Below are 57671 nucleotides of genomic sequence, written 5' to 3'. Positions count from 1 at the left end.
TTGGGTGCGGCAACGTAAACGTTCATCACGCTGTAGAGCTTGCGCGAGTTGATTTCCGACGACGAGCGGAAGTGCATATCCGGCGCAATAACGATATCCGCCCTGCCCGTCTCCAGGCGCTCCCACGCGCCTGCCAGCACTTCGGTAATGATCGACAGCTGCGTGTTCGCTTTATCAGCCAGACGGTCAACCAGCGGGAACAGCGCTTCAGTAGGCACCAGCGCTTCGGTCACTAACGTCAGATGGGTTTCCCAACCGCGCGCCAGCGCTTCGGCATCGGTCGTTAACTTATCCGCCGCTTCCAGCAACACGCGACCGCGCTCCAGCAGCATTCGGCCCACGTTGGTGAATTTTGTTCGATGACCGGAGCGGTCAAACAGCACCACGTCCAGCTCCTCTTCCAGCTTCTGCATGGTGTAACTCAGCGCCGACGGAACGCGCCCCAGTTCATCAGCGGCTGCCGCAAAACTGCCGCGCCGGTCAATCGCGTCCATGACGCGAAGCGCCTCAAGCGTCAATGCTCTCTCTTTAGCCATCTCGTTCTCATTCAGGAAATTTGAACATACCGGGCAGAATATCTGGCTAACAATGCAGCGTCCATACCTTTACCATTGTTTTAGTGTAAAGAGAGGTCAAGTTTATGATTACGACAAGAACAGCTAAACAGTGCGGACAAGCCGATTTCGGCTGGCTGCAGGCCCGCTACACCTTTTCTTTTGGACACTACTTTGACCCTAAACTCCTCGGTTACGCTTCATTACGCGTGTTGAACCAGGAAGTGCTCGCCCCTGGCGCGTCCTTCCAGCCGCGTACGTACCCGAAAGTCGATATCCTGAACCTGATCCTGGAAGGCGAGGCAGAATACCGCGATAGCGAGGGCAATCATGTCCAGGCAAAGGCTGGCGAAGCGTTGTTAATTTCCACGCAGCCGGGCATCAGTTACAGCGAGCATAACCTCAGCAAAGATAAGACGCTGACCCGTATGCAGTTGTGGCTGGACGCCTGCCCTGAGCGGGAAAACCCGCTGGTACAAAAGGTAGATTTAACGGGCGATAAGCAGCAGCTGATTGCGTCGCCTGATGGCAGCAAAGGCAGCCTGCAGCTGCGTCAGCAGGTATGGCTGCATCATATCGAACTGAAGAAAGGTGAGCAGGCGAGCTTCCAGCTTCATGGACCGCGTGCGTATTTACAGTCCATCCACGGTACGGTGCATGCCGTAACGCATACGGAAGAGAAAGAGTCGCTCACCTGTGGTGACGGGGCGTTTATTCGTGATGAAGCGAATATTATCCTGGAGGCCGATACGGCATTGCGGGCGCTACTGATTGATTTACCGGTGTAATTAACCTTACCCCTCTCCCAAACGGGAGAGGGGTATTGTTTACACCTTACTCGCCATAATCTCGATAATCTGCCGATCCGTTGCCTGCATCGAGCGGCACGCCAGTGCACACAGGTTGGAAATAGACTGTTCCACATCGTGCGCCACAATCCCCTCATTGCCCGTTACGGCAGAATCGTCCAGCGCCATCATGACTGCTTTCCAGGCACTGTTGACGCTGGTTGAGACTTTCATCGCGCAGCTATTGGAGGCGCCATCACAGATCATCCCACTGACATCCCCGATCATACTGCCGATTGCCATCGCAACCGTCTTGTAGCTTCCGTCCATCAGCCACGCCATGCCTGCCGCTGCGCCCATTGCCGCCGTCGTTGCTGCACACAATGCGGACAAGCGCGGAAGCTGGTAGTGGATATAAATGGCCGACAAATGTGAAAGCATCAGCGCCCGCGCCAGCCGCTCGTCGTCAGCCTGAACGTGTTCAGCCACAACAACAACCGGCATAGTCGCGGTGATCCCCTGGTTTCCTGACCCGGAATTACTCATCGCTGGCAGTGTCGCACCGCCCATGCGGGCATCCGAGGCCGCGCTGGTGCGGATAACAATATCTGAACCCAGATCCTGTGCCATCCATCCGCGGGTGCGCTGTTTATCGAGCGTCGCACCAATGTGCAACCCCCATTGCCCGCTGAGCCCTTCACGTGAGAGCGCATCGTTCAAACGCCCGGCATCAAGGATAAACCGGATCGCATCGAACGGGACCTGCTCGACAAACTCCAGGATCTGCGAAAGCGTCGTGGTTGACAGCACCGCCAGGGGGTCACTCCCTGCCTCTGCCTGTTGATCGTCCAGCCTGAAGCGCGTTTCGCCCTGACACACCACCTCCACCACACGGGTATGCCCGCCCGCGATAGTCACCATCGCCGAGGCATCACCGGCGTATACACAGGCTCGTGAATAGAGAATCTCTTCGCACGGTTCCTGAAGTTTCACCTGCACCTGACCGGCATTCAGCAGCGCTTTAGCCCGTACCAGCGCATCCGCGCTGGCATCTTTCAGTACCTCCAGCCCCGCCTGCGCATTACCACCGATGGCGCCCAGCGCCGCCGCAATCGGCAACCCGACCATTCCGGTACCCGGTACCGTTACGCCCAGCCCGTTCTTCATCAGGTTCGGCGATACCCACGCCTCAATTTGTGTTACGTCGCCTGACAGGTGCTCTGCGGCAATTGCACAAGCCAGCGCCAGAGAAACGGGTTCGGTGCACCCCAGTGCAGGTTTAACTTCTTCCTGCACCACGCGAATAAATTGATTCCATAAAGGATGAGTTTGCTCAGACATCGTTACGACCTTAATTACCCTCAGGAGAATGCGAGGAAAGGAGAAACACAAAGCAGCAGCCCGGTGATAACAATAATCACCAGCGACACGCCTTTATATTTATGCAGTGCTGGCACTTTATAGACCAGCCATGCAGGGATCAGGCAGCCCACCATGCCGAAGATAGGGCTACAAATGGAGGTGAAGCTTAATACCGGCGCGTTTAAGACAATCGCGCTCCAGGCCAGCAGAATGGCGAATAACATGATGCCGCGCTGGACGGTGCTTTCATTGATTTTCTCTGTTGGCATTTTGCGGCGCAGGACGTTCATGACGATCCCCTGCGTGGCCTCACGAAAGCCGAGATAGACGCCGAAGAACGCCGTCATCACGGCAAAGATATTGAGGATTACGCTGACAATTTTGACCCAGCCCGCACCGTCGCCGCTGATAAACTGCGCCGCGATCGCCAGGGCAGAGATATTCTGCTCGTAGGCTTTAACCGCTTCGTCGTGTCCCATCGCCAGAGTGAAAGAGACAGCGTAAAAGAAGACCGTCACAAACAGTACGCCAAAAGCGATATTCATTGCCCGCAATGCTTTGTGTCGCGCCACTTCAACGGACTTTTCCCGTGAGCGGTACGAGATAACCATCGGGCTTAAAGTCTGAATAAACAGAATGGAGGTTAAGGTAAAGGGCAACGTAATAATGGCGTTTTTAATCAGCAGACCCACCGGTGGCAGCATGCCCACATTGGCTAAATGCCAGAGGCCAATCATCGACAGCCCCAGCGCGGCAACCACGAATAGTTTGGTCAGCACCATCAGGCTGGAGACCTTAAACAGCAGCTTTTCACCGCGTGAAGAAATGGCGACCAGAATGCAGATCAGGAATAAACCGTAGAACGGATTGTCAGACAGCAACCCGTCGGTCACACCGAAAGTATGCAAATACGATGCGCTGTCGTTGGTGATGGCAGTGGAATAAACAAACATCCAGATCACCAGCATCACGAAATAGAGCGCACCTAATAGGATGCCCCAGTTTTTACCTAAGTAACCGCTAATTACGCTTGGGTAGTCTTTGCATTCCGGAGACTCCGCCAGCGTATTAATAAACAAACGCTGGAACAGATACATGGCCGGATAACCAATAATCGACGAGAGCAAAAAGACCCACAATCCCATTAATCCAACCTGCACAGGGAGAAAAACAATCCCCGCGCCAATGGCCATCCCGATACTCATGATGACCCACCCCGTGTCGGTGCTGTCGAATTTAATCGCTTCTCGCCACTCGCTTTCACTCATTCCCGCCCGCCTTGCCGCAGGAGAATCATTCACAATCACACTGCTGTTTGTTGCCGTATCCATTGGGTACTCGCTTATTTTGTAGGGTAAACAGTTGTTTTTATTAGATTCCGATCGCCAGCGATTGCGAGTCAGAGAATGCAGGTGCTTGTTATTGGTGTGGGAAGATCATATCCGCTGAGGCGGAGAAAAAAGTCACAATCTTTGTGAGGTTTTGCTAAATTGCGAGTAAAAATTTTCTATAAAATACCAAAATACAGGTAAATATTTCTAAGTGTGATGCAGCTTAAAAAATTATATCATCCTCAAAACGAGAATATTTCGGAATTTATAAAGATGAACGTCCTACTCTCACCCCTTTCTTTTTTATAGGATGACATCTCAACAAACCACCTGATGATTATGGTTATACTATGGACACCGTTGAAGAACTCAATGGAACATACTTTTATAAAGGAGTGTGTAACATCTCGGCATCTGAGCTATTTTTTTGGATTTTTATACCAAAAATTTAGGTGCGTTCATTGGCCGATGGATACCTGCCCTCGGGATAACCATACTTGCAGCAGATGTTGCAATGATAAGTTACAAAACGCTTTCGAGATATAATACGATTGCTCATCCAAAAGACCGGATTTGGTGAAGATGGACACTGAAACTGATGTTTTAAAATTCTTCAGGGACAACTTACCAGAACAAGGAACATTTACAGGCAAGAGAATTCCGCTTGAGATAGATGATGTTTTACAGGATTACACCGATCTGGATGATGTCATATATGCCATTGAGAGATTTGAAAAAGAGTATCTTATCGACGTTAACACTGGAAATTATTTCCCCTGGACTCAAACATGGTTTTTCAGGAAATGGTTTACAAAAGAACCGGTTAAGAAAATATCAAAGCCATTGACGGTAAGAATGTTTGCCGAAGCGGTAAAAGCAGGAAAATGGATACACGATTGATTTATAGAAGGCGTTTTTTATCATGGCCGTACCTGTTCACATTTGGTTCTATGACGACGGTGGCTCACTCATTAAAGGTTCATGTGATGTTCAGGATCGTGAAGGGAGTGTTGAAATTAGAGGTTTAACTCATAACTTGAGTATTCCAACCGATCCACTCTCCGGAAGATTAACCGGAACGAGGAAACACGCGCCTTTTTTGTTCGAGAAGGAAATTGATAGCTCATCACCCTATCTTTATAAGGCGGTAGCGACAGGGCAAAACCTTAAGAAAGTTGAGATTAAATATTACCGAATTAATAACGCAGGTTGGGAGGTTGAATACTTTAGAACTGAGCTGGAAGGTGTGAAAGTTGTCTCTATCTCGCCTATTGTTAACGATACACGTAACTGCCCTGGTACTGGCCACCTTGAATCTGTTCAATTGCGCTACGAAAAAGCGACCTGGACCTATTGCGACGGGAATATTCAGTTTGCTGATGCATGGAATGAACGTGCGTCGGCATGATGTTTAGAATTCATTCTCACAGAATCCAGTTGAAGAGATTCTGTGAGGTTTCATTTTATACGAATGATTCCAACATCACTCAGCCAGCGCGTTAGCCATATCGGTTTTGACCTGCTTACGCTGCTCCGGCGTCAGCACCTGGCCGACGTCAAAGTAATATTTCACTCGGTAGTAGCGCGCCTGCTGCTCAATCTTACTGAAGGCAGAGAGCTGGCTTTTCACCGTGCTTTCGTCCCATTTACCCGCCTGGAACATGTCGATCAGCGCGCCGTCCTTCACGCCCGTCATTGGGATCTTGCTGACGTTTTGCTCCAGTTGCTGATGCAACTCTTTAATCTTATTAATCTGCTCATTGCTGAGCTTCAGGTGCTGTACCAGCGGATCCTGCGATGGAGACGGGGCTGCCTCAACGTTCGCGGCCTGCGCGGTAAAACTGCACACCGCCAACGACGCTGCAATCAAAGCAATACGGGTCATTTTCATCATCTTACTGTCCTTACATTTTGTTATTGGGAAAAGCAGGAACATTGTTTTTCAAGAGCGGATGAATATGTGTGAGTAATTATATAAACAATTTTGTATGTTTAGCGGGCAAAAAAGTGCCCCCTGCGTTGAGGGGGCATGTGAACACACTTTTAGATAGATTGAGTAAACGTCCTCGATATCACATCCTGCTGCTGCTCGCGCGTCAGGGCATTAAAGCGCACGGCATAGCCTGAAACACGAATGGTCAGATTTGGGTAATTTTCCGGATGCGCAATGGCGTCCAGCAGCATTTCCCGGTTCATTACGTTGACGTTCAGGTGCTGCCCGCCCTCAATGGCCGCTTCATGGTGGAAGTACCCGTCCAGCAGCCCCACCAGGTTGGTTTTGCGCACCAGCTCATCTTTGCCCAGCGCCTGCGGCACGATAGAGAAGGTGTAGGAGATCCCGTCCTTCGCATAGGTGAACGGCAGCTTGGCCACCGACGTCAGCGAGGCCACCGCCCCTTTTCTGTCACGGCCATGCATCGGGTTCGCGCCAGGGGCAAACGGCGTGCCGCCGCGGCGACCGTCCGGCGTATTCCCGGTCTTCTGACCGTAAACCACGTTGGAGGTAATGGTCAGAATAGACTGGGTCGGCACCGCATTGCGATAGGTCGGCAGCGCCTGAATTTTCTTCATAAAGCGCTCAACCAGGTCGCAGGCGATGCTGTCCACGCGGTCGTCGTTGTTGCCGTACTGCGGATAGTCACCTTCGATGACGAAATCAACCGCCAGACCGGTGTGGTCGCGCACCGGTTTCACCGTGGCGTATTTAATCGCGGAGAGAGAGTCCGCCGCGACCGACAGCCCGGCGATGCCGCAGGCCATGGTGCGATAGACGTCACGGTCATGCAGCGCCATCAGTGAGGCTTCGTAGCTGTACTTATCGTGCATGTAGTGAATGAGATTCAGCGCGCTGATGTACTGCACCGCCAGCCAGTCCATAAAGTGATCGAGGCTGGCCATCACGGTGTCGTAATCCAGCACCTCATCCAGCAATGGCGCGGTTTTCGGGCCGACCTGAATCTTCAGCTTCTCATCCACTCCGCCGTTGATGGCGTACAGCAGCGTTTTCGCGAGGTTGGCGCGGGCGCCAAAGAACTGCATCTGCTTGCCGATCACCATCGGGCTGACGCAGCAGGCAATGGCGTAGTCGTCGCTGTTGAAGTCGACTCGCATCAGATCGTCGTTCTCGTACTGCAGTGAGGAGGTGACAATCGACACCTGCGCGGCATATTTCTTAAACGCAATCGGCAGCTGTTCAGACCAGAGGATCGTCAGATTGGGCTCCGGCGCAGGCCCCATGGTGTGCAGGGTGTGCAAATAGCGGAAGCTGTTTTTGGTGACCAGCGTGCGGCCGTCCAGCCCCATTCCGCCAATCACTTCCGTCGCCCAGATCGGATCGCCCGAGAAGAGCGTGTCGAACTCCGGCGTGCGGAGGAAGCGGACCATGCGGATCTTCATGATGAAGTGGTCGATCAGCTCCTGCGCCTGCGCCTCATTTAGCCGTCCGGCCTGCATGTCGCGCTCAATGTAGATATCAAGGAACGACGCCGTGCGCCCCAGCGACATCGCCCCGCCGTTCTGGGATTTCACCGCCGCCAGGTAGGCAAAGTAGACCCACTGCACCGCTTCCTGCGCGTTCATCGCCGGACGCGCAATATCAAAGCCGTAGTTCGCCGCCATCTGCTGGATCTGGAGCAAAGCACGCTTGTGCTCCGCCAGCTCTTCACGCAGGCGGATCGTCGCTTCGAGATCGTCACCGCGTTCCAGCTTCGGCTGGAGATCCGCAAACTGCAGCTCACGCTCGCGCACCAGATAGGTGATGCCGTACAGCGCCACGCGTCGGTAGTCACCGATGATGCGCCCGCGTCCGTAACCGTCCGGCAGACCGGTCAGCACGCCGGATTTACGGCAGCGCATCATCTCCGGCGAGTAGACGTCAAACACGCCCTGGTTATGGGTTTTACGCAGGTCGGTAAACAGGTATTCAAACTGCGGATCCATCTCGCGGCCATAGGCTTCAAACGAGCTGCGGATCATGTTGATCCCGCCATACGGATGCAGGGCGCGCTTAAGCGGTTTATCGGTTTGTAACCCGACGATCGTCTCCAGATCCTGATCGATGTAACCCGGCCCGTGAGCGGTAATGGTGGTGGCAATGTTAGTATCAAAATCTACCGGGGCGTGGGTGGCATTCTCCTGACGAATGCCGACCATCACCTTCTGCCACAGCGCCGTCGTTGCTGGCGTCGCCTGCGCGAGGAAAGCTTCGTCGCCTTCATAAGGGGTGTAGTTATGCTGAATAAAATCGCGCACGTTGACGGCGTTTTTCCATTCTTCACCGCGAAAGCCAGCCCATGCGTCGCTGTAGGGCGCGACGCCTGTATCGATTGTTACGTTCATGTGTTTCTCGCTATATCAGGCGTAAGCCGCAGCCGGAGTGACCTTCCCAAGACGGAGGGCGTCCAGCGCGATCATTTTTTCTTCATTGGTAGGGACAACCGCGCAGACTACGCGGGAGGAATCGGTGCTGATGACGCGCTCGCCCGCACTGCCCGGCAGGGCATTTTTAGCCTCGTCGAGGAGGATGCCGAAGACCTTCAGATGCTCCGCCACCAGCGCGCGGATCAGTTTCGAGTTTTCACCAATACCACCGGTAAAGATCACGCCATCCAGACGATGCAGCGATGCCGCGTGACCGGCGATATGCCGCGCAATCCGGTGGACAAAGGTGTGGATCGCCAGCTGCGCCCGTTGATTGCCTTCGTGCCAGGCTTTCTCCAGCGTGCGTAAATCGGAGGAGATGCCGGATATCCCCAGCAACCCGGACTCTTTGTTAACCACGCGCTCCAGATCATCAAATGACTGGCCGGTTTGCTGGGCAATCCACGCCATCGCGCCAAAATCCACGTCGCCACAGCGCGTGCCCATCACCAGCCCTTCCAGCGGCGTCATGCCCATGGAGGTATCGACGCTCTCACCGTTGCGCACCGCGCAGATGGAGGCCCCGTTACCAAGATGAGCAATCACCAGCCCGCTGTCGTCGGGGGACAGCCCGAGAAGCGTATGCGCCTGTCCGGCCACGTAACGATGGGAAGTGCCGTGAAAACCGTAACGCCGTACGCCCAGCGCTTCAAAATAGCGGTACGGCAAGCCGTACAGATACGCCTGAGGCGGCAGCGTCTGATGGAAGCTGGTATCGAATACCGCCACCTGCTGCACGCCCGGGAACAACCGCTCTGCGGCTTCCACGCCGCTTAAGTTGGCGTAGTTATGCAGCGGTGCCAGCGGGGAAACCTGACGGATCTGCTCAATCACCTCTTTCGTAATCAGGGTCGACTCGCTGAAGAGGTCGCCGCCGTGCGCAATACGGTGGCCAATTAAGGCCACGCTGCTCATCAGGTTGCGCTTCTCCAGCTCCAGGGCGATGGCTGCCAGCGCCCCTTCGTAGTCCTGGTGAGCCAGTTTGACTGGCTCACCCCCGTTCACGGAAATAAAGGCCTTTTCGGTGTTGATACCGTCCGCAATGCCCGTCATCAGGGTCTCACAGCTGCTGGCGTCGAGCACCGAAAACTTAACAGAGGACGAACCGCAGTTAATAACCAGTACTACCGGAAACTCAATCATCATATGACTCCGCTCTTCCTGAGCTATGGGTTAGAACAGTTTGTAAACGATATTCAGAATGGTCAGCAGGCCCACAACCGTGACGAAGATGTTCTCGGGTTTGCCCTTATATTTCGCCATGGCTGGCGCTTTGCGGATGGCGTACATCGGCAGCAGGCACAGCAGAGAGGCGATGATCGGTGCGCCCATGGCTTCGATAAGGTCGAGAATGTTCGGGTTGGCATAGGCCACAACCCAGGTGGAGCCCATGATGAAGACCATGCTGATGGTGTTCAGCTTGCCAACGGAAACCTTCTTCTTATCCCCCTTATAACCGAACTTGAGGATCAGGCCGTTCAGCCCTTCCAGCGTGCCCAGATAGTGCCCAAAGAAGGATTTAAAGATAGCGACCAGCGCGATGATGGACGCACCGTATTCCAGCACCGTGGCAAATGTCGATTTGGTTCCCGACATGGAGGCAAAGTGGTTCGCCAGATAAGAGAGCACCGGAATGTTCTGCGCTTTGGCATCCGCCATGTTCTGCGGAGAGAGCGTAAACAGGCAGCTAAAGGCGAAGAACATCACCACGGCGACCATCAGCATGCTGGCGCGACCGATGATTTTGGAACATTTCTGCTCGGTAAACGCTTTACCGAACTCGGGCTCGTACTCTTCACGCTTGGAGACCACAAATGAGGAGACGATGGGCGAGAAGTTGAAGGAGAAGACCATGATGGAGATCCCCAGCCACACCGTGACCAGAATGCCGTCATGACCGGTAAAGGAAATATCGCTCAGGTTGACCTGGTCGATCACCGCCGAGTTCCAGTATGGGATCAGCGACAGGGAAATCAGCACCAGGCTGGCGATGAACGGGAACACCAGGAAGCTCATCACCTTCACCATCAGATCTTTACCAAACCAGATCACAAAGGCCATCAGCAGCAGCAGGAACAGCGCCACTACACCACGGTTCAGCGCAGGCAGCTGGAGCTGGTTTTCCCAGAACGTCATAAAGGTGTTGGTAATGGTCACGCCGTAAATCCACAGCAGTGGGCAAATGGCAAAGAAGTAGAGGAAGGTGATGACCACCCCGCCGGTCTTGCCGAAGTGCTCTTCCACCGTTTCGGTAATGTTGCCGGAGACATTACTCCCGGACAGGCACAGACGCGCCAGCGCGCGGTGACAGTAAAATGCAATCGGGAACGCGAGGACCAGCATCAGCAGGATGGGGATCAACCCGCCAAAGCCTGCGCGAATAGGGAAGAACAGCACGCCTGCGCCAATGGCGGTTCCGAACAGGCCCAGCGTCCAGGTGGTATCAGACTTACGCCAGGAGGACGTTTTTGTCTGGCCAACGATAATGCTTTCTGTGTTGCTCATAGGTCACCTTTATGCGTCAACGAAGCCGGTAATTTGGGAAACACGGGAGAGATCGATATTGCCGCCGGAAATAATGCAGACGGTTTTTCGGCCCTGAATATAGTGGTCAAGTTTGCCGCTTAATAATGCCGCGCAGGCCAGCGCGCCAGCACCTTCCGTCACCACTTTATTTCGCTGAATAAGCGCAATCATGCTGTTGCGAATATCGTCTTCGCTCACCAGCACAATGTCATCAACCAGTTCGCGGACGATTTCGAAGGTTAATTTACCCGGACGAGATACGTCGCAACCGTCAGCTAATGTACCGGTGACGCGATGGTTGATGATTTCTCCGGCCTGGTATGATGCCGCCATCCCATGAACATTTTCAGACTGTACGCCAATAATATTAATGGTCGGGTTAATGGATTTAATGGCCGTTGCAATCCCGGCAATTAATCCGCCACCGCCGATGGGAACAATCACGTTATCCACATCATACAAATCTTCGAGAATTTCCAGGCCAATGGTGCCCTGTCCGGCGATCACTTTCGGATCGTCATACGGCGGGATAAAAATGCGCCCTTCCATCTCGACGATTTCACTCACTTTCGCGATGGTGTCATTGAAGTTCTCGCCGTGAAGCACCACTTCAGCCGAGTAGTCACGCGTCGCGGCTACTTTAGACTTTGGCGCGCCCATCGGCATCACCACTTTGCCGTCAATGCCGAGCATTGCACACGAGAGCGACACACCCTGCGCGTGGTTTCCCGCCGAGCAGGCGACGACGCCCTTACGCTTTTCAGCATCGGTCAGCGAGCTTAATTTATTAAACGCACCGCGAATTTTAAACGAGCCGGTACGCTGCATATTTTCAAACTTCAGGAATATTTCACCCTTACAGCGCTCGCTGAGATAATTCGAACGCGGCATGCCGGTTTTATAGATTTTACCCGCCAGGCGTTTTCTGGCGTCCTGAATATCTTCAATCGTTACCGGAAGGTCGTAGGTAATGTGCATAATATCCTCGTTATAATAATTCATTCTTTTCAGGCAAAGTCAGGGTATCAGAGCATAAAATTATCTCTGGGTGTTTTTTATAAAATGTTTATTGCTTCTAAGGAGATCAATATTTCATCGTCGTCTTTCACCGGTGAGTGAGGCATATTCTTTTGCCAGTTCAACCAATACTGACGCGGATTTTTTAATTCTGTAATTTTTCGACCACACGGCGGCATAACGCGCCACGGGTAATTCATCCTCTACCGGCAGAACAATAAATTGATCCGAGCCGAACGGAGCAATCATGTCGCGTGGAATCACCGTCAGATAATCGGCATTCAGGACAAGGTTATAAATGGTGACCACGGAATCGGTCTGGACGATGTTTTCAATACTGATGTGGTTGTCTTGCAGAGTGGTCAGAAGTTCTTTGTAGTAGCCCATATCGGTTTGCGGCATCACCCACTGCTCATGCGTGAGCGATGCCAGTGTCGTCGGGCCGGTGCACGTTCGTGATTTACTGGCGACCAGCACAAATTCTGACTCAAACAAGGGCTCGACGTGCAGATCCTGCAGCAGCATCTCATCACTCAGCGTGCCGATGGCGAAATCCAGCCGACCATCGCGAATGGCTGGCAGGAAAGAGGAGAGCTGGGCTTCATACATAGATACGCGCGCTTTCGGAAACACTTCCTTGAATTTTTTGATCATTTCGGACAGGAAAGTGAAACCAATCAGTGATGGGTAGCCAAAGGAAACGTCCATCACGGTGCTGAAACTCAGGCTGTTGATCTCGCTCACCATGTTTTTCATTTCGCGGGTGATCGACTCTGAGTAGGAGAGCAGCACCTGGCCTGCGGCAGTCAGTTTTACGCCCGTGTTTTTACGCACCATGACTTCCACGCCGAAGTAGGATTCGATATCGCTGATGATTTTGCTGACGGCGGGTTGCGTCAGGCCCAGTTGTCTTGCAGCAGAACCTATGGAGCCACTTTTAATGACTTCCTGAAATACCACGAGGTGCTGTGTTTTCGGTAGAATAATAGTGTTCATAATATTCTGCGCTTATTTCCCTATGACGCAGCGGATTCTACCCAATATTGTTTCAGGGGGTATGTGCTGTTACTCACAATTTGCCTTCCCGCATTATTCACCGGAACAACAAAAAACATATAAAGCTTTTATCATCAATCAGATAGGCTTGCCAGATCACACCATTACGCTGATATCGATCAACAAAACCAACAGTAATAAATTTATTTTATGGCGATAACCTGGATAAATTTTCCTGCGTTAATAAAATCAATAAAGACGATCTTTCAGGCAATTAAAGACCAATAAATAACCGTTATTCAGTTGAAACATTCTTTTAATTTATCAATTTTTACAGATGCTTTTAGGCTGGCTTTCGATAAAAAGAGGAATACGTCACACATTCGCAGGATGAATGTTTTTAAATGCAATATGTAGATATCAAACATGAAAACATATTGAATCATTAAGACAACAATCACAACAAATTAACAACACTGTGGATTCACCCCTTTTCAGCGTGAAATTTTGTGATAACGATCGCCTGTAGATTGCTTGAGGACATTGAAGAGATAAAAACAGTGAAATGTGCTTAATGTCGCAAATATGAGAATTGATGTCGTTTGTGGGGTTGTCGGGTGGCGCAGCACTTAACCGACCTACAACCTCCTGAAAGCAAAAACCCCGCCGAAGCGGGGTTTTTTAAGAAGTTGAAGCTGACCGATAAGCCGGGTTCTGTCGTGGACAGTCATTCATCTAGGCCAGCAATCGCTCACTGGCTCAAGCAGCCTACCCGGGTTCAGTACGGGCCGTACCATGTGAACCCCTATTTGGCCTTGCTCCGGGTGGAGTTTACCGTGCCACGGACTGTTACCAGCCGCGCGGTGCGCTCTTACCGCACCCTTTCACCCTTACCTGATCCCGCTTGCGCGGGCCATCGGCGGTTTGCTCTCTGTTGCACTGGTCGTGGGTTTCCCCCCCAGGCGTTACCTGGCACCCTGCCCTATGGAGCCCGGACTTTCCTCCCCTCCGCCCGTCTCCCCCGAAAGGGACGACGACGAAGCGGCGACTGTCTGGTCAGCTTCGGCGCGCAGTATAGAGGGTTTGCGCGCCGCTGTCACCTTCAGGTGCAGACAAGACGTAATTAACGCGCGACTTCTACCTTTGCCAGTTTTTCGTAGTAGCACGCAATCGCGCTGTGATCGGCCGTGCCCAGACCATCTGCACGCAACGCCTGCATCATCTCCATCACCGCCGCGGTCAGCGGCAGCTGTGCGCCTACGCCGTGGGACGTATCGAGCGCGTTCGCCAGATCTTTAATGTGCAGGTCGATACGGAATCCCGGCTTGAAGTTACGGTCCATCACCATCGGCGCTTTGGCATCCAGCACGGTACTTCCCGCCAGACCACCGCGAATCGCCTGATAGACCAGGTCCGGGTTAACGCCCGCTTTGGTTGCCAGCGTCAGCGCTTCAGACATCGCGGCGATGTTCAGCGCCACAATGACCTGGTTCGCCAGCTTGGTCACGTTGCCCGCGCCAATTTCACCCGTATGCACCACGGAGCCTGCCATCGCTTTCATCAGGTCATAGTATTTATCGAAAATAGCTTTATCCCCGCCGACCATCACCGACAGCGTGCCGTCGATCGCTTTCGGCTCACCGCCGCTGACCGGCGCGTCCAGCATATCCACGCCCTTCGCTTTTAGCGCCTCGCTGATTTCACGACTTGCAAGCGGTGCGATAGAGCTCATATCAATCAGCACCAGGCCGGGCTTTGCGCCCTCAATGATGCCGTTCTCCCCCAGCGCGACCTCTTTAACATGCGGGGAGTTTGGCAGCATAGTAATGATGACATCGCACTGCTCAGCAATCGCTTTGGCGGTGGAGGCGGTTTCTGCGCCAGCCGCCATCACCTCGGCCACAGATTGCGGATTATGATCGGAGACCACCAGTGAGTAACCCGCTTTGATGAGGTTCTTACTCATTGGTTTACCCATGATCCCCAGGCCAATAAAACCCACTTTCAGCGTCATAACTGTTTCCTCAATGATGGTTATTTTTTAAAAGCGTCCGCTAATTTCTGCGTCGCTGAGCGGAACACCCCGAGATCGCTGCCGACGGCAACAAAGGTGGCTCCCCACTCCAGATAACGGCGAGCGTCGGCTTCAACCGGCGCCAGTATGCCGCTCGGTTTACCGTGTGCTTTGGCGCGAGCAAATATGTGCTGGATCGCACGCTGCACGTCAGGGTGGCTGGCATTGCCCAGGTGGCCAAAGGCGGCAGCCAGATCGCTTGGGCCGACAAAGATACCGTCCACACCGTTTGTGGCTGCAATAGCGTCGAGGTTATCAACCCCCTGCTGGCTCTCAATCTGCACCAGAACAGTGATGTTGCTATTGGACTGCGCGAAGTAGTCCGGCACGGTGCCGAACATGTTGGCGCGGTGTGAGACGGAGACGCCGCGGATCCCTTCCGGCGGGTAGCGCGTTGACGCCACGGCCAGCGCCGCTTGTTCCTGGGTTTCCACAAACGGGATGAGGAAATTGTAGAACCCGATATCCAGCAAACGTTTGACGATCACCGGGTCATTGGTTGGCACTCGCACCACCGGGGCGCTGGCGCTGCCTTTCAGGGCCATCAGTTGCGGAATAAAGGTGCTGATATCATTTGGCGCATGTTCGCCGTCGAGCACCAGCCAGTCAAAACCAGCAAGGCCCAGCACTTCAGTACTTATTGGGTTTGCCAGCGCAGACCAACAGCCAATCTGGATCTGGTGCGCCGCGAGGGCCGTTTTAAACGTATTCGGGAAGATATTGTTATTCATCACTTATACCTTTTTAATTCCGCAGTTTGAGCCGGGATTATTTATTGCGAAACACATTGTTTTTATATTTATTTCTCTGACTGAATGTTGGCAATATAAAATCGTCCTTCAGTATAATCGTCACTTCACAACAGCACATTGTTTTTATGCTCAAGTATTGCGCCTCATTTCAACGCCATTTTGAGCATATGCCCAACGCTGTGGGCGCTAATGCACAGAATCAGGGATTAGTTAGCCTGACGCGATCGCGATCACATTTTTAACTGTCTTCTGCTGACATCCTTTATTTCCTCGAGAATAAAACGATTATCCAACGGGTTAAATTTACTATCTGACACTTTGCCGGAGAAATGTGAATAATGGCCGATATTGAAATGAGAGAGGCATCGCCGACGGCGTTTTATATAAAAGTTCACGATACGGATAACGTGGCGATTATTGTCAATGACAATGGCTTAAAAGCGGGAACACGCTTCCCGGACGGACTGACGTTAATTGAACATATTCCCCAGGGGCATAAGGTCGCACTGGTCGATATTCCTGCCCATGGGGAGATCGTGCGTTACGGTGAAGTCATCGGCTATGCCGTTCGCGCAATTCCGCAGGGAAGCTGGATTGAGGAGTCGCTGGTTGAACTGCCAAAAGCGCCACCGCTGAACACCCTGCCACTTGCCACCCGCGTACCGGAACCGCTTCCCCCACTGGAAGGCTATACCTTTGAAGGCTATCGCAATCCGGACGGCAGCGTCGGTACCAAAAATCTTCTTGGTCTCACCACCAGCGTACACTGCGTGGCGGGCGTGGTGGATTACGTGGTGAAAATCATCGAACGCGATCTGCTGCCGAAATACCCGAACGTCGATGGCGTGGTTGGCCTGAACCATCTCTATGGCTGTGGCGTAGCGATCAACGCGCCAGCGGCGGTCGTGCCGATCCGTACCATTCATAATATTGCCCTCAACCCGAATTTTGGCGGCGAGGTGATGGTGATTGGTCTGGGGTGCGAAAAACTCCAGCCTGAGCGTCTGCTGCAGGGTACCGAAGACGTCAAAGCCATTCCGGCAGACGAGGCCAGCATTGTACGCCTGCAGGACGAACGCCACATTGGGTTCCGGTCGATGGTCGACGATATTCTGCAGGTTGCTGAGCGTCATCTGGATAAACTCAACCGACGCCAGCGCGAAACCTGCCCCGTCTCTGACCTGGTGGTGGGAACCCAGTGCGGCGGCAGCGATGCGTTCTCTGGCGTGACAGCCAACCCGGCGGTGGGCTTCGCGTCCGACCTGCTTGTTCGTTGCGGTGCGACGGTGATGTTCTCTGAAGTGACCGAAGTCCGTGATGCCATCCATTTACTGACGCCGCGCGCCGTCAATGAAGAAGTGGGCCAGCGCCTGCTTGAGGAGATGGCCTGGTACGATAACTATCTCGACATGGGTAAAACCGACCGTAGCGCGAATCCGTCTCCGGGAAACAAAAAAGGGGGCCTGGCGAACGTCGTGGAAAAAGCCCTGGGTTCGATTGCTAAATCCGGCCAAAGCGCGATTGTGGAAGTCCTCTCTCCGGGACAGCGGCCGACCAAACGCGGCCTGATCTACGCGGCAACGCCTGCCAGCGATTTTGTTTGCGGCACCCAGCAGGTGGCATCCGGCATTACGGTGCAGGTCTTTACCACCGGACGCGGCACGCCGTATGGCCTGATGGCAGTCCCGGTGATCAAAATGGCGACGCGCACCGAGCTGGCAAACCGCTGGTACGACTTAATGGATATCAACGCGGGAACCATCGCCACCGGAGAAGAGAGCATTGAGGACGTGGGCTGGAAGCTATTCCACTTCATTCTGGACGTGGCAAGCGGGCGGAAGAAAACGTTCTCGGACCAATGGGGATTACATAACCAGCTGGCGGTGTTTAACCCGGCACCAGTGACGTGATGACTTCCCACCCTGCCCTCTCCCTAAGGGGAGAGGGCAAAAAAAGCAGCGAACGGTCCCCTCTCCCGGTGGGTTAGGGTGAGGGGGAAACCAGCACTACATCAATCCCGCTTTTACGCAATCCATCCAGACTTTCCGCCGGAATGCCCTCATCGACAATAATCATATCAATCCTTTGCGTATCAATGATTTTATGCAGGCTTGAGCGGTTGAACTTGCTGGAATCAGTCACAACGATAATGCGCTCTGCCACCTCGCACATTTTGCGATTCAGACGCGCTTCATCCTCGTTATGCGTGCTCACGCCACGATCCAGATCGATGGCATCAACGCCCAGGAACAGCAAATCAAAGTGATAATTCTGTAAGGACTGTTCCGCCTGGTCGCCATAGAAAGACTGCGACTGACGACGCAAGTGGCCGCCGGTCATCAGCAGTTCCACCCCTTCCGCTTCCAGCAACGCATTCGCCACATTCATTCCATTGGTCATGGCAATGACATCCGTGTGCTGGCGCAGCATTCTGGCAATTTCAAAGGTCGTGGTGCCAGAGTCGAGAATAATGCGATGGCCCGGCTTCACCAGCGCGGCGGCGGCCTGAGCGATGCTGCGCTTGACCGCCGTATTGAGCGAACTTTTATCCTCAACGGAGGGCTCGATGCCGGGCACATTACCTTCACAAATTAGCGCCCCGCCGTAAGCGCGAACAGCGATGCCCTGCCTTTCCAGGAATGCCAGATCGTTACGGATCGTCACTGTCGATACGCCATATAAATGAGAAAGATCGTTAACCTGCACGCTTCCCTGCGCCCGCAACCGCTGAATGATCTGCTCTCGCCTTTCACTGGTACCGGTGACGCGCTTTTCTGCGGATGAATCGGAGCTATTCATATGAAGTCCTTAATCAATACACTTTCGTTTCATTTCGTTTTGCCTATTAACGCCTTTCTTTTTGTGGAATGCAAGCGCTGTCTGGGGGACATACGCAAACAAGCTCAACGCTGAAACCTTTCATTATGTTTCTTTTGTGAAACAGATCGGAAAACTATTATCTTTCGTTTTATTTTTACATCACCATAATGCAGGATTAAATGAAACAAAACGAAAGATGACTACCAACACCATCCGAAATGGAGAGGAAAGTGAAACATCTGACAGAAATGGTGGAACAACATAAACGGGGGAAGGCAAACGGAATTTATGCCGTCTGTTCCGCACATCCACTGGTACTTGAAGCGGCCATTCGTTACGCCCAGTTACGCTGCACGCCACTGCTGATCGAAGCGACCTCAAACCAGGTGGATCAGTTTGGCGGCTACACCGGCATGACGCCCGCCGATTTTCACGGTTTCGTTAGCAGGCTGGCGGAGTTCCTTGGTTTTCCGACGTCACAATTGATCCTCGGCGGCGATCACCTGGGCCCAAACCGGTGGCAAAACCTGCCGGCTTTACAGGCGATGGCGAACGCCGACGATCTGATCAGAAGCTACGTCACTGCGGGGTTTAAGAAGATCCATCTGGACTGCAGTATGTCCTGCGAGGACGATCCGGTTCCCTTAACCGATGCCATCGTCGCTGAGCGCGCCGCGCGTCTGGCCAAAATTGCCGAAGACACCTGCCGTGCGAAATTTGGTGTAGCCGATCTGGTCTACGTTATTGGCACGGAGGTGCCGGTTCCCGGTGGTGCACATGAAACGCTGAGTGAACTTGAAGTCACCACGCCTGAGGCGGCGCGCGCCACGCTTGAAGCGCATCGCCATGCATTTGAGAAAGTGGGGTTGAACGACATCTGGCCACGCATTATCGGCCTGGTGGTTCAGCCTGGCGTGGAGTTCGACCACGCCCACGTCTGCGATTATCAACCGCAAAAAGCCATCGCCCTGAGTGAAATGGTTGAAACCTATGACACGCTGGTATTTGAAGCGCACTCCACTGACTACCAGACATCACAGGCGTTGCGCCAGCTGGTGAAAGATCACTTTGCAATCTTAAAAGTCGGCCCGGCCCTGACCTTTGCCCTGCGTGAAGCGCTGTTCTCACTGGCCGCCATTGAAGAGGAGCTGCTGCCAGCCAAAGCCAGCTCTGGCCTGCGTCACGTACTGGAAAACGTGATGCTCGATCGCCCCGAGTACTGGCAAAGCCATTATCACGGTGACGGCAACGCACGGCGGCTGGCACGAGGCTACAGCTACTCCGACCGCGTGCGCTATTACTGGCCAGACAGCGAGATTGACGATGCCTTTGAACGACTGGTCCGCAACCTGGATGACGAACCCATCCCGCTGCCGCTCATCAGTCAGTATTTGCCGTTGCAATACGGCAAAGTTCGCGAGGGCGCTCTCAAGTCGACACCGCGGGAACTCATCATTGACCACATTCAGGACATACTCCAGCAGTACCATGCCGCCTGCGAAGGCGTACCGACTCAACACGCATAATTAAAAAAGAGGAAAACACTATGCCAAACATTGTCTTATGCCGCATTGATGAACGCCTGATCCACGGACAGGTGGGCGTTCAGTGGGTAGGGTTTGCGGGGGCGAACCTGGTTCTGGTGGCAAATGACGAGGTTGCAGACGATCCGGTTCAACAGAACCTGATGGAAATGGTACTTGCGGAAGGGATCGCCGTGCGCTTCTGGTCTCTGCAAAAAGTTATCGACAACATTCACCGCGCCGCTGACCGCCAGAAGATTCTGCTGGTCTGTAAATCACCCGCCGATTTTTTAACGCTGGTAGAGGGCGGCGTGCCCATCACCCGTATTAACGTCGGAAACATGCATTACGCCAGTGGCAAACGGCAAATTGCCAAAACGGTATCTGTCGACGCGAACGATATCACTGCGTTCAACGGCCTGAAAGCGGCCGGGGTGGAATGCATCGTTCAGGGCGTTCCAACAGAGGCTGCTTTGGATCTCTTTAAACTGCTATGAGGGATTCACAATGGAAATCAGTCTGTTGCAGGCTTTCGCGCTGGGGCTTCTCGCCTTTATCGCGGGCCTGGATATGTTTAACGGGTTAACACACATGCACCGCCCGGTGGTACTGGGGCCACTGGTTGGTCTGATTCTGGGCGATCTGCATACCGGCATTCTGACCGGCGGCACGTTAGAGCTGGTCTGGATGGGTCTGGCGCCGCTGGCTGGTGCGCAACCGCCAAACGTGATTATCGGCACCATTGTCGGCACCACGTTTGCCATTACCACAGGCGTGAAACCGGATGTCGCCGTTGGGGTCGCTGTACCGTTTGCTGTTGCGGTACAAATGGGCATTACCTTCCTCTTCTCCGTGATGTCCGGCGTCATGTCCCGTTGCGATCGCATGGCGGCTAATGCGGACACGCACGGTATTGAACGGGTTAACTATCTTGCCCTGCTGGCGCTGGGTATCTTCTACTTTCTCTGCGCTTTTCTGCCAATTTACTTCGGTGCAGAGCACGCGAAAACCGCCATTGATGTCCTGCCGGAACGTCTGATAGACGGTCTCGGTGTTGCAGGCGGCATCATGCCAGCCATCGGCTTCGCCGTGCTGCTGAAGATCATGATGAAAAACGTCTACATCCCTTACTTCATTATCGGTTTTGTCGCTGCGGCCTGGCTGAAACTTCCGGTGCTGGCGATTGCGGCTGCTGCGCTGGCGATGGCGCTGATCGACCTGATGCGTAAATCACCTGAACCGACTGCGTCAACGGCCCAGAAAGAGGAATTCGAAGATGGCATCTAATCAAACCACTCTGCCAGGCGTGTCTGAAAGTGAAGAAACCCTGCTCACCGGCGTAAACGAAAACATCTATGAAGACCAGAGCATCGGTGCCGAACTGACGAAAAAGGACATTAACCGTGTCGCATGGCGCTCCATGCTATTACAGGCCTCGTTTAACTACGAGCGTATGCAGGCCTCCGGCTGGCTGTATGGATTACTGCCTGGGCTGAAAAAGATCCACACCAACAAGCGGGACCTGGCGCGGGCGATGAAAGGCCACATGGGATTCTTCAATACCCATCCGTTCCTGGTCACCTTTGTTATCGGCATCATTCTGGCGATGGAGCGCTCCAAGCAGGATGTGAACAGCATCCAGAGCACCAAAATTGCCGTGGGCGCGCCGCTCGGCGGCATTGGCGATGCCATGTTCTGGCTCACGCTGCTGCCCATCTGCGGCGGTATTGGTGCCAGCCTGGCGCTACAGGGTTCGATTCTGGGTGCGGTGGTCTTTATCGTGCTGTTTAACGTGGTGCACCTCGGCCTGCGCTTTGGTCTGGCGCACTACGCCTACCGGATGGGCGTTGCCGCGATCCCGTTGATTAAAGCCAACACCAAAAAGGTCGGCCACGCTGCGTCTATCGTCGGGATGACGGTGATCGGCGCGCTGGTAGCAACCTATGTGCGCCTGAATACCACGCTTGAAATCAAAGCCGGGGATGCGGTTGTCAAACTGCAAGCCGACGTCATCGACAAGCTGATGCCCGCATTTCTGCCGCTGGTCTATACCCTGACCATGTTCTGGCTGGTGCGTCGTGGCTGGAGCCCGCTGCGCCTGATTGGTATCACCGTGGTGCTGGGCGTTGTCGGTAAATTCTGTCACTTCCTGTAAAAGCAAAGAGGTCGCGATGTTAGGCATCATTTTGACGGGTCACGGTGGGTTTGCCAGCGGACTTGAACAGGCGATGAAGCAGATCCTCGGCGAACAGCCGCAGTTTATCGCCATCGATTTCCCGGAAACCTCCTCGACTGCGCGGCTAACCGCGCAGCTTGAGCAGGCGGTAACTGAACTGGATCCCCAGTACGATATCGTGTTTCTTACCGATCTGCTCGGCGGTACGCCGTTTCGCGTAGCGTCAACGCTTGCGATGCAAAAGCCGGGATGGGAAGTGATCACCGGCACCAACCTGCAACTTCTGCTGGAAATGGTGCTGGAACGCGACGGGTTAAGTAGCGAAGCGTTTCGTCTGCAGGCGCTCGCGTGTGGCCATCGCGGCCTGACCAGCCTGGTGGATGAGCTTGGGCGCTGTCATGAGGAAGCCCCTGCTGAGGAAGGGATATGAGCCAGCTGCTGCGCGCGCGACGGATCCTTACCGAACAGGGCTGGCTGGACGACCACCAGCTACGCATTGAAAGCAGTGCGGTTGCGGCGATTGAACCCATCCCGGCGGGCGTTACGACGCGGGATGCGGAGCTGCTTTGCCCGGCCTATATCGACACGCACGTCCACGGCGGCGCTGGCGTGGACGTCATGGATGATGCGCCCGGCGTGCTGGACACCCTGGCAATGCATAAAGCCCGCGAAGGCGTGGGCGCATTTCTGCCCACCACCGTGACCGCGCCGCTGAAGGCCATCCACGCCGCGCTGATGCGTATCGCCCGGCGCAGTCAGTCCGGCGGCTCGGGCGCGCAGATCCTGGGCAGCTATCTGGAAGGACCGTACTTTACGCCGCAGAACAAAGGGGCGCATCCGCCGGAGCTGTTCCGGGAGCTGGATATCGTCGAGCTGGACAGGCTGGCTGACGTTTCACAGGGCACGCTACGGGTGGTGGCGCTCGCGCCAGAAAAACCCGGCGCGCTGCAGGCGATTCGCCATCTTAAACAGCGCGGGATACGCGTGATGCTGGGCCACGGCGCTGCCACGTACCGGCAAACACTTGCCGCGTTTGATGCGGGTGCCGACGGGCTGGTTCACTGCTACAACGGCATGACGGGGCTGCACCACAGAGAGCCCGGAATGGTCGGCGCAGGGCTTACGGACAAACGGGCGTGGCTGGAGCTGATTGCCGACGGGCACCACGTCCATCCGGGGGCGATGCGCTTATGCTGCTGCTGCGCGCAGGAGCGCGTGGTGCTGATTACCGATGCAATGGAGGCGGCAGGTATGCCGGACGGACGGTATACGCTTTGTGGCGAAGAGGTCTCGATGCAAAACGGCGTGGTTCGAACCGGCTCCGGCGGGCTAGCGGGCAGCACGCTGTCGCTGGATGCCGCGGTCAGGAATATGGTGGAGTATGCGGGCGTAACCGCCGAAGACGCTATCCATATGGCCTCGCTGCACCCTGCCCGGCTGTTGGGCGTTGACGGTCAGCTAGGATCCTTAGCCCCGGGTAAACGCGCCAATATCATTGCGCTGGACGGGGGTTTACACCTCCAGCAGATCTGGATTCAGGGACAGGCTCTCTCCCTTTAGCCCTTTCATTGTGTCTCCTGTTGGCCTTACGGCACCCGATCGTAAGGCCTTTCTTTTCCTTTCCTTAACTCTTCCCTTTCCTTTCACGATCACACTTTTCGTTTTATTTCTTTTCTTTCATTGAAGTTTCGATTTCTTTTCTATAGATTTTATTTAACTGCTTAAGTGAACAAGTGAAACGAAACGAAAGATAGCGACACGATTGCCAGCGTCTGATGTGGAATTCACACGACTAAGGACTGAGTTATGCCACAAACCACTACCGCCGCGACAACCGGCACCTGGACAGAGGAAGAGATCCGCCAGCAGCCTGCCAGCTGGATCCGCTCGCTCAACAACATCGATAACCTGCGTGCTTCGATCGACAGTTTCCTGACGCCGCTGCTGCGCAAGGAGGATCTGCGGATCGTCCTGACCGGCGCGGGCACATCCGCCTTTATCGGCGATATCGTTTCTCCCTGGCTCGCGAGCTACACCGGGAAAAACTTCACTGCCGTGCCGACAACCGATCTGGTCACGAACCCGGTGGACTACTTCAGCCCTGCGCATCCGCTGTTGCTGATTTCGTTTGCCCGCTCCGGCAACAGCCCGGAAAGCGTCGCGGCCGTCGAGCTGGCAAACCAGTTCGTGCCGGAGTGCTACCACCTGTCGATCACCTGCAACGAGGCGGGGAGCCTGTACCAAAACGCCGTCGACAGCGATAACGCCTTTGCCCTGCTGATGCCTGCCGAAACGCACGATCGCGGGTTCGCGATGACCAGCAGCATTACCACCATGATGGCGAGCTGTCTGGCGGTGTTCGCGCCGGAAACAATCAATAGCCACACCTTCCGCGACGTCGCCGATCGCTGTCAGGCGATCCTCACCGCGCTCGGCGATTTCAGCCACGGCGTCTTTGGCAATGAAGCGTGGAAACGCGTCGTCTATCTGGGAAGCGGCGGCCTGCAGGGCGCGGCGCGCGAATCGGCGCTGAAGGTGCTGGAGCTGACGGCGGGCAAGCTGGCGGCGTTTTACGATTCCCCGACGGGCTTCCGTCACGGGCCGAAGTCGCTGGTCGATAGCGAAACGCTGGTGGTGGTGTTTATCTCCAGCCATCCGTATACGCGTCAGTACGATCTGGATCTGCTGGCCGAGCTGCGCCGCGATCGCCAGGCCCTGCGCGTCGTCGCCATCGCCGCTGAAAACGATCCGGTCATTGAAGCGGGTCCGCACATTCTGCTGCCGCCTTCACGTCCGTTTATCGATATGGAACAGGCGTTCTGCTTCCTGATGTATGCCCAGGTCTTTGCACTCACCCAGTCGCTCAGCGTAGGCAATACGCCCGATACGCCATCCGCCAGCGGGACGGTCAACCGTGTAGTGCAGGGCGTTGTTATTCATCCGTGGCAGGCTTAAGAGGATCGGATCATGAGTATCATTTCAACCAAATATCTTCTGCAGGACGCACAGGCAAAAGGCTACGCCGTTCCGGCGTTCAACATCCACAACGCGGAGACGATCCAGGCGATCCTTGAAGCGTGCAGCGAAATGCGATCGCCGGTGATCCTCGCGGGCACGCCGGGCACCTTTAAGCATATTGCGCTGGAAGAGATCTACGCCCTGTGCAGCGCGTACTCCCACACCTACAACATGCCGCTGGCGCTGCATCTCGATCACCACGAATCGCTGGATGATATACGCCGCAAGGTCAACGCGGGCGTGCGCAGCGCGATGATCGACGGCAGCCACTATCCGTTTGAACAAAACGTGAAACTGGTGAAGTCGGTGGTCGATTTCTGCCACCTCAACGACTGCAGCGTCGAAGCCGAGCTGGGCCGTCTGGGCGGCGTGGAAGATGACATGAGCGTAGACGCCGAAAGCGCGTTCCTCACCGATCCGCAGGAGGCGAAACGCTTCGTCGAACTGACCGGCGTCGATAGCCTTGCCGTCGCCATCGGCACCGCACACGGCCTGTATACCAAACGTCCGAAAATCGACTTCCAGCGGCTGGCGGAAATCCGCGAAGTGGTCACCGTGCCGCTGGTGCTGCACGGCGCGAGCGATGTGCCGGATGAGTTTGTTCGCCGCACCATCGAGCTGGGCGTATGCAAAGTCAACGTGGCCACCGAGCTGAAAATTGCCTTCTCTGACGCGGTTAAAGCCTGGTTTGCCGAAAACCCGCAGGGGAACGATCCGCGCTTCTACATGCGGGTAGGCATGGACGCCATGAAAGAGGTGGTCAGAAGCAAGATCGCCGTTTGCGGCTCGGCAAACCGGCTCCTGCTTCCTGCCGAAGCCTGATCCCATCGCGCATTACGTCAATACCTAAAAAATAACTATAAGCCTCGCAAATATGAAGGCGCGTCCTTAAGCCGGACAGCGCCTTCCATTATCCTAAAAATCCGAGGAGTCCCTACATGACACAGGAAAAGTCGTTTAAATCGAAAGCGTGGGAATTTTTCCAAAGCCTGGGAAAGACGTTTATGTTCCCCGTCTCTCTGCTGGCCTTTATGGGGTTGCTGCTGGGTATCGGTAGCTCCGTCACCAGCCCTTCCACTATTAAAAGCTTTCCCTTTCTGGGCGGCGAGTTAACGCAGCTGACCTTTGGCTTTATCGCCATGGTGGGCGGCTTCGCCTTTACCTATCTGCCGCTGATGTTTGCCATGGCTATCCCGATGGGCCTCGCCAAACGCAACAAGGCCGTGGGCGCCTTTGCCGGGTTCGTTGGCTATATGCTGATGAACATGAGCATCAACTACTACCTGACCGCCACCCACCAGCTTGCCGACGCCGCCACCATGAGACAGGTAGGACAATCGATCGTGCTGGGGATCCAGACCCTGGAGATGGGCGTACTGGGCGGCATCGTGGTGGGGGTAATCACTTACTTCCTGCACGAGCGTTTTCAGGACACGGTGCTGCATGACGCCTTTGCGTTCTTTAGCGGCATTCGTTTTGTGCCCATCATTACCGCACTCACGCTGTCGCTGGTCGGGCTGTTTATCCCGCTGTTGTGGGAATACGTGGCGCTGGGCATTGCCGGAATTGGCCATATCATTCAGAGCACCAGCGTTTTCGGACCGTTCCTGTACGGTGTAGGCGTGCTGCTGCTTAAACCCTTTGGTCTGCACCATATCCTGCTGGCGATGGTGCGCTTCACGCCGGCAGGCGGCATTGAGATGGTCAACGGCCATGAAGTGGCCGGCGCGCTGAATATCTTCTACGCCGAGCTGAAAGCCGGACTGCCGTTTAGCCCGCACGTTACCGCGTTTCTGTCACAAGGCTTTATGCCGACCTTTATCTTTGGCCTGCCTGCCGTGGCGTACGCCATCTACCGCACCGCGCGTCCGGAAAACCGCCCGGTAATTAAGGGGCTGCTGCTTTCCGGCGTGCTGGTTTCCGTCGTCACCGGTATTTCAGAACCGATTGAGTTTCTGTTCCTGTTTATCGCCCCCGCGCTTTACGCCTTCCATATCGTGATGTCGGGCCTGGCGCTGATGGTGATGGCCCTGCTGGGAGTCACCATCGGCAACACCGACGGCGGGATTTTGGATCTGCTGATCTTCGGCGTGATGCAGGGGATGTCGACCAAATGGTATCTGCTGTTCCCGGTCGGTATCGCCTGGTTTGCCATCTACTTCTTCGTCTTCCGCTGGTACATCCTCAAACACGATATCAAGACGCCGGGACGTGAAGTGGACGCGCAGGGTGCGCAGCAGGCCGTCGAAGCCAACACCCGCGCGCGTGGAAAATCGAAATACGATCACGGGCTTATCCTGCGCGCGCTCGGTGGCAAAGAGAACATCGAGTCGCTCGACAACTGCATCACCCGCTTGCGCCTGGTCGTGAAGGAGATGGGGCTTATCGATCAGCAGGAGCTGAAAGCGGCTGGCGCCCTGTCGGTGGTGGTGCTGGATGCTCACAGCGTTCAGGTGATCATCGGCCCGCAGGTGCAGAGCGTCAAAACCGGCATTGAAGCCTTAATCTAACAGGGGGTTGTTGTGTTTGATTTCGACAAAATCATCGAGCGTAAAAGCGATAAGTGCCGTAAATGGGACCATGCGTTTGTCTGCTCACGCTTTGGTGATGTCCCGCAGGGGTTTATCCCGCTGTGGATCGCAGACATGGACTTCACCTCGCCGCCGGCCGTTATTGAAGGCTTCCAGCGCATCGTGGAGCACGGCACCTTTGGCTATACCTGGAGCTTCGACGAATTTTACGACGCGGTGATGGCCTTCCAGCGCACGCGTCATCAGGTTGAGGTGGAGAAGTCGTGGCTCACCCTGACCTACGGCACCGTCTCCACGCTGCATTACACGGTCCAGGCGTTCTGCACGCCTGGCGATAGCGTGATGATGAACACGCCGGTCTACGATCCGTTTGCGATGGCGGCACAGCGCCAGGGCGTGCGGGTGCTTGCTAACCCGCTGTCCGTGAAGGAAAACCGCTATCAGCTGGATTTTAATCTGGTTGAAGATCAGCTCAAAACCCACCGTCCAAAACTGTGGTTCTTCTGCTCGCCGCATAACCCCTCGGGCAGGATCTGGCGCGCGGATGAGATACGCCAGGTCTCCGATCTCTGTAAACGCTACGGCACGATTCTGGTGGTCGATGAGGTTCACGCAGAGCACATTCTGAAAGGCACATTCGTCAGCTGTCTGACCTCGGGCTGTGCCGCACTGGACAACCTGATCGTGCTGACGTCGCCAAATAAAGCCTTCAACCTGGGCGGGCTGAAAACGTCCTACTCCATGATCCCGGACGATTCGCTGCGCCAGCGCTTCCGCCAGCAGCTTGAGAAGAACTCGATTACCTCACCCAATATGTTCGGCGTATGGGGGATTATTCTCGCCTACCAGCACGGCCTGCCGTGGCTCGACGCGCTCAACGACTATCTGCAAGGCAATGCCCGCTACCTTGCGGACGCTATTCAGACCCACTTCCCGGCGTGGAAGATGATGAACCCGGAATCGTCGTATCTGGCCTGGATAGACGTAAGCGCCGACGACCGCAGCGCCACAGAGTTGACCCAACATTTCGCCCAGCAGGCCGGTGTCGTGATTGAAGACGGCAGCCACTACGTGCAAAACGGCGAAAACTACCTGCGGATTAACTTCGGCACCCAGCGCTACTGGCTGGAGCAATCCATCAACCGAATGCTGAAGCATTTCTGATTAGGATCTTAACCGATGAAAAAAGTGCTCACTCTCTCGCTGCTGGCCCTGTTTGTTTCTCACGGTGCTCTGGCCACCAACTACGTGCTCAATAACGACAATATTGCTCTGTCATTTGATGACGCAAACTCAACGGTAGTGGTTAAGGACAATAAGGCTAACCATCCGCTCACGCCGCAGGAGCTGTTCTTCCTGACGCTGCCGGACGAGACAAAAATCCACACCGCGGATTTCACCATTAAGCACGTCGAAAAGCAGGACAACGCTATTGTCGTCGACTTTACCCATCCGGACTTTAACGTAACGGTGAAGCTGAACCTGGTGAAGGGAAAATACTCCAGCATCGACTACACCGTTGCCGCAGTCGGCCAGCCACGAGACGTGGCGAAAATTACCTTCTTCCCGACGAAAAAGCAGTCTCAGGCACCCTATGTTGACGGGGCGATCAACAGCTCGCCGATCGTTGCTGATTCGTTCTTTATTTTGCCGGACAAGCCCATCGTTAACACTTACGCCTATGAAGCGACCACCAATCTCAACGTAGAACTGAAAACGCCGATCCAGCCAGAGTCGCCGGTCAGCTTTACCACCTGGTTCGGCACCTTCCCGGAAATCAGCCAGCTGCGCCGCAGCGTGAACCAGTTTATTGATGCCGTGCGTCCGCGACCGTACAAGCCTTATCTGCACTACAACAGCTGGATGGATATCGGCTTTTTCAATCCGTACACCGAGCAGGATGTTCTGGGGCGGATGGACGAGTGGAATAAGGAGTTCATTACCGGACGCGGCGTGGCGCTGGACGCCTTCCTGCTGGACGACGGCTGGGACGACCTTACCGGGCGCTGGCTATTTGGCCCGGCATTCAGCGACGGTTTTGGCAAGGTTCGGGAAAAAGCCGACAGCCTGCACAGCTCGGTCGGACTGTGGCTCTCACCGTGGGGGGGCTACAACAAGCCGCGCGACGTTCGCGTCTCGCATGCAAAAGAGTATGGGTTTGAAACCGTCGACGGGAAGCTGGCCCTGTCAGGACCGAACTACTTTAAGAACTTCAATGAGCAGATCGTTAAGCTTATCAAAAACGAACGCATTACCTCATTCAAGCTGGACGGGATGGGTAATGCCAACGCGCATATTCAGGGCAGCCCGTTTGCCTCGGATTTTGACGCCTCTATCGCTCTGCTACATAACATGCGCAGCGCCAACCCAAATCTGTTTATCAACCTGACGACCGGCACCAACGCCAGCCCATCCTGGCTGTTCTACGCCGACTCGATCTGGCGCCAGGGCGATGACATTAACCTGTACGGGCCCGGCACGCCGGTACAGCAGTGGATGACCTACCGCGATGCCGAAACGTACCGCTCCATTGTGCGCAAAGGTCCGCTGTTCCCGCTGAACTCGCTGATGTACCACGGGATCGTCAGCGCGGAAAACGCCTATTACGGGCTGGAGAAAGTACAAACGGACAGCGATTTTGCCGATCAGGTCTGGAGCTACTTCGCGACCGGCACGCAGCTGCAGGAGCTGTATATCACTCCTTCAATGCTTAACAAGGCGAAGTGGGATACCCTTGCGCAGGCGGCAAAATGGTCGCGGGAAAACGCCAGCGTGCTGGTGGATACCCACTGGATAGGCGGAGACCCGACGGCGCTTCAGGTTTACGGCTGGGCTTCGTGGAGTAAAGAGAAAGCCATACTCGGCTTGCGTAACCCCTCGGACAAGCCGCAAAGCTACTATCTGGATTTAGCGAAAGATTTCGAAATCCCGACAGGAGAGGCAGCGCAGTTTAGTCTGAGAGCGGTGTATGGCCGTAATGCAACCGTACCGGGACAATACAAAAACGCCGTGGTGATTACGCTACAACCGCTGGAAACGCTGGTGTTTGAGGCGACGCCAGGGAAATAGCTTCAACGTTTCGCTGAGCAGGTCAACGCATGACCTGCCAGCTTCCACCTTTTTTGGCGCCTTCTCGCTTTAGCTTACCTTTCATCTGCAGTGTGCTGATATATCGCTCTACGGTACGAGGCGTCACGCCCAACACTGAAGCCAGCATTGCAGTGGTCATTTTCGGTTGAACGGTGAGAAGCTGCAGAATCGAACTTTCTTTTTCCGACATTTCTTCCGACATTTCTTCCGACATTGCCAGTGGCGCGGCAATGCCTTCTCTCAACGCCTCCGCGATATTTTGCAGCATGAATTCGATAAACGCGGTGCAATCACTTGCCCTGTCACACTCACCCAGGATCTTATAATAACGAGCCTGCTGAAAATGGATCAGTGTCTCTACGGGTAACCAGGCAAGCTCAGGACGCCAGTGGCTTAAAATCAGTGTTTGCCATAGCCGCCCCATACGACCGTTCCCATCCGAGAAAGGATGGATGAATTCAAATTCGTAATGGAAGACTGAACTGGCAATCAGTGGATGAAGATCGGTCTCTTTGAGCCAGCCAAGTAGATCGTCCATCAGACGATTCATCTGAGAAGCAGGGGGAGCCATATGGACTAGCTGGCTTCCCCGATATACCCCAACATCTCCCTTTCTGAGCATACCGGGATTATCAACCAGACCCGCCATCAAGATACGATGAGCGCTGAGCAAATCATTGAGTTTCCATGGCTTCCAACTGGATAGCTGTTCATAAGCCAGAATGGCGTTGCGCACTTCTTGTATATCTTTTTCTGGGGCAAGTACGCGCTTACCATCCATGATTGCAGTCACCTGCCCGGTCGTCAGAGAATTATGCTCAATCGCCAGCGAAGCCTGAATAGTACGGATACGGTTCTCTTTACGGAGTAATGGAGACGTCCTGCCGGAATGTGCCGCCCAGAGTCCCAGGAGTTCACCAATCTCAACTACCTGATTGAGCACAGAAGACGTAATGGTGAAAGGAGGCTGATAGCGGCTCATTTGGCTTACTCCCCCTGCTGCTCCAGCGCGTACTTATACAGGGCATTCTTCTTCACGCCGTGAATTTCCGCCGCCAGCGCAGCCGCTTTTTTAAGCGGCAATTCGGCCTGTAGCAATGCCAGCGTGCGCAGCGCATCGGCTGGCAAGGCATCCTCTTCTGCTTTATGCCCTTCGACAATCAGCACCATCTCACCTTTGCGGCGGTTTTCGTCTTCCTTCACCCACGCCAGCAGTTCACCCACCGGTGCGCCGTGAATGGTTTCCCAGGTTTTGGTCAGCTCGCGCGCCAGCACGACGTAGCGGGACTCACCCCAGACGGTCACCATATCGTCCAGGCTTTCCAGCAGGCGGTGGGTGGATTCGTAGAAAATCAGGGTGCGCGGTTCCGCTTCCAGGTCTTTTAAGACGTCGCGACGGCCTTTGGATTTGGCGGGCAGAAAACCTTCATAGCAGAAACGGTCAGACGGCAGACCTGCGGCGCTTAACGCAGCAATCGCGGCGCACGGTCCCGGCAGGGGCACAACGCGAATGCCGGCTTCACGGCAAGTACGCACCAGATGGTAGCCGGGGTCGTTAATCAGCGGCGTTCCCGCGTCGGAGACCAGCGCAATGTTCTGCCCCTCCTTGAGCTTCGCCACCAGCGTGTCGGCTTTTTGTTGCTCATTGTGATCGTGCAGGGCAAACAAACGGGCGTTAATCGCGAAATGCTGCAGCAGTAAACCGGTATGACGAGTGTCCTCAGCCGCAATTAAATCAACGGCTTGCAATACAGTGAGTGCACGTTGGGTAATATCAGACAAATTCCCGATAGGAGTAGGTACAATATAAAGCTGGCCTTGAGAATTATCTGCCGTTTCGTGTTGTTTCATTGTTTCGTCCGTATTGCCGATTTAATATTGAGCATTGCGTAAAAAAAATCACTGGATACAGTATGGTACCGTTAACGTTTCTTCGAAAAAAAGCCACGCGCAGCGTGCCGCTTCTGCTGGCAGCCCTGATCTTTGCAGGCTGCGGCACCCAGGCACCTGACCAGAGCACCGCCCATCTTGAGGGTTCCGCTCAGGCTGATTCTGGCTTTTATCTGCAACAAATGTCGCAGAGTTCAAATGATACCAGGATCAACTGGCAATTACTCGCCATTCGTGCACTGCTGAAAGAGGGAAAAACCCAGCAGGCTGCAGAGCTGTTCGGCCAGCTGCCGAAAGATCTTAACGATACCCAGCGTCTTGAGCAGAGCCTGCTCTCTGCCGAGCTGAAGGTCGCGCAGAAAGAGTATGACAGCGCGAAAAAGATCCTGGGTAGCATCGACCTGAGCGCGCTGGATAAAAACCAGCAGGCACGCTTCTGGCAGGCGGGTATCACCGCTGAACAGGGGCGTCCTTCCCTGACGCTGCTCCGCGCGCTTATCGCTCAGGAACCGCTGCTTGCCGGTGCCGACAAGCAGAAAAATATTGATGCCACCTGGCAGACTCTTGCCGCCATGACCCCGGATCAGGCAAAGGCGCTGGTCATCAACGCGGATGAGAACGTGCTGCAGGGCTGGCTTGATCTCCAACAGATGTGGTTTAACAACCGCACCGACCCTAAGATGCTGAAGGCCGGTATTACCGACTGGCAGACTCGCTACCCGCAAAACCCGGGCGCCAAAATGCTGCCAACCCAGCTGGTGAACGTGCAGAACTTTAAGCCAGCATCGACCAGCAAAATTGCACTGCTTCTGCCGCTGAATGGTCAGGCGGCGGTGTTTGGCCGTACGATTCAACAGGGCTTTGAAGCGGCGAAAAACGGCACCATGCCGGTGACGGGCAGCGCGGTGCCGGTGCAGGCAGCACAGGCGGCCAACGTGAATGATGTTGTCAGCCCTTCCGCCGCCGAGACCAGCGATCTGACCACGGCGCAAACCCCGGCGCAAGGCACGATGCAAAACCCGGTGACCGCACCGACGACGCCTCCGCCTGCTGCAGAACCAGCAACACAGGCGCCAGTGGAGACACCTGCTTCTCCTGCAGCGCCTGAGGCAACAGCAGAACAAACTCAACAACAGCCAGCACAACCAACCGCTCCACCTGCCGCGCAGCCGCAGGCCGTGGCGACCACCAGCGCTAATCCTGGCACCGAACTGAAAATTTACGACACCAGTTCGCAGCCGCTTGACCAGGTACTGGCTCAGGTGCAACAGGACGGGGCGAGCATCGTTGTCGGTCCGCTGTTGAAAAACAACGTGGAAGAGCTGATGAAGAGCAATACCACGCTAAACGTGCTGGCGCTCAACCAGCCGGAGCAGGTTCAGAACCGGGCCAATATTTGCTACTTCGCGCTCTCTCCGGAAGACGAAGCTCGCGATGCGGCACGTCATATCCACGAGCAGGGTAAACAGGCTCCACTGTTGCTCATCCCGCGCAGTACGCTGGGCGATCGCGTAGCGAATGCCTTCGCCGATGAGTGGCAGAAGCTGGGCGGCGGTATCGTGCTGCAGCAGAAATTCGGTTCCGTCTCAGAACTGCGCGCGGGCGTAAACGGCGGAGCGGGTATCGCGCTTAACGGCAGCCCGGTGACCGCCAGCCTGCCACAGCAGCAGGGCGTGACCATTGGTGGGCTGACCATCCCTGCCCCACCTACCGACGCGCAGATCGGCGGCGGTGGAAAAGTGGATGCGGCCTATATCGTTGCCACACCGCAAGAGATCGCCTTTATCAAACCGATGATTGCGATGCGTAACGGCAGCCAGAGCGGCGCAACGCTCTATGCCAGTTCCCGCAGCGCGCAAGGCACCGCTGGCCCCGATTTCCGTCTGGAAATGGACGGCCTGCAGTACAGTGAAATTCCGATGCTCGCGGGCAGCAACCCGGCGCTGATGCAGCAGGCGCTGAGCAGCGTACGTAACGACTACTCACTGGCGCGTCTGTATGCCATGGGGGTCGATGCATGGGCGCTGGCGAACCACTTTACCCAGATGCGTCAGGTACCGGGCTTTGAGCTTAACGGCAACACCGGCGATCTGACCGCGACGCAGGACTGCGTGATCAACAGGAAGTTATCATGGCTCAAATACCAGCAGGGACAAATCGTCCCGGCCAGTTAAGCCGTAAAGAGACCGGCGATGCGTGGGAGTTAAAAGCGCGTCGCTGGCTTGAAGGCAAAGGACTGCATTTTATCGCCGCTAACGTTCGCGGACGTGGCGGCGAAATTGATCTGATCATGAAAGAGGGTCAGGTGATTGTGTTTGTAGAAGTCCGCTTTCGACAGTCTTCCCGTTTTGGCGGTGCTGCCGCCAGCGTGACGCTCGCCAAACAACATAAATTATTACAGACTGCCCACTTGTGGCTTGCCCGCCATAATGGGAGTTTTGATACTGTGGATTGCCGGTTCGATGTGATAGCCTTCACCGGAAATGAGATCGAATGGCTTAAAAACGCTTTTGGCGAAGACGCATAATTACGATTTAAAAGGGATAACGTGCTCGAAAGAATTAAAGTGTGCTTCACAGAAAGCATCCAGACTCAGATTGCCGCGGCGGAAGCCCTTCCGGACGCGATCTCTCGTGCTGCAATGACGCTGGTGCAATCCCTGCTTAATGGCAACAAAATCCTCTGTTGTGGCAACGGTACCTCAGCCGCCAACGCACAGCATTTTGCTGCCAGCATGATTAATCGTTTTGAAACCGAACGCCCGAGTTTACCTGCCATTGCACTTAATACCGATAATGTGGTCTTAACAGCGATTGCTAACGATCGTCTGCATGACGAAATTTACGCAAAGCAGGTGCGCGCCCTGGGGCATGCCGGTGATGTGCTGCTGGCCATCTCCACGCGCGGCAACAGCCGGGACATTGTCAAAGCCGTTGAAGCCGCGGTCACCCGAGACATGACTATCGTCGCCTTAACCGGCTATGACGGTGGTGAACTGGCGGGTCTGCTGGGGCCGCAGGATGTGGAAATCCGCATTCCGTCTCACCGTAGCGCACGCATTCAGGAGATGCATATGCTCACGGTAAACTGCTTATGCGATTTGATCGATAACACGCTTTTCCCTCACCAGGATGATTAAGGAGTTTTTATGAAGGCTTTATCGACCCTCGCAGTCCTTATGTCTGCATTGCTGCTTCAGGGATGTATCGCTGCGGCTGTCGTGGGTACTGCCGCAGTAGGCACCAAAGCGGCGACCGATCCACGCTCTGTAGGAACGCAGGTGGATGACGGTACGCTGGAGCTGCGCGTCAACAGTGCGCTGTCGAAAGACGAACAAATTAAGAAAGAAGCGCGTATCAACGTGACGGCTTATCAGGGCAAAGTCCTGCTGACGGGTCAGTCACCGAATACCGAACTCTCCAGCCGCGCGAAACAGATCGCCATGGGCGTTGAGGGCACTACGGAAGTCTTCAATGAAATCCGTCAGGGCCAGCCAATCAGCCTGGGTACGGCGTCGTCTGACACCTGGATCACCACAAAAGTCCGTTCCCAGCTGCTGGGTTCAGATCAGGTGAAATCCTCAAACGTAAAAGTGACGACCGAAAACGGTGAAGTGTTCCTGCTGGGTCTGGTTACCGACCGTGAAGGGAAAGCGGCAGCGGATATCGCCAGCCGGGTCAGCGGCGTGAAGCACGTCACCACCGCGTTTACTTACATCAAATAAAAAAACCTCACTGTAGGCCCGGTAAGCGTAGCGCCACCGGGCTTTTTTTTTCACAGAAGCGCAATGCTTCCCACCAGCACCCCACTTAACGCTACCAGCCCCGCTGTCAGCCACAGCGCTTTTGCCGGGAAAGACTTACGCAGCATGACAAGCGACGGCAAACTAATGGCCGGCAAGGTGATAAGCAGCGCCAGCGCGGGCGCGGTGCCCATGCCAGCCAGCATCATGGTCTGAACAATCGGAATTTCAGCCGCCGTTGGGATCACAAACAGGCAGCCAGCAACGGCCATCGCAATCACCCACATCAGCGTGTTATCAATCGCGCCATCCGCATGCGGGAACAGCCAGACGCGCGCCGCGCCGAGCACCAGAACCGCCAGGATATAAACCGGAATGGTGCTCCAGAAAAGTTGCCACAGCGCTTTACCCCAGCGGGCAAAGAAACTGCCCTGCGGCTCGCTGATGTCCAGCTCAACAGAAGCGGGCTCTGGCGCTTTCTCTTTCACCAGATTTTGCACCAGCGTCGCCACCACCAGCACCGTCAGCAGCCCGGCAACCAGGCGGATAGCCGCAAAATGCCAGCCGAGCACAAAGCCCATAAACACCAGCGTGGCCGGGTTGAGCAGCGGGTTGCCCATCCAGAACGCCAGTGCACCGCCCATCGAGACACGCTGACGGCGCATTCCTGCGGCCACAGGGGCTGCACAGCATGAACACATCATGCCCGGCAGAGAGAAAATCGTCCCCAGCAAGGTGCCCTGAAAGCGTGGCTGCCCGAGGGTTTTCACCAGCCAGTTTCGCGGAATAAGTACCTGAATCAGCGACCCCAACAAGACGCCTAATACCGCAGCTTTCCAGACAGCCAGGAAATAGACCATGGCGTAATCCCACGCCGCCTTCAGCGGGCTGGCATCCGCCTGCGCGAGTATCGATTTACCAATGCTGTGCGTTTCAGCGGCGGTGAAGGCCTTGCCATAGTACGGCTGCCATTTCACATACCAGAGGCCAATGATGACCACGAGAAAGAAGAGTGCGGGCTTCCACCATTGGACAGGTGTCGCCGCCTGAGATGAAGACTGACCAGTCATACCATTCCCCGGAGAGTGTTATTGAATAAGCCGGAGAAGTTTACGCCTCGCCCTGCGCGATTTCACGCAGTTTTGCCGAAGGGATGATATTGACCCCTTCCTGCGACGGTGCCAGCGCCTCTTTCAGCATCGCCTGCGCGACATCCCGCGCCTCAATGGACTTCCAGTTACCCGGCAGGATGCGAAACAGCGGAGCGAAAACAGACTCGTTAAAGCGCCGTTCGTCGCGGTGCCCCATCAGCATGGAAGGTCGCACAATGGTCAAATATTCCCACTTCTGGGCAATCAGCGCCTCTTCCATCTTGCCCTTCACCTGGTTGTAAAAAAACGGCGAGCCGGTGCTCGCGCCGTGCGAACTGACCACCAGAAAATGCTTTGCCCCCAATTTTTTCGCCGTCAGTGCGGTATCCACCACCAGCGTGTAATCCGCATGGACAAAGGCTTCTTTACTGCCCGCCTCACGCCGCGTCGTACCGAGGCAGCAAAAGGCGATATCAATCGGGTCCTGCACCTGCGCCAGCGCGTCGGTGAGCTGCGGGTCGTGCGGGTTAAAGACGCCGGAGATATCCAGCAGCGGGCGACGCGTCGGTGCGGCGATATAGTTAATATGGCGATCCTGGATCAGCAGCCGCAGCAGATGCCCGCCGACCAGCCCGGTCGCGCCCGTAATCAGTACCTGACTCATCGTATCCCCTTTACAGAATTGTCCGTTTGCGAACTCAGCGTGGTCGACCACACTTAGAAGTCTGTTACAGGTAAGTATTTACCACAAGCGGAGAAAAATCAGTCTGAAGCCAAAACAACGGAGGAAGCATGGGCAAGAAAATCGCAGTCTTGATTACCGACGAGTTTGAAGATTCAGAATTCACCTCTCCTGCAGAGGCATTCCGCAAGGCGGGACATGAGGTCATTACCATTGAGAAAGAAGCGGGCAAAACGGTGAAAGGCCATAAGGGCGAAGCCAGCGTGACCATCGACGAAACCATCGATAACGTCAGCCCGTCTGATTTCGACGCCCTGCTGTTACCCGGCGGCCATTCACCGGATTCCCTGCGCGGGGACGAGCGTTTCGTCACTTTCACACGTGACTTTGTCGCTACCGGAAAACCGGTCTTTGCTATCTGTCACGGCCCGCAGCTGCTGATCAGCGCCGACGTGGTCCGCGGACGTAAGCTGACGGCGGTGAAACCGATCGTTATCGATCTGAAAAATGCGGGGGCTGAGTTTTACGATCAGGAAGTGGTCAACGACAAAGACCAGTTGATCACCAGCCGGACCCCGGACGATCTTCCGGCGTTTAACCGGGAAGCGCTACGCCTGCTCGGCGCGTAGCCAGTGAAGCTTCTTGCCAAAGCCCAGCGTGTTGTCGGTAAATTTCAGCTCATCGAGGCGGATTTCCCACACCGGGGCTTTTAGCGCAGCGGCAACCGGGAAGCGGCGCGTGTAGTGCTTACGGCGCGCGTCGCTCTCTTCTCCCTCCAGCCGACGGATCTCTCCCTTGAACTGCACGCCACGGATCAGCGCGACCGTTTTGGGCTGGCCATTTACCGTACCCGCCACCTTCGCCTGCTGGCCGGTCATTTGCGCATGCCGCGTTTTGTCTTCGCTCATGACATAGAAGGCTACACGCTCGGGATCGTAGTAATAAAAGGCGTTCGCGCACCACATCTCTTCGTCTTTACAGACGCACCAGGTGACGACATGCTGCTTCGCCAGCCAGCGGTTAATGGCTGCCAGTGTTTCCATTTTCGCTCTCTCTCATGCTATGGTGCGTTCACCTTAACATACTGAATCTGTTTACCGTGTGCTGGTTTCTCTATCTCGTCCGAACCGCTGATAACGCACTCTACACCGGGATCACTACCGATGTGGCGCGGCGTTTTTTACAACATCAAACGGGGAAAGGGGCAAAAGCGCTGCGGGGGAAAGGTGAACTTCAGCTGGCTTTTTACGCCGCCGTCGGCGACAGGTCGCTGGCGCTCAGGCTGGAATACCGAATTAAACAGCTGACGAAGCGCCAGAAAGAGCGCCTCGTTACCGGAGACGGCTCATTTGAGGCGCTACGCGAAAGCCTGCTCAGAAACGATTGAAGTGATCGTGGTAATCAACCAGGCCACTCACACCGTTCAGGGCATCATCCGCCAGGCGATGTACCTGGAAGGCGGATTCGGTACCCGGCCAGCGGCAGCGCAGATCGTAATGCGCGGCCTGCTCGAAGCCTAAGCGGCCATAAAATGCCGGATCGCCCAGCGTGACCACGGCGGCATAGCCAAACTCATTCAGCGAGTCCAGCCCTTCATACACCAGCTGGCGCGCCAGGCCCTGGCCGCGATAGTTCTCATCGACCGCCAGCGGTGCCATGCCTACCCACTGCAGATCTTCGCCCTGAACAATTACCGGGCTGAAGGCAACATAGCCAACAACCTGACCTTCGTCATCGGTGGCTACCAGCCCTAAAGTAATCAGGCCGTCTTCACGGAGATCGTGGACCAGTTGGGCCTCCGCATCGCTCTCAAAAGCGCGGCGTAACAACGCATCGATACCCGGTGCATCAATCCCAATTTCGACTCGAATCAGCATGGCTCACCTACTGAAGTGTGTTTACTGTCAGGCGGGGTTTTCAGCCCAGCCTCAACGAAATCTGCCATTTGCATCAGCATCACGCGCAGCGCTTTCGGCATCTGCTCCAGCTCAATGGCATCCATTAAATTTTTCACGTACAGACCCAGCTCCGTATCGCCTTCAATGACCAGACGGCGCTGGAAGAATAACGTATCCGGATCCTGTTTACGCGCGGCGATCATCAGCAGATCGCTGGCACTGGCGCTAAAGCTCACATCCGCCTCGGCGGACTCACGCACAATGAGTTGATCATTCTCAACCGAGGTAAACCAGCGCAGCCCGATGTCACGCACCTCAATGCTCAGCCAGCGGCCTTCCAGAAACTCCAGCTCGCCGTCCTGCAGCGCCTGGCGGAATTGCCAGCTCAGGACCTGCTCGAGCACCTGACGTTTTAGCGCGAACGGCGCCAGTTTCACCGGCACGCTCAGCATTGATGGACCGAATTGTACGAGACGTGAACGCAGTTTATCCAGCACGAGCTTTACTCCCTGATAGCAATAGTCCCGCTATTTTGCCATATCCGACGCACAACATAGCGGCGTAAATCAACAAACCGTCGTCCGGTGACGCTCATTATTGGTGTCATCAATACGCCATTAGCTGCCTTAAATCAAAAATTGTCGCCCAGGGGTTAATTAAAATCCCAGCTCGTTAACAATTTTGCGATCGACTACATCAGGATAATTTATGGAGCTGCTCTGCCCTGCCGGTAACCTACCGGCGCTTAAGGCGGCCATCGAAAATGGGGCCGATGCGGTCTATATCGGGCTGAAAGATGATACCAACGCCCGCCATTTTGCTGGCCTCAACTTTACGGAGAAAAAGCTTCAGGAAGCCGTTAACTTCGTTCACCAGCACCGCCGCAAACTGCATATTGCCATTAATACCTTTGCGCATCCTGACGGCTATGCCCGCTGGCAGCGCGCGGTGGATATGGCCGCACAGCTGGGTGCCGATGCGTTAATCCTGGCCGACCTCGCCATGCTTGAGTATGCGGCAGAACGCTATCCGCATATTGAGCGCCACGTCTCTGTTCAGGCATCAGCCACGAATGAAGAGGCCGTGCGTTTTTATCATCAACACTTTGACGTCGCTCGCGTGGTGCTGCCCCGCGTGCTCTCCATTCATCAGGTTAAGCAACTCGCGCGCGTCACGCCAGTGCCGCTGGAAGTTTTTGCCTTTGGCAGCCTGTGCATCATGGCCGAAGGCCGTTGCTACCTTTCTTCTTATTTAACCGGTGAATCACCCAATACCGTTGGGGCCTGCTCTCCTGCCCGCTTTGTCCGCTGGCAACAAACCCCGCAGGGGCTGGAATCACGCCTGAATGAAGTGTTGATTGACCGCTATCAGGACGGCGAAAACGCGGGTTATCCAACGTTATGCAAAGGTCGATATCTGGTTGACGGTGAGCGCTACCACGCGCTGGAAGAGCCTACCAGCCTCAACACGCTGGAGCTGCTGCCGGAACTGCTGGCGGCGAATATTGCCTCGGTAAAAATTGAAGGTCGCCAGCGTAGCCCGGCCTATGTGAGCCAGGTGGCGAAAGTCTGGCGTCAGGCTATCGACCGCTGCATGGCGGACCCGCAAAACTATGCTCCGCAGGCAGCCTGGATGGAGACGCTCGGTTCTATGTCCGAAGGCACGCAAACGACGCTTGGCGCGTATCACCGTAAATGGCAGTGAGATAACCATGAAATATTCATTAGGACCGGTGCTCTACTACTGGCCAAAAGAGACGCTGGAAGATTTTTACCAACAGGCCGCCACCAGCAGCGCTGATGTGATTTATCTCGGTGAAGCCGTGTGCAGCAAGCGCCGCGCCACCAAAGTGGGCGACTGGCTGGAGATGGCGAAAAGTCTCGCCGGAAGCGGTAAACAGGTGGTGCTCTCGACGCTCGCGCTGGTGCAAGCCTCGTCCGAACTGGGTGAACTGAAACGCTACGTTGAAAACGGTGAGTTCCTGCTGGAAGCGAGCGACCTGGGCGTGGTGAACATGTGCGCCGAACGTAAGTTACCGTTCGTCGCGGGTCATGCATTGAACTGCTATAACGCCGTCACGCTGCGCCTGCTGCTCAAACAGGGAATGACGCGCTGGTGTATGCCGGTGGAACTCTCCCGCGACTGGCTGGTAAACCTGCTGACGCAGTGTGACGATCTCGGCATTCGCAATCAGTTTGAAGTGGAAGTGCTGAGCTACGGCCATCTTCCGCTGGCTTATTCCGCGCGCTGCTTTACCGCGCGTTCGGAAGACCGCCCGAAAGACGAGTGTGAAACCTGCTGCATCAAGTACCCGAACGGGCGCAGCGTGCTATCCCAGGAAAATCAGCAGGTGTTTGTCCTGAACGGGATCCAGACCATGAGCGGCTATGTCTATAACCTGGGCAACGAACTGGCGTCAATGGACGGCCTGGTGGATATGGTGCGTTTATCCCCTCTGGATACCGGCGTGTTCACAATGCTGGACGCCTTCCGCGCAAATGAAACCGGCGCAGCTCCGCTGCCGCTAACGGCAAACAGCGACTGTAATGGTTACTGGAAACGCCTGGCCGGGCTGGAACTGCAGGCCTAAAAAAGGCTCACTTTGTTAACAACGGTTATCATTTTTTAATGCAGTATTAAAGATTGACCGTCGACAAAGTGAGCTGTTATGACTGACAAAACCCTTCCGTTTTCGGTGCTGGACCTGGCGCCGATCCCACAAGACTCCTCGGCCAGAGAAGCCTTTTCGCATTCTCTCGATCTGGCTCAACTGGCTGAAAAGCGTGGCTACCATCGCTACTGGCTGGCCGAGCACCACAACATGGTCGGCATTGCTAGCGCCGCCACCTCGGTCCTGATTGGTTATCTGGCGGCGAACACAACGACATTGCATCTGGGCTCCGGGGGCGTGATGCTGCCGAACCACGCCCCGCTGGTGATTGCCGAGCAGTTTGGCACGCTGAATACCCTCTATCCTGGCCGTATTGATTTGGGGCTGGGTCGTGCGCCAGGTAGCGACCAGCCGACCATGCGCGCCCTGCGTCGCCATATGAGCGGCGATATCGACAACTTCCCGCGCGATGTGGCTGAACTGGTTGACTGGTTTGACGCGCGCGATCCGAACCCAAACGTGCGCCCGGTGCCGGGCTACGGCGAGAAGATCCCGGTGTGGCTGCTGGGTTCAAGTCTTTATAGCGCGCAGCTTGCCGCGCAACTGGGTTTGCCGTTTGCGTTTGCCTCGCATTTCGCACCGGATATGCTGCATCAGGCTCTGCATCTCTATCGTACGAACTTTAAACCGTCTGAACGTCTGGAGAAACCGTACGCGATGGTGTGTATTAACATCATTGCCGCCGACAGTAATCGCGATGCAGAATTCCTGTTTACCTCCATGCAGCAGGCGTTTGTGAAGCTGCGCCGCGGTGAGACGGGGCAACTTCCACCGCCGGTGGAGAATATGCATCAGCTTTGGTCTGCCTCTGAGCAGTATGGCGTGCAGCAGGCGCTGAGCATGTCGCTGGTGGGGGATAAAGCGAAAGTGCGACACGGTCTGGAAGCGGTGCTGCGTGAAACGCAGGCGGATGAGATTATGGTTAACGGCCAGATTTTCGATCACCAGGCGCGTTTGCATTCGTTTGATTTGGCGATGCAGGTGAAAGAGGAGTTGGTGGGGTAGTTTTTTGCTTTGCTCCCTCTCCCTTTGGGAGAGGGTCGGGGTGAGGGAGCAAGCCGCACGTTTTACTGGTATACCGGCAACAGATTAAAGCTCGACAGCACGTGAACCACCGCGTTACCCACCCCAAACACCAGGATCAGTGCAATCATCGGTTTGCCACCCCAGACGCGGAATTTAGGGCTACCGAAGCGTTTACGTGATTTACGCGCCAGCAGCGCCGGCACAATCGCCGCCCAAATGGTTGCCGCCAGACCCGCATAGCCGATGGCGTACAGGAAACCGTTCGGCCACAGCAGCCCCCCCGCAACGGGCGGCAGGAACGTCAGCAGCGCCGTTTTGAAACGTCCCATCGCGGAATCATCAAAGCCAAACAGATCCGCCAGGTAGTCAAACAGACCCAGCGTCACGCCGAGGAAAGAGCTCGCCACGGCAAAGTTGGAGAAGATCACCAGCAGCAGATCCAGGCTACGGCTGTTCAGCACGCCGCTCAACGCTTGAACCAGCACATCAATGTTACCGCCTTTCTGCGCAATGCCGATAAACTCTGGACGCGGGATGTTGCCCATCGTCCCCAGCAGCCAAATCACATACAGCCCCAGCGCCAGCAGCGTACCGTAGACCAGACACTTCACGATGGTGCGTGGATCTTTGCCGTAGTACTTCATCAGGCTCGGCACGTTACCGTGGTAGCCAAACGATGCCAGACAGAACGGCAGCGTCATCAGCAGATACGGGGTGTAGGAAGTATTCGCTTCCGCGACATTAAACAGCGTGGCGGGCGTGACGTGCCCCAGCAGGCTACCGAAGGTCAGGAAGAAGGTGATGACCTTTGCACCCAACACAATCGCCGTCATGCGGCTCACCGCTTTGGTACTCATCCAGACGATAAAGGCCACGCCCAGAGCAAAACACAGACCCGCCAGACGCGCCGGAACGTTTAGCGACATCTCAGCAAAGGTGTGGTGCAGTATCGAACCGCTCGCGGAAATGTACGCGTAGGTCAGAATGTAGAGCACAAACGCGATGGAAAGCCCGTTTACCAGGTTCCAGCCCTTGCCCAGCAGATCTTTGGTGATGGTGTCGAAGCTGGAGCCAATGCGGTAGTTGAGGTTCGCCTCAAGGATCATCAGCCCGGAATGGAGCATACAGAACCAGGTAAAGACCAGCGCCGCCAGCGACCAGAAGAACCACGCACCGGACATGACCACAGGCAGGGAAAACATCCCGGCACCTATAATGGTTCCGCCGATGATCACCACGCCGCCAAGCAGCGAAGGTGACGTTTGGGTGGTGGTTAGTGTCGCCATACAGCCTTTTCTCCAGTCAAATATGCGGTTCTGCATTTTAGTGTGACGCACTGTACCAGTACAAGAGTACAAAGGGAATAAAAAAAGCCCCGATAGCATTTATCGGGGCTGTATATTTTACTTTACGTCAGAAGCGTAAGGCTTACGCGTCACCGAAACGACGACGGCTGGTGCCTTCTTCACGACGTGGGCCACGGTTTTCGCGGCGCTCGCCGGAGAAACGACGACCTTCACCACCGCGACCTTCTGTGCGACCGCCTTCACGACGCTCGCCGCCGAAACTGCGACCACCGCCACGACGTTCGCCGCCACGGTCAGGACGTGGCTGAGCATCGCCCAGCAGCTGCATGTTCATCGGCTTGTTCAGGATGCGGGTGCGAGTAAAGTGCTGCAGTACTTCGCCCGGCATACCTTTTGGCAGCTCGATGGTAGAGTGGGATGCGAACAGCTTGATGTTACCGATGTAACGGCTGCTGATGTCGCCTTCGTTAGCGATAGCGCCAACGATGTGACGAACTTCAACACCATCATCACGGCCCACTTCAATGCGGTACAGTTCCATATCGCCCGCTTCACGGCGTTCACGACGTGGACGGTCTTCACCACCACGCTCTGGACGGTCACCACGTGGGCCACGATCGTTACGGTCGCCACGACGTTCAAAGCGATCGTCACGGTCACGGAATTCACGCTTAGGACGCATTGGCGCATCAGGTGGCACGATCAGAGTACGTTCGCCCTGCGCCATTTTCAGCAGTGCCGCAGCCAGGGTTTCCATGTCCAGCTCTTCGCCTTCAGCCGTAGGCTGAATCTGCGACAGCAGTGCACGGTACTGATCCAGATCGCTGCTTTCCAGCTGCTGCTGTACTTTCGCGGCGAATTTTTCCAGACGGCGTTTGCCCAGCAGTTCTGCGTTTGGCAGTTCAGCTTCTGGAATAGTCAGCTTCATGGTGCGTTCGATGTTACGCAGCAGACGACGCTCGCGGTTCTCAACGAACAGCAGCGCACGGCCCGCACGACCCGCACGACCGGTACGGCCGATACGGTGAACGTAAGACTCGGAATCCATCGGGATGTCGTAGTTAACAACCAGGCTGATACGCTCAACGTCCAGACCACGTGCTGCCACGTCGGTTGCAATCAGGATATCCAGACGACCGTCTTTCAGGCGCTCCAGCGTCTGCTCACGCAGAGCCTGGTTCATGTCACCGTTCAGTGCTGCGCTGTTGTAGCCGTTACGCTCCAGTGCTTCAGCCACTTCCAGGGTCGCGTTTTTGGTACGCACGAAGATAATCGCCGCATCAAAATCTTCCGCTTCCAGGAAACGTACCAGCGCTTCGTTTTTGCGCATGCCGTACACAGACCAGTAGCTCTGGCTGATGTCCGGGCGAGTGGTGACGCTGGACTGAATACGCACTTCCTGAGGATCTTTCATGAAGCGTTTGGTGATACGACGAATCGCCTCTGGCATGGTGGCAGAGAACAGCGCGGTCTGATGACCTTCTGGGATCTGCGCCATGATGGTTTCGACGTCTTCGATGAAGCCCATACGCAGCATTTCATCTGCTTCGTCCAGTACCAGACCGCTCAGTTTAGAGAGATCCAGCGTACCGCGCTTCAGGTGATCCAGCAGACGGCCCGGCGTACCGACAACAATCTGTGGGCCCTGGCGCAGGGCGCGTAACTGCACGTCATAACGCTGGCCACCGTAAAGGGCTACCACGTTTACGCCGCGCATATGTTTTGAGAATTCCGTCATGGCTTCAGCAACCTGAACAGCCAGTTCACGGGTTGGAGCCAGGACAAGGATCTGCGGTGCACGCAGGTCCGGATCGATGTTGTTCAGCAGCGGCAGCGAGAACGCTGCAGTTTTACCGCTACCAGTCTGGGCCATGCCCAGCACGTCACGACCAGAAAGCAGGTGTGGGATACACTCAGCCTGGATCGGAGATGGTTTTTCGTAACCCAGATCGTTAAGGGCTTCAAGGATAGGAGCCTTCAGGCCCAGATCTGCAAAAGTGGTTTCGAATTCAGCCATGTAGTACAAGTGCCTCGATATTAATGGCGGCCAGTCTACTTAGCTCATCGTGAAAATGATTAGCAATTTTCATTGAAAAGTGTGAACCGGCTCAAAGTAGGTGTATTGACGAACAACAACGCCCTCACCAGTTAAGGTGATGGCAATCAAAAGATTACGGGCTGATGTTTATGTCGTCAGCTATTGCTGGTCCGATTCTGCCAGGTCGTCTTGCTCCTGGCCCAAGAGCGATAATTCCAACAATGCATAACGGTGCTCAACGAAATTGTGTACGTTGTTAGCAACCGCTAATTTGAACAGTGCCGTAGCGCTGTCCTTATCCCCCAGACTTAGGTAGTACTTACCTAAATAGAAGTTGGTTTCACTGAGATGCTCAGCGAGCGAGGTGTTATCCGTTGCGTCCGCCTTGAGGCGTTCCATCAGCGTTGCTTCGCTAATGTTGCCCAGGTAGAACTCGACAATGTTCCATCCCCACTGTTCCTTGTCCGATTTATCGAAGCGCTGTTTCAGGGCCTCTTTTGCCTGCTTCTCATCGAGCTTCTGCTCAACGATGTAAAGCCACAGGCTACGGAAAGGATCATTAGGATCGTCTTGATAAAACGCCAGCAGATCATCTTGCGCTAACTTATCACGACCGCCGTAGTACAATGCGATACCGCGATTCAAGTGCGCGTAGTTGTAAGTTGGATCAAGCTCAAGTACAGAATCAAACGCTTCATAGGCAGCATCAAAATTGCCTGCCTGCGTTAAATAAATGCCTAAGTAATTGAATACTTCAGGCATATCAGGTCGGATAGCCAGCGCTTGTGAAAAATCATTTCGCGCTAATGCCCTCAGACCGAGACTATCATACAACACTCCGCGCTCATATAAAAGCTGTGCGCGTTCGTCATCGGTTAAAGCCCGACTGGCAAGAATTTGTTCCATGCGTGCCAGAATCACTTCCTGCTGCAAAGTCGGTTGCAATGGCACTGCGAGGACTTCGCTCTTACGCCAGGCAGAGTTGCTGCATCCTGCCAGCGTTAAAGCTGTCGCAACGAAACACCAGCGCAAAAAAGGCTTCATTTCCCACTCCCGAAGACAACTATTGGATGAACGTCCTGTCCCCCGGCGGCTTAACAAGGCGTCCTGCCTGATACCAGGCCCTCCGCAATGCGGAGGGCAAATGGCAACCTTACTCGCCTTGCTGTTCAGCAGCCGGAGTTTCCGGCGCCGCAGCAGGCTGAGACTGCTCGGTTGCTTCTTTAATGCTCAGACGGATACGGCCCTGGCGGTCAACTTCCAGAACTTTAACCGGTACTTCCTGACCCATCTGCAGGTAATCGGTCACTTTCTCAACGCGCTTGTCAGCGATCTGAGAGATGTGAACCAGACCTTCTTTACCGCCACCGATGGCAACGAACGCGCCAAAGTCAACGATACGGGTCACTTTACCGTTGTAGATACGGCCCACTTCGATTTCAGCGGTGATCTCTTCGATACGACGGATAGCGAATTTCGCTTTCTCGCCGTCGGTTGCTGCGATCTTCACAGTACCGTCATCTTCGATTTCGATGGTGGTGCCCGTCTCTTCGGTCAGCGCACGGATTACGGAACCGCCCTTACCGATAACATCTTTGATCTTGTCTGGATTGATCTTGATGGTGTGGATACGTGGAGCGAACTGAGAAATGTCGCCACGCGGCGCGTTAATCGCCTGTTCCATCACGCCCAGGATGTGCAGACGCGCACCTTTAGCCTGGTTCAGAGCAACCTGCATGATCTCTTTGGTGATACCTTCAATTTTGATATCCATCTGCAGTGCAGAGATACCGTCGCGGGAACCCGCCACTTTGAAGTCCATATCGCCGAGGTGATCTTCGTCACCCAGAATGTCAGACAGAACTACGAAGTTGTCGCCTTCTTTCACCAGGCCCATTGCGATACCCGCAACAGCGGCTTTGATCGGCACGCCTGCATCCATCAGTGCCAAAGAAGCACCACATACGGAAGCCATGGAAGAAGAACCGTTAGATTCGGTGATTTCAGACACCACACGAACGGTGTACGGGAATTTGTCAGCTTCTGGCATCACGGCCAGCACGCCGCGCTTCGCCAGACGACCGTGACCAATTTCACGACGCTTCGGCGAGCCAACCATGCCGGTTTCCCCTACGGAGTACGGAGGGAAGTTGTAGTGGAACAGGAAGTTGTCAGTGCGCTCGCCCATCAGTTCGTCGATGATCTGTGCGTCACGAGCGGTACCCAGGGTCGCGGTGACCAGGGCCTGCGTTTCACCACGGGTAAACAGTGCGGAACCGTGAGTACGTGGCAGTACGCCAGTACGCACATCCAGACCACGGATCATGTCTTTTTCACGGCCATCAATACGCGGCTCGCCGGCCAGTACGCGGCTACGAACAACGTTTTTCTCGATAGCGTGCAGGATTTCGCCAATTTCGTTAGCGTCCAGCGTTTCGTCTTCAGCAACCAGGGTCGCGGTCACTTCAGATTTGATCACATCAACCTGAGCATAGCGCTCCTGTTTGTCGGTGATGCGGTACGCGTCGCTCAGACGAGACTCTGCCAGTGCCGCAACACGTGCGTTCAGCGCGTCGTTTGCTGCTTCTGGCTGCCAGTCCCAACGTGGCTTACCGGCTTCTTTCACCAGGTCGTTGATGTTCTGGATAACGATCTGCTGCTGATCGTGGCCGAAGACCACTGCGCCCAGCATCTGGTCTTCGCTCAGCAGTTCTGCTTCGGATTCAACCATCAGAACCGCCGCTTCAGTACCGGCAACAACCAGGTCCAGCTTACTTTCTTTCAGCTCTTCCTGAGTTGGGTTCAGCACGTACTGGTCATTGATGTAACCCACGCGCGCGGCACCGATTGGGCCATTGAATGGAATACCAGACAGTGACAGGGCAGCAGATGCACCGATCATCGCAACGATGTCCGGGTTAACCTGTGGGTTAACGGAAACTACGGTTGCGATAACCTGTACTTCGTTAACGAAGCCTTCCGGGAACAGCGGACGAACCGGGCGGTCAATCAGACGCGCGATCAGGGTTTCGCCTTCGCTTGGACGGCCTTCACGACGGAAGAAACCACCAGGGATTTTACCGGCAGCGTAGGTACGCTCCTGGTAGTTAACGGTCAGCGGGAAGAAGTCCTGACCTGGTTTAGCTTTTTTCTGGCCCACTACGGTGACGAACACCGCGGTGTCATCCATGCTTACCATAACGGCAGCAGTAGCCTGACGTGCCATCATGCCGGTTTCCAGCGTGACGGTATGTTGACCATACTGGAATTTACGAACGATCGGATTCAGCAAAATTCTGTCCTTTCTTAAATGTATGACAGCACACCACCGGCGTGCTGTCGATTTAACCCGACCTTCTTCGCATCCTCGCGACTAATGACAACCGACACCCCCATGGGTGAAGCCTCTCATTAGCCGCGCGAACCTCTGCAATGAAGATCATTTATAGCAACAATACAATAGTTTCCAGTGAATTGCTGCCGTCTGGTTGAAAAAAGGGGCCATCAGGCCCCCTTTTCTGAAACTCGCAAGACTTAGCGACGCAGACCCAGACGCTCGATCAGCGCGGTGTAACGTGCAACATCTTTACGTTTCAGGTAGTCGAGCAGTTTACGACGCTGAGAAACCATACGCAGCAGACCACGACGGCTGTGGTGATCTTTTTTGTGCTCTGCAAAGTGACCCTGCAGGTGGTTAATCTGTGCAGTCAGCAGAGCAACCTGAACTTCGGTAGAACCGCTGTCGTTAGTACCACGACCAAACTCAGAAACGATTTTAGCTTTAGCTTCAACGCTTAGAGACATTTTAAAACTCCAAAGTATAAAGAATGTAAGGGTGCCGATCTCTAATTCAGCGACCCCATGTACGCCTCGCAGATTGTTAAACAATTTACCAGGCGTTAAGCGGCAATATTCTACTCGTCTCCCCTGCTTATCGCAAGATGAGGCGTTATCACCGTCACGCGTCGACCGGATATTCGACGACCAGACGACGCGGCGCAACGCGCCCTTCGCCATCCATTTCGCCCATGCCGATAAACTTACCGTCGTCACCTTCGGTCACGCGCACCAGCCCTTCCAGCGGAGCTTCCGCCGTGCGAACCGGGTTGCCGTTCTTAAAGTAAACGGACGATGTTAAAGGAAGATTAACCACCGGGAAGTCCGCTGCCGGACTGTCCATTGGCATCAGCAAGGGATCCAGCAACGCTGCTGGCGCGATCCCCTGTACTTCCGCCTGTTCAACCAGCTCGCGCAGGTGCTCAAGCGTCACCATCCGCTCAACCGGGTACTTACTCACCGCCAGACGGCGCAGGTAGATAACATGCGCACCGCAACCTAGTTTTTCACCGAGGTCGTCGATGATGGTACGAATGTACGTCCCTTTGGAACAGTGCACTTCCAGCTCCAGTTCATCACCTTCGTGGCGAATAAAGAGCAGCTCATACACGGTTATCGGACGGGCTTCGCGCGGAACGTCAATGCCCTGACGCGCATATTCGTAGAGTTTCTTGCCCTGGTATTTCAGGGCGGAATACATCGACGGCACCTGCATCGTGTCCCCGCGGAAGCTCTCCAGCGCAGCGTCAAGCTGTTCAGTACTGAAGGTCACCGGACGTTCTTCCACGACCTGGCCATCCGCGTCGGAGGTATCCGTGCGCTGGCCGAGCTTCGCGATAACGCGGTAACGCTTATCGGAGTCGAGCAGATACTGGGAAAACTTTGTCGCCTCTCCCAGGCAGATCGGCAGCATACCGGTCGCCAGCGGATCGAGCGCGCCGGTGTGGCCCGCCCGGTTGGCGTTATAAAGACGCTTCACTTTTTGCAGCACGTCGTTGCTGGATGCCCCCTGCGGTTTGTCCAGCAGCAGCACGCCATGCACGTCGCGACCACGACGACGAGGACGACTCATTAGTCCTCCTTGCTGTCGTCCGTCGGGTTAACACGACGTTCGTCGTCATGTTTCACCACGCTGGTCACCAGATTGGACATGCGCATACCTTCTACCAGCGAGTTGTCGTAGAAGAAGGTCAGCTCAGGCACGATACGCAGACGCATCGCTTTGCCGAGCAGAGAGCGGATAAACCCGGAGGCTTCCTGCAGCGCTTTAATGCCGTTCTTCACGGCCGCTTCGTCCTGATCGTTCAGGAAGGTGACGAACACTTTGGCGTAGGCCAGGTCACGGGACATTTCCACGCCGGACACGGTGGTCATCACGCCGATGCGAGGGTCTTTAATTTCGCGTTGCAGGATAAGCGCGATCTCTTTTTGCATTTCCTGCGCCACGCGCTGTGGGCGACCAAATTCTTTCGCCATAATAAATTCTCCAGACAAAAAAGGGGCTTAAGCCCCTTTTGAAATAATTGCCGGATGGCGCTTCGCTAACCCGGCCTACGATCTCAATTAATCGATGCTGCGTTGGATCTCGATGATTTCGAACACTTCGATCATATCGCCAACGCGTACGTCGTTGTAGTTCTTCACACCGATACCACATTCCATGCCGTTACGGACTTCGTTAACGTCATCTTTGAAGCGGCGCAGAGATTCCAGCTCACCTTCGTAGATAACCACGTTGTCACGCAGTACGCGGATTGGGTTGTGCCGCTTGATGGTACCTTCGGTAACCATACAGCCCGCGATCGCACCGAATTTCGGTGATTTGAACACGTCACGCACTTCAGCCAGACCGATGATCTGCTGTTTCAGCTCAGGAGACAGCATGCCGCTCATCGCCGCTTTCACTTCGTCGATCAGGTTATAGATGACGGAGTAGTAGCGCAGATCCAGGCTTTCCGCTTCGATCACGCGGCGAGCAGAAGCATCAGCACGCACGTTAAAGCCTACCAGGATGGCGTTGGACGCAGCAGCCAGGGTCGCGTCGGTTTCGGTGATACCACCTACGCCAGAACCGATGATCTTCACTTTCACTTCGTCGGTAGACAGTTTCAGCAAGGAGTCGGAGATCGCTTCCACAGAACCCTGAACGTCAGCTTTCAGCACAACGTTCACTTCGTGAACTTCACCCTCGGTCATGTTAGCAAACATGTTCTCGAGTTTAGATTTCTGCTGACGAGCCAGTTTAACTTCACGGAATTTGCCCTGACGATACAGTGCCACTTCACGCGCTTTCTTCTCGTCACGCACGACGGTCACTTCGTCACCGGCAGCCGGCACACCGGACAGACCGAGGATTTCAACTGGAATGGACGGACCCGCTTCCAGCACTTCCTGACCCAGTTCGTTACGCATTGCACGAACACGACCGTATTCGAAGCCACACAGAACGATATCGCCCTTAAGCAGGGTACCTTCACGAACCAGAACGGTTGCAACCGGGCCACGACCTTTATCCAGGAAGGATTCGATCACCGCACCGCTCGCCATACCTTTACGCACGGCTTTCAGCTCCAGAACTTCAGCCTGCAGCAGGATAGCGTTCAGAAGGTCGTCAATACCGGTACCCGCTTTAGCAGATACTGGGATGAACTGTGCTTCACCGCCCCACTCTTCCGGCATAACGCCATACTGAGACAGTTCGTTTTTAACACGGTCCAGATCGGCTTCTGGCTTATCGATTTTGTTGACTGCAACAACCAGAGGCACCTGCGCCGCTTTCGCGTGCTGGATAGCTTCGATGGTTTGCGGCATTACGCCGTCGTCTGCAGCAACAACCAGCACAACGATATCCGTTGCCTGAGCACCACGAGCACGCATAGACGTAAACGCTGCGTGGCCTGGGGTATCCAGGAAGGTAATCATACCGTTGTCGGTTTCTACGTGGTAAGCACCGATGTGCTGGGTAATACCACCCGCTTCGCCAGAGGCAACTTTCGTAGAACGAATGTAGTCAAGCAGAGAGGTTTTACCGTGGTCAACGTGACCCATAATGGTCACAACCGGTGCACGCGGTTCAGCCGCAGCGCCAGTATCACGGTCGCTCATTACGGCTTCTTCCAGCTCGTTTTCACGACGCAGGATAACTTTGTGGCCCATCTCTTCGGCAACCAGCTGCGCGGTTTCCTGGTCGATAACCTGGTTGATGGTCGCCATTGCACCCAGCTTCATCATCGCTTTGATGACCTGAGAGCCTTTAACCGCCATCTTGTTCGCCAGTTCGCCAACGGTGATGGTTTCGCCGATCACGACGTCACGGTTAACAGCCTGAGCGGGCTTCTGGAAGCTCTGCTGCAGAGCGGAACCCTTACGCTTGCCACCTTTACCACCGCGAACAGCAGCGCGTGCTTCTTCACGATCGGCTTTGGATTCAGCGTGCTTGTTACCTTTCTTCGCAGGACGCGCAGCTTTTGCATTACGACCACGGCCACGGCCGCCTTCTACTTCACGGTCGTTGTCATCTTCAGCCTGACGTGCGTGCTGAGAAGTGGTGACGTGATAGTCGCTGGTGTCTTCAGTCGGTTCAACGGTATTCACACCGTTCTTCTCGTTTTCTTCTGCCATACGGCGTGCTTCTTCAGCGACGCGGCGAGCTTCTTCTTCGAGCTTGCGGCGTGCTTCTTCTTCGGCTTTACGCTTCAGTTCGGCAGCTTCATTTTCACGACGGGCTTTTTCAGCCTGGGCAGTTTTGGTCATTTCGTCTGTCTGTTGATTGCTCACTTTGTCTTTTTCCGCAGCGTCACGCTTCACTTTATCACTGGCGTCGCGTTTCGCTTTTTCTGCGGCCTCACGTTCAGCTTTTAATTCTGCCTCGCGTTTGGCGGCAGCTTCCGCCTCACGCTGAGCTTGTTCTTCCGCTTCACGCTGTGCCTGCTCTTCCGCGGCAAGGCGTTCTGCCTCTTGCGGATCACGTTTTACAAAGGTGCGCGTCTTGCGGACTTCAATTTGTACCGATTTACTTTTGCCACCGGTACCAGGAATATTCAACGTGCTGCGCGTTTTGCGCTGCAGCGTTAACTTGTCAGGCGTAGAACCGTGCTCACGGTTCAGGTGCGTTAACAAGGTTTGTTTTTCTTGCGCGGTCACCGAGTCATCAGCGGACTTCGGGATCCCTGCATCAGCAAATTGCTGTACCAGGCGGTCCACGGAGGTCTGAATCTCAGCAGCCAGCGATTTTACAGTTACATCAGTCATGCTGTTCCTTCCTGCTACAGTTTATTACGCTTCGTCGCCGAACCAGCAAATATTACGTGCGGCCATGATGAGTTCGCCGGCTTTCTCGTCGGTTAAACCTTCGATATCAGCCAGGTCATCAACGCCTTGCTCAGCGAGATCTTCCAGCGTACAAACACCACGGGCAGCCAGCTTGAACGCAATCGCACGATCAAGACCTTCCAGATTCAGCAGGTCATCAGCCGGCTTCTTATCGCCAAGGCTTTCTTCCTGAGCCAGTGCCAGGGTGGTCAGTGCGTTTTTAGCGCGTTCACGCAGGGCTTCAACGGTTGGTTCATCCAGACCGTCAATTTCCAGCAGCTCTTTCATTGGCACATAGGCCAGTTCTTCCAGCGTAGAGAAACCTTCCTCAACCAGAACAGTGGCGAAATCTTCGTCAATGTCGAGGTATTTGGTGAAGGTATCGATCGCCGCATGGGCTTCAGCCTGATGCTTGGCCTGCAGGTCGTCAACGGTCATTACGTTGAGTTCCCAGCCGCTCAGCTGTGACGCCAGACGTACGTTCTGACCGTTACGGCCAATCGCCTGCGCCAGGTTGCCCGCTTCAACAGCGATATCCATGGTGTGTTTGTCTTCGTCAACAACGATAGACGCCACATCTGCCGGAGCCATTGCGTTGATCACGAATTGCGCCGGGTTGTCATCCCACAGAACGATATCAATACGTTCGCCGCCCAGCTCGGTAGATACCGCCTGAACACGCGCACCACGCATACCGACGCAAGCACCGACCGGGTCGATACGCTTGTCGTTCGTTTTCACCGCAATTTTCGCACGGGAGCCCGGATCGCGAGCCGCCGCTTTGATTTCGATGACTTCTTCACCGATTTCCGGAACTTCGATACGGAACAGTTCAACCAGCATTTCCGGTTTTGAACGGGTCACGAACAGTTGAGCACCACGCGCTTCAGGACGCACGGCGTACAGCACACCACGGATACGGTCGCCCGGGCGGAAGTTTTCACGCGGCAGCATGTCTTCACGCAGGATCACCGCTTCAGCGTTACCCGGCATCCCTTCGGATTTGATCTCCAGAGAGATGTTGTCGCGGTTTACTTTCTTCACCACGCCGGTAATGATTTCGCCTTCCTGATCGCGGAACTGGTCAACCACCAGTGCGCGCTCGGCTTCGCGCACTTTCTGCACGATAACCTGTTTCGCGGTCTGGGTAGTGATACGGTCAAAGGTGACAGATTCAATCTGATCTTCAACGTAGTCACCCACGTTCAGACTTTCGTCTTCAAAACGTGCCGCTTCCAGCGTGATCTCTTTGGTCGGCTGGGTCACTTCTTCAACAATTACCCAACGACGGAATGTATCGAAGTCACCGCTTTTACGATCGATTTCTACGCGAACATCGATCTCTTGTTCGTATTTTTTCTTGGTTGCTGTAGCCAGTGCACTTTCCAGCGCTTCGAAAATCTTCTCACGCGGCAGTGATTTCTCGTTGGAGACGGCTTCAACAACAGCCAAAATTTCTTTGTTCATCGCGGGCTTTTCACCTCAATCCAGACTGTTAAAAGTGGGGAACCAGGTTCGCCTTCTGGATATTACTCAGCGCGAACACTTCATCTTTGCCTTCGACTGTCACCGTGATCATTTCACCATCAACGGCTTTGATAATTCCCTGCCATTTACGGCGGTTCTGTACGGCCATACGCAGAACGAGAGCCACTTCTTCACCGGTAAAGCGCACATAGTGCTCGGCCGTGAACATCGGACGATCGAGGCCAGGTGAGGAAACTTCCAGGTTGTACGCAACGGTAATTGGGTCTTCAACATCAAGAACCGCACTCACCTGGTGGCTGACATCAGCACAATCATCAACATTGATGCCATCTTCACTATCAATATAGATGCGCAGCGTCGATGTACGGCCGCGAACGAATTCGATGCCGACCAGTTCGTAGCCCAGTGCTTCGACCGGTGCAGTAATCATCTCTGTTAATTTTTGCTCTAATGTGGACAAGCCCACCCCCAAGACATAAAAAAAGGGCGTAAAGCCCAGTTATTCTGTAGTCAGATAACAAAAAACCCCGATAAATCGGGGCTTTAGATAACTGAACCCTATAGCCACAACTGTGGCCTGGAGCACTCTCCGAAAGAATTTTTTCAAATCCAGCTACGAAGGCTCTGAGTCTTCACAGTATATTTGAAAAAGAACTTTATGGGAAAGTGGTTGCGGGGGCCGGATTTGAACCGACGACCTTCGGGTTATGAGC

Annotated in this window: 54 protein-coding genes, 1 other RNA gene and 1 pseudogene (1 of these 56 running past the window's edge); 25 read left to right on the top strand and 31 right to left on the bottom strand. The window is 54.9% G+C overall.

Features of this window, described 5'->3' with window-relative positions; genetic code table 11:
• Nucleotides 1-536 carry the 5' portion of a LysR family transcriptional regulator gene (locus L977_RS06080; protein ID WP_014885334.1) on the bottom strand. Its footprint begins 367 nt before the window's first position, so 536 of the gene's 903 nt are visible here — the first part of the coding sequence; it begins with the start codon at nucleotides 534-536; its stop codon lies off the left edge, out of view.
• Between the two features lie 104 nt (nucleotides 537-640).
• Between L977_RS06080 and L977_RS06075 the strand changes: the two genes are divergently transcribed.
• Nucleotides 641-1342 (top strand): pirin family protein, encoded by a 702-nt coding sequence (locus L977_RS06075; RefSeq protein ID WP_032635471.1) that lies wholly within the window; start codon nucleotides 641-643, stop codon nucleotides 1340-1342.
• Between the two features lie 39 nt (nucleotides 1343-1381).
• Here the strand turns inward: L977_RS06075 and L977_RS06070 are convergent, their stop codons facing one another.
• A complete protein-coding gene (locus L977_RS06070) occupies nucleotides 1382-2683 on the bottom strand; it encodes an L-cysteine desulfidase family protein (RefSeq protein WP_014885336.1) in 1302 nt (433 codons plus the stop codon).
• A 20-nt stretch (nucleotides 2684-2703) separates the two neighbouring features.
• Nucleotides 2704-4035 carry an amino acid permease gene (locus L977_RS06065; protein WP_014885337.1) on the bottom strand — a complete coding sequence of 444 codons (1332 nt, stop codon included), beginning with the start codon at nucleotides 4033-4035 and terminating at the stop codon, nucleotides 2704-2706.
• A gap of 350 nt (nucleotides 4036-4385) precedes the next feature.
• Here L977_RS06065 and L977_RS24910 point away from each other — a divergent pair.
• The 3 genes and pseudogenes from L977_RS24910 to L977_RS06055 all read left to right on the top strand — a co-directional run bounded on the left by L977_RS24910 (nucleotide 4386) and on the right by L977_RS06055 (nucleotide 5443).
• A pseudogene (locus L977_RS24910) lies at nucleotides 4386-4615 on the top strand (hypothetical protein).
• 2 nt (nucleotides 4616-4617) lie between these two features.
• Nucleotides 4618-4935: a DUF1493 family protein gene (locus L977_RS06060; protein ID WP_047625298.1), complete on the top strand. Its 318-nt coding sequence runs from the start codon at nucleotides 4618-4620 to the stop codon at nucleotides 4933-4935.
• Nucleotides 4936-4957: 22 nt separating this feature from the next.
• Nucleotides 4958-5443 (top strand): Hcp family type VI secretion system effector, encoded by a 486-nt coding sequence (locus tag L977_RS06055; protein ID WP_047625296.1) that lies wholly within the window; start codon nucleotides 4958-4960, stop codon nucleotides 5441-5443.
• Between the two features lie 75 nt (nucleotides 5444-5518).
• On the opposite strand, the gene L977_RS06050 is transcribed toward L977_RS06055, so the two are convergent.
• From L977_RS06050 to garL, 9 genes are all read right to left on the bottom strand, one after another.
• Complete coding sequence (locus L977_RS06050) at nucleotides 5519-5929, bottom strand: Spy/CpxP family protein refolding chaperone (RefSeq protein WP_047625294.1); 411 nt, start codon at nucleotides 5927-5929, stop codon at nucleotides 5519-5521.
• 149 nt (nucleotides 5930-6078) lie between these two features.
• Nucleotides 6079-8373, bottom strand: coding sequence for a formate C-acetyltransferase (gene pflB / locus L977_RS06045; RefSeq protein WP_047625293.1), 2295 nt, complete (start codon nucleotides 8371-8373; stop codon nucleotides 6079-6081).
• Between the two features lie 15 nt (nucleotides 8374-8388).
• Nucleotides 8389-9597: a propionate kinase gene (gene tdcD, locus L977_RS06040; RefSeq protein WP_047625302.1), complete on the bottom strand. Its 1209-nt coding sequence runs from the start codon at nucleotides 9595-9597 to the stop codon at nucleotides 8389-8391.
• Between the two features lie 30 nt (nucleotides 9598-9627).
• The gene (tdcC, locus tag L977_RS06035; RefSeq protein WP_014885343.1) at nucleotides 9628-10959 is read right to left on the bottom strand and encodes a threonine/serine transporter TdcC; all 1332 of its coding nucleotides are present in this window, start codon (nucleotides 10957-10959) and stop codon (nucleotides 9628-9630) included.
• A 9-nt stretch (nucleotides 10960-10968) separates the two neighbouring features.
• Nucleotides 10969-11958, bottom strand: a complete 990-nt coding sequence (tdcB, locus tag L977_RS06030) for a bifunctional threonine ammonia-lyase/L-serine ammonia-lyase TdcB (RefSeq protein ID WP_023331369.1) — start codon at nucleotides 11956-11958, stop codon at nucleotides 10969-10971.
• A 114-nt stretch (nucleotides 11959-12072) separates the two neighbouring features.
• Nucleotides 12073-12993 carry a transcriptional regulator TdcA gene (gene tdcA / locus L977_RS06025; RefSeq protein WP_047625291.1) on the bottom strand — a complete coding sequence of 307 codons (921 nt, stop codon included), beginning with the start codon at nucleotides 12991-12993 and terminating at the stop codon, nucleotides 12073-12075.
• A gap of 687 nt (nucleotides 12994-13680) precedes the next feature.
• An RNA gene (gene rnpB / locus L977_RS23115) (RNase P RNA component class A) lies at nucleotides 13681-14057 on the bottom strand.
• Between the two features lie 59 nt (nucleotides 14058-14116).
• Nucleotides 14117-15007, bottom strand: coding sequence for a 2-hydroxy-3-oxopropionate reductase (garR, locus tag L977_RS06020; protein WP_023331370.1), 891 nt, complete (start codon nucleotides 15005-15007; stop codon nucleotides 14117-14119).
• A gap of 20 nt (nucleotides 15008-15027) precedes the next feature.
• Nucleotides 15028-15798 carry a 2-dehydro-3-deoxyglucarate aldolase gene (garL, locus tag L977_RS06015; protein ID WP_014885347.1) on the bottom strand — a complete coding sequence of 257 codons (771 nt, stop codon included), beginning with the start codon at nucleotides 15796-15798 and terminating at the stop codon, nucleotides 15028-15030.
• A 359-nt stretch (nucleotides 15799-16157) separates the two neighbouring features.
• Between garL and garD the strand changes: the two genes are divergently transcribed.
• Nucleotides 16158-17729, top strand: coding sequence for a galactarate dehydratase (garD, locus tag L977_RS06010; RefSeq protein ID WP_047625288.1), 1572 nt, complete (start codon nucleotides 16158-16160; stop codon nucleotides 17727-17729).
• Nucleotides 17730-17802: 73 nt separating this feature from the next.
• On the opposite strand, the gene L977_RS06005 is transcribed toward garD, so the two are convergent.
• Nucleotides 17803-18618: a DeoR family transcriptional regulator gene (locus L977_RS06005; RefSeq protein WP_023337843.1), complete on the bottom strand. Its 816-nt coding sequence runs from the start codon at nucleotides 18616-18618 to the stop codon at nucleotides 17803-17805.
• A gap of 251 nt (nucleotides 18619-18869) precedes the next feature.
• Here L977_RS06005 and kbaZ point away from each other — a divergent pair, with 251 nt between their 5' ends.
• The 11 genes from kbaZ to L977_RS05950 all read left to right on the top strand — a co-directional run bounded on the left by kbaZ (nucleotide 18870) and on the right by L977_RS05950 (nucleotide 30956).
• The gene (kbaZ, locus tag L977_RS06000) at nucleotides 18870-20165 is read left to right on the top strand and encodes a tagatose-bisphosphate aldolase subunit KbaZ (RefSeq protein WP_180253762.1); all 1296 of its coding nucleotides are present in this window, start codon (nucleotides 18870-18872) and stop codon (nucleotides 20163-20165) included.
• A gap of 20 nt (nucleotides 20166-20185) precedes the next feature.
• The gene (gene agaV / locus L977_RS05995) at nucleotides 20186-20659 is read left to right on the top strand and encodes a PTS N-acetylgalactosamine transporter subunit IIB (protein WP_023331375.1); all 474 of its coding nucleotides are present in this window, start codon (nucleotides 20186-20188) and stop codon (nucleotides 20657-20659) included.
• Nucleotides 20660-20669: 10 nt separating this feature from the next.
• Nucleotides 20670-21449, top strand: coding sequence for a PTS N-acetylgalactosamine transporter subunit IIC (gene agaW, locus L977_RS05990; RefSeq protein WP_023331376.1), 780 nt, complete (start codon nucleotides 20670-20672; stop codon nucleotides 21447-21449).
• Nucleotides 21439-22317 (top strand): PTS N-acetylgalactosamine transporter subunit IID, encoded by an 879-nt coding sequence (agaE, locus tag L977_RS05985; RefSeq protein WP_032635453.1) that lies wholly within the window; start codon nucleotides 21439-21441, stop codon nucleotides 22315-22317. Before agaW ends, agaE begins: the two co-directional genes overlap by 11 nt.
• A gap of 16 nt (nucleotides 22318-22333) precedes the next feature.
• Nucleotides 22334-22768, top strand: a complete 435-nt coding sequence (gene agaF, locus L977_RS05980; protein WP_023331378.1) for a PTS galactosamine/N-acetylgalactosamine transporter subunit IIA — start codon at nucleotides 22334-22336, stop codon at nucleotides 22766-22768.
• Entirely contained in the window at nucleotides 22765-23898 is a 1134-nt protein-coding gene (gene nagA / locus L977_RS05975) for an N-acetylglucosamine-6-phosphate deacetylase (protein WP_032635452.1), read from the top strand. The genes agaF and nagA overlap by 4 nt, the downstream gene beginning before the upstream one ends.
• A 246-nt stretch (nucleotides 23899-24144) precedes the next feature.
• The gene (locus tag L977_RS05970) at nucleotides 24145-25293 is read left to right on the top strand and encodes an SIS domain-containing protein (protein ID WP_023337848.1); all 1149 of its coding nucleotides are present in this window, start codon (nucleotides 24145-24147) and stop codon (nucleotides 25291-25293) included.
• A gap of 12 nt (nucleotides 25294-25305) precedes the next feature.
• Nucleotides 25306-26178: a tagatose-bisphosphate aldolase subunit KbaY gene (gene kbaY / locus L977_RS05965; RefSeq protein WP_023337849.1), complete on the top strand. Its 873-nt coding sequence runs from the start codon at nucleotides 25306-25308 to the stop codon at nucleotides 26176-26178.
• Nucleotides 26179-26294: 116 nt separating this feature from the next.
• Nucleotides 26295-27866, top strand: coding sequence for a maltose/glucose-specific PTS transporter subunit IIBC (gene malX / locus L977_RS05960; protein WP_023331382.1), 1572 nt, complete (start codon nucleotides 26295-26297; stop codon nucleotides 27864-27866).
• Between the two features lie 12 nt (nucleotides 27867-27878).
• Entirely contained in the window at nucleotides 27879-29051 is a 1173-nt protein-coding gene (locus L977_RS05955; protein ID WP_023331383.1) for a MalY/PatB family protein, read from the top strand.
• Nucleotides 29052-29066: 15 nt separating this feature from the next.
• Nucleotides 29067-30956, top strand: a complete 1890-nt coding sequence (locus tag L977_RS05950) for an enterotoxin (RefSeq protein ID WP_047625285.1) — start codon at nucleotides 29067-29069, stop codon at nucleotides 30954-30956.
• A 22-nt stretch (nucleotides 30957-30978) separates the two neighbouring features.
• Here L977_RS05950 and L977_RS05945 read toward each other — a convergent pair whose 3' ends face one another.
• Together L977_RS05945 and rsmI are read right to left on the bottom strand one after the other, a co-directional pair.
• On the bottom strand, nucleotides 30979-31959 hold the full coding sequence (locus L977_RS05945; protein ID WP_047625283.1) for a Fic family protein: 981 nt from the start codon (nucleotides 31957-31959) through the stop codon (nucleotides 30979-30981).
• Between the two features lie 5 nt (nucleotides 31960-31964).
• A complete protein-coding gene (rsmI, locus tag L977_RS05940; protein WP_014885356.1) occupies nucleotides 31965-32828 on the bottom strand; it encodes a 16S rRNA (cytidine(1402)-2'-O)-methyltransferase in 864 nt (287 codons plus the stop codon).
• Between the two features lie 62 nt (nucleotides 32829-32890).
• Here rsmI and L977_RS05935 point away from each other — a divergent pair, with 62 nt between their 5' ends.
• From L977_RS05935 to dolP, 4 genes are read left to right on the top strand one after another with little or no spacing between them, the layout of a single operon-like run.
• Nucleotides 32891-35041 (top strand): penicillin-binding protein activator, encoded by a 2151-nt coding sequence (locus tag L977_RS05935; protein WP_047625281.1) that lies wholly within the window; start codon nucleotides 32891-32893, stop codon nucleotides 35039-35041.
• Entirely contained in the window at nucleotides 34999-35394 is a 396-nt protein-coding gene (locus tag L977_RS24430) for a YraN family protein (RefSeq protein ID WP_014885358.1), read from the top strand. Before L977_RS05935 ends, L977_RS24430 begins: the two co-directional genes overlap by 43 nt.
• Before the next feature lie 21 nt (nucleotides 35395-35415).
• Nucleotides 35416-36006 carry a DnaA initiator-associating protein DiaA gene (gene diaA, locus L977_RS24425; protein WP_003861754.1) on the top strand — a complete coding sequence of 197 codons (591 nt, stop codon included), beginning with the start codon at nucleotides 35416-35418 and terminating at the stop codon, nucleotides 36004-36006.
• Between the two features lie 9 nt (nucleotides 36007-36015).
• On the top strand, nucleotides 36016-36591 hold the full coding sequence (dolP, locus tag L977_RS05920) for a division/outer membrane stress-associated lipid-binding lipoprotein (RefSeq protein WP_014171764.1): 576 nt from the start codon (nucleotides 36016-36018) through the stop codon (nucleotides 36589-36591).
• Nucleotides 36592-36641: 50 nt separating this feature from the next.
• On the opposite strand, the gene L977_RS05915 is transcribed toward dolP, so the two are convergent.
• The gene (locus L977_RS05915; RefSeq protein WP_023337853.1) at nucleotides 36642-37679 is read right to left on the bottom strand and encodes a permease; all 1038 of its coding nucleotides are present in this window, start codon (nucleotides 37677-37679) and stop codon (nucleotides 36642-36644) included.
• 40 nt (nucleotides 37680-37719) lie between these two features.
• On the bottom strand, nucleotides 37720-38364 hold the full coding sequence (locus tag L977_RS05910) for an NAD(P)H-binding protein (protein WP_014885360.1): 645 nt from the start codon (nucleotides 38362-38364) through the stop codon (nucleotides 37720-37722).
• A 128-nt stretch (nucleotides 38365-38492) separates the two neighbouring features.
• Between L977_RS05910 and L977_RS05905 the strand changes: the two genes are divergently transcribed.
• Complete coding sequence (locus tag L977_RS05905) at nucleotides 38493-39011, top strand: type 1 glutamine amidotransferase domain-containing protein (RefSeq protein WP_014885361.1); 519 nt, start codon at nucleotides 38493-38495, stop codon at nucleotides 39009-39011.
• Here the strand turns inward: L977_RS05905 and L977_RS05900 are convergent.
• On the bottom strand, nucleotides 38991-39425 hold the full coding sequence (locus tag L977_RS05900; RefSeq protein WP_023331387.1) for a YhbP family protein: 435 nt from the start codon (nucleotides 39423-39425) through the stop codon (nucleotides 38991-38993). The two genes, L977_RS05905 and L977_RS05900, sit on opposite strands and share 21 nt — an antisense overlap.
• A 14-nt stretch (nucleotides 39426-39439) precedes the next feature.
• Here L977_RS05900 and L977_RS05895 point away from each other — a divergent pair, with 14 nt between their 5' ends.
• Nucleotides 39440-39769, top strand: a complete 330-nt coding sequence (locus tag L977_RS05895) for a GIY-YIG nuclease family protein (RefSeq protein WP_023331388.1) — start codon at nucleotides 39440-39442, stop codon at nucleotides 39767-39769.
• On the opposite strand, the gene L977_RS05890 is transcribed toward L977_RS05895, so the two are convergent.
• Nucleotides 39756-40259: a GNAT family N-acetyltransferase gene (locus tag L977_RS05890; RefSeq protein ID WP_014885364.1), complete on the bottom strand. Its 504-nt coding sequence runs from the start codon at nucleotides 40257-40259 to the stop codon at nucleotides 39756-39758. The genes L977_RS05895 and L977_RS05890 overlap by 14 nt on opposite strands.
• Nucleotides 40253-40777: a ubiquinone anaerobic biosynthesis accessory factor UbiT gene (ubiT, locus tag L977_RS05885; RefSeq protein WP_014885365.1), complete on the bottom strand. Its 525-nt coding sequence runs from the start codon at nucleotides 40775-40777 to the stop codon at nucleotides 40253-40255. The genes L977_RS05890 and ubiT overlap by 7 nt, the downstream gene beginning before the upstream one ends.
• Nucleotides 40778-40988: 211 nt before the next feature.
• On the opposite strand from ubiT, the gene ubiU reads away from it, so the two are divergent.
• The 3 genes from ubiU (at nucleotide 40989) to L977_RS05870 (ending at nucleotide 43956) form a co-directional block, all read left to right on the top strand.
• On the top strand, nucleotides 40989-41984 hold the full coding sequence (gene ubiU, locus L977_RS05880) for a ubiquinone anaerobic biosynthesis protein UbiU (RefSeq protein WP_014885366.1): 996 nt from the start codon (nucleotides 40989-40991) through the stop codon (nucleotides 41982-41984).
• A 7-nt stretch (nucleotides 41985-41991) separates the two neighbouring features.
• Nucleotides 41992-42870 (top strand): U32 family peptidase, encoded by an 879-nt coding sequence (locus L977_RS05875; protein ID WP_014885367.1) that lies wholly within the window; start codon nucleotides 41992-41994, stop codon nucleotides 42868-42870.
• A gap of 78 nt (nucleotides 42871-42948) precedes the next feature.
• The gene (locus L977_RS05870; RefSeq protein ID WP_047625277.1) at nucleotides 42949-43956 is read left to right on the top strand and encodes a luciferase-like monooxygenase; all 1008 of its coding nucleotides are present in this window, start codon (nucleotides 42949-42951) and stop codon (nucleotides 43954-43956) included.
• Between the two features lie 62 nt (nucleotides 43957-44018).
• Here the strand turns inward: L977_RS05870 and mtr are convergent, their stop codons facing one another.
• The 11 genes from mtr to rimP form a co-directional block, all read right to left on the bottom strand.
• A complete protein-coding gene (mtr, locus tag L977_RS05865) occupies nucleotides 44019-45263 on the bottom strand; it encodes a tryptophan permease (protein WP_045134771.1) in 1245 nt (414 codons plus the stop codon).
• A 142-nt stretch (nucleotides 45264-45405) separates the two neighbouring features.
• Nucleotides 45406-47301: a DEAD/DEAH family ATP-dependent RNA helicase gene (locus L977_RS05860; RefSeq protein WP_014885369.1), complete on the bottom strand. Its 1896-nt coding sequence runs from the start codon at nucleotides 47299-47301 to the stop codon at nucleotides 45406-45408.
• The gene (gene yrbN / locus L977_RS24420; RefSeq protein ID WP_097397692.1) at nucleotides 47294-47374 is read right to left on the bottom strand and encodes a protein YrbN; all 81 of its coding nucleotides are present in this window, start codon (nucleotides 47372-47374) and stop codon (nucleotides 47294-47296) included. Before yrbN ends, L977_RS05860 begins: the two co-directional genes overlap by 8 nt.
• Before the next feature lie 107 nt (nucleotides 47375-47481).
• Nucleotides 47482-48366 (bottom strand): lipoprotein NlpI, encoded by an 885-nt coding sequence (gene nlpI / locus L977_RS05855; RefSeq protein ID WP_013098912.1) that lies wholly within the window; start codon nucleotides 48364-48366, stop codon nucleotides 47482-47484.
• A 109-nt stretch (nucleotides 48367-48475) separates the two neighbouring features.
• Nucleotides 48476-50614, bottom strand: a complete 2139-nt coding sequence (gene pnp, locus L977_RS05850) for a polyribonucleotide nucleotidyltransferase (protein ID WP_023331391.1) — start codon at nucleotides 50612-50614, stop codon at nucleotides 48476-48478.
• Between the two features lie 242 nt (nucleotides 50615-50856).
• On the bottom strand, nucleotides 50857-51126 hold the full coding sequence (gene rpsO, locus L977_RS05845; protein WP_003861789.1) for a 30S ribosomal protein S15: 270 nt from the start codon (nucleotides 51124-51126) through the stop codon (nucleotides 50857-50859).
• 154 nt (nucleotides 51127-51280) lie between these two features.
• A complete protein-coding gene (gene truB, locus L977_RS05840) occupies nucleotides 51281-52231 on the bottom strand; it encodes a tRNA pseudouridine(55) synthase TruB (protein WP_047344573.1) in 951 nt (316 codons plus the stop codon).
• Entirely contained in the window at nucleotides 52231-52635 is a 405-nt protein-coding gene (gene rbfA / locus L977_RS05835) for a 30S ribosome-binding factor RbfA (protein ID WP_014885372.1), read from the bottom strand. Before rbfA ends, truB begins: the two co-directional genes overlap by 1 nt.
• Nucleotides 52636-52722: 87 nt before the next feature.
• A complete protein-coding gene (gene infB / locus L977_RS05830; protein WP_014885373.1) occupies nucleotides 52723-55410 on the bottom strand; it encodes a translation initiation factor IF-2 in 2688 nt (895 codons plus the stop codon).
• Between the two features lie 24 nt (nucleotides 55411-55434).
• A complete protein-coding gene (gene nusA, locus L977_RS05825; protein WP_014885374.1) occupies nucleotides 55435-56937 on the bottom strand; it encodes a transcription termination factor NusA in 1503 nt (500 codons plus the stop codon).
• A gap of 28 nt (nucleotides 56938-56965) precedes the next feature.
• A complete protein-coding gene (gene rimP / locus L977_RS05820) occupies nucleotides 56966-57418 on the bottom strand; it encodes a ribosome maturation factor RimP (RefSeq protein ID WP_014833432.1) in 453 nt (150 codons plus the stop codon).
• Nucleotides 57419-57671 lie beyond the last annotated feature (253 nt).

It is taken from the genome of Enterobacter sp. ZOR0014 (assembly GCF_000798855.1).
GTDB lineage: Bacteria > Pseudomonadota > Gammaproteobacteria > Enterobacterales > Enterobacteriaceae > Enterobacter > Enterobacter kobei.
The sequence above is the reverse complement of the archived record's forward strand: the minus strand, read 5'-3'. Positions and strand labels throughout refer to the sequence as shown.

Excerpts from the sequence above, each read along its gene's own strand:
- tdcA (WP_047625291.1), bottom strand. The coding sequence starts at position 12,993 with ATGAACACTATTATTCTACCGAAAACACAGCACCTCGTGGTATTTCAG.
- tdcC (WP_014885343.1), bottom strand. The coding sequence starts at position 10,959 with ATGAGCAACACAGAAAGCATTATCGTTGGCCAGACAAAAACGTCCTCC.
- agaV (WP_023331375.1), top strand. The coding sequence starts at position 20,186 with ATGCCAAACATTGTCTTATGCCGCATTGATGAACGCCTGATCCACGGA.
- L977_RS05935 (WP_047625281.1), top strand. The coding sequence starts at position 32,891 with ATGGTACCGTTAACGTTTCTTCGAAAAAAAGCCACGCGCAGCGTGCCG.
- agaE (WP_032635453.1), top strand. The coding sequence starts at position 21,439 with ATGGCATCTAATCAAACCACTCTGCCAGGCGTGTCTGAAAGTGAAGAA.
- L977_RS06005 (WP_023337843.1), bottom strand. The coding sequence starts at position 18,618 with ATGAATAGCTCCGATTCATCCGCAGAAAAGCGCGTCACCGGTACCAGT.
- L977_RS05860 (WP_014885369.1), bottom strand. The coding sequence starts at position 47,301 with ATGGCTGAATTCGAAACCACTTTTGCAGATCTGGGCCTGAAGGCTCCT.
- L977_RS05970 (WP_023337848.1), top strand. The coding sequence starts at position 24,145 with ATGCCACAAACCACTACCGCCGCGACAACCGGCACCTGGACAGAGGAA.
- infB (WP_014885373.1), bottom strand. The coding sequence starts at position 55,410 with ATGACTGATGTAACTGTAAAATCGCTGGCTGCTGAGATTCAGACCTCC.
- L977_RS06065 (WP_014885337.1), bottom strand. The coding sequence starts at position 4,035 with ATGGATACGGCAACAAACAGCAGTGTGATTGTGAATGATTCTCCTGCG.
- L977_RS05900 (WP_023331387.1), bottom strand. The coding sequence starts at position 39,425 with ATGGAAACACTGGCAGCCATTAACCGCTGGCTGGCGAAGCAGCATGTC.
- malX (WP_023331382.1), top strand. The coding sequence starts at position 26,295 with ATGACACAGGAAAAGTCGTTTAAATCGAAAGCGTGGGAATTTTTCCAA.
- L977_RS05870 (WP_047625277.1), top strand. The coding sequence starts at position 42,949 with ATGACTGACAAAACCCTTCCGTTTTCGGTGCTGGACCTGGCGCCGATC.
- L977_RS06070 (WP_014885336.1), bottom strand. The coding sequence starts at position 2,683 with ATGTCTGAGCAAACTCATCCTTTATGGAATCAATTTATTCGCGTGGTG.
- dolP (WP_014171764.1), top strand. The coding sequence starts at position 36,016 with ATGAAGGCTTTATCGACCCTCGCAGTCCTTATGTCTGCATTGCTGCTT.
- yrbN (WP_097397692.1), bottom strand. The coding sequence starts at position 47,374 with ATGAAAATTGCTAATCATTTTCACGATGAGCTAAGTAGACTGGCCGCC.
- L977_RS06055 (WP_047625296.1), top strand. The coding sequence starts at position 4,958 with ATGGCCGTACCTGTTCACATTTGGTTCTATGACGACGGTGGCTCACTC.
- rsmI (WP_014885356.1), bottom strand. The coding sequence starts at position 32,828 with ATGAAACAACACGAAACGGCAGATAATTCTCAAGGCCAGCTTTATATT.
- agaW (WP_023331376.1), top strand. The coding sequence starts at position 20,670 with ATGGAAATCAGTCTGTTGCAGGCTTTCGCGCTGGGGCTTCTCGCCTTT.
- mtr (WP_045134771.1), bottom strand. The coding sequence starts at position 45,263 with ATGGCGACACTAACCACCACCCAAACGTCACCTTCGCTGCTTGGCGGC.
- L977_RS05945 (WP_047625283.1), bottom strand. The coding sequence starts at position 31,959 with ATGAGCCGCTATCAGCCTCCTTTCACCATTACGTCTTCTGTGCTCAAT.
- garL (WP_014885347.1), bottom strand. The coding sequence starts at position 15,798 with ATGAATAACAATATCTTCCCGAATACGTTTAAAACGGCCCTCGCGGCG.
- rbfA (WP_014885372.1), bottom strand. The coding sequence starts at position 52,635 with ATGGCGAAAGAATTTGGTCGCCCACAGCGCGTGGCGCAGGAAATGCAA.
- L977_RS05875 (WP_014885367.1), top strand. The coding sequence starts at position 41,992 with ATGAAATATTCATTAGGACCGGTGCTCTACTACTGGCCAAAAGAGACG.
- L977_RS05895 (WP_023331388.1), top strand. The coding sequence starts at position 39,440 with ATGCTATGGTGCGTTCACCTTAACATACTGAATCTGTTTACCGTGTGC.
- truB (WP_047344573.1), bottom strand. The coding sequence starts at position 52,231 with ATGAGTCGTCCTCGTCGTCGTGGTCGCGACGTGCATGGCGTGCTGCTG.
- L977_RS05890 (WP_014885364.1), bottom strand. The coding sequence starts at position 40,259 with ATGCTGATTCGAGTCGAAATTGGGATTGATGCACCGGGTATCGATGCG.
- tdcB (WP_023331369.1), bottom strand. The coding sequence starts at position 11,958 with ATGCACATTACCTACGACCTTCCGGTAACGATTGAAGATATTCAGGAC.
- nusA (WP_014885374.1), bottom strand. The coding sequence starts at position 56,937 with ATGAACAAAGAAATTTTGGCTGTTGTTGAAGCCGTCTCCAACGAGAAA.
- rpsO (WP_003861789.1), bottom strand. The coding sequence starts at position 51,126 with ATGTCTCTAAGCGTTGAAGCTAAAGCTAAAATCGTTTCTGAGTTTGGT.
- nlpI (WP_013098912.1), bottom strand. The coding sequence starts at position 48,366 with ATGAAGCCTTTTTTGCGCTGGTGTTTCGTTGCGACAGCTTTAACGCTG.
- garR (WP_023331370.1), bottom strand. The coding sequence starts at position 15,007 with ATGACGCTGAAAGTGGGTTTTATTGGCCTGGGGATCATGGGTAAACCA.
- L977_RS05915 (WP_023337853.1), bottom strand. The coding sequence starts at position 37,679 with ATGACTGGTCAGTCTTCATCTCAGGCGGCGACACCTGTCCAATGGTGG.
- tdcD (WP_047625302.1), bottom strand. The coding sequence starts at position 9,597 with ATGATTGAGTTTCCGGTAGTACTGGTTATTAACTGCGGTTCGTCCTCT.
- L977_RS06075 (WP_032635471.1), top strand. The coding sequence starts at position 641 with ATGATTACGACAAGAACAGCTAAACAGTGCGGACAAGCCGATTTCGGC.
- L977_RS06060 (WP_047625298.1), top strand. The coding sequence starts at position 4,618 with ATGGACACTGAAACTGATGTTTTAAAATTCTTCAGGGACAACTTACCA.
- kbaY (WP_023337849.1), top strand. The coding sequence starts at position 25,306 with ATGAGTATCATTTCAACCAAATATCTTCTGCAGGACGCACAGGCAAAA.
- ubiU (WP_014885366.1), top strand. The coding sequence starts at position 40,989 with ATGGAGCTGCTCTGCCCTGCCGGTAACCTACCGGCGCTTAAGGCGGCC.
- nagA (WP_032635452.1), top strand. The coding sequence starts at position 22,765 with ATGAGCCAGCTGCTGCGCGCGCGACGGATCCTTACCGAACAGGGCTGG.
- L977_RS06050 (WP_047625294.1), bottom strand. The coding sequence starts at position 5,929 with ATGATGAAAATGACCCGTATTGCTTTGATTGCAGCGTCGTTGGCGGTG.
- L977_RS05905 (WP_014885361.1), top strand. The coding sequence starts at position 38,493 with ATGGGCAAGAAAATCGCAGTCTTGATTACCGACGAGTTTGAAGATTCA.
- agaF (WP_023331378.1), top strand. The coding sequence starts at position 22,334 with ATGTTAGGCATCATTTTGACGGGTCACGGTGGGTTTGCCAGCGGACTT.
- pflB (WP_047625293.1), bottom strand. The coding sequence starts at position 8,373 with ATGAACGTAACAATCGATACAGGCGTCGCGCCCTACAGCGACGCATGG.
- L977_RS05950 (WP_047625285.1), top strand. The coding sequence starts at position 29,067 with ATGAAAAAAGTGCTCACTCTCTCGCTGCTGGCCCTGTTTGTTTCTCAC.
- L977_RS05910 (WP_014885360.1), bottom strand. The coding sequence starts at position 38,364 with ATGAGTCAGGTACTGATTACGGGCGCGACCGGGCTGGTCGGCGGGCAT.
- L977_RS24430 (WP_014885358.1), top strand. The coding sequence starts at position 34,999 with ATGGCTCAAATACCAGCAGGGACAAATCGTCCCGGCCAGTTAAGCCGT.
- garD (WP_047625288.1), top strand. The coding sequence starts at position 16,158 with ATGGCCGATATTGAAATGAGAGAGGCATCGCCGACGGCGTTTTATATA.